We start from the raw sequence: 57,671 nt of genomic DNA, 5'->3' as shown, positions 1-57,671 counted from the left end.
GGGTATAGGTATACTCTGCTGGATTCCGGCATTACAATAGATAAGAAAGGCGGTTGCATGAGTGATAATACAAAAAACACCAATGAAATACGACTCGATGTGACGGGGATGACATGCGCTGCATGCTCAGCCCGAATCGAGAAGAAGCTTTCTAAAAAAGATGGAGTTTCAGAGGTTGCTGTCAACCTCTCCACTGGTAAAGCCCGTGTTGTGTACGATGAAAATGCCCTGAACGTAGATGATATCACCTCATACATAAGCGACATCGGTTACGGTGCAAGGGAGGAGTCCGGCGAGATCGAGGTTGGTGACAGGCTCCTCAAGCCCGTTCTTCTTATATCCATCCTGCTCACTCTACCCCTTTCATTGGGTATGTTCGCCCATGTGGTCGGTTTCGAGGCATACCCCGATTTTATAATGAGTCCACCCGTGCAGTTTGCCCTTGCAGGAATTGTGCAGGTGCTAGGAGGATGGCGCTTTTACATAGGCGCATACAAGAATCTCAGGCACGGCTCGGCGAATATGGATGTGCTTGTTGCCATGGGAACCACCACTGCCTTTGTATACAGTGTTTTCAATGTATTTACAGGCGGGCCCCTCTATTTCGAAACCTCGGCGATGCTCATAACCCTTGTTCTTCTTGGTAAATACCTTGAATCCGCCGCAAAGGACAGAACCGCCTCTGCCCTTCATAGCCTCATGGAGCTTGGCGCAAAAAAGGCCAGGGTGGAACGTGAGGGGGGCGAGGTTGAGATCGATGCCGCAGAGGTTAAAGAGGGTGATGTCATAGTTGTCCGCCCCGGCGAGAAGATACCTGTGGACGGTCAGATTATAGATGGAAGCAGCTATATAGATGAATCGATGGTAACCGGAGAGAGCGTGCCTGTATTCAAGCAGGAGGGCTCTGCGGTTACGGGAGCTACGGTTAACGGAAACGGCAGGCTCCGCTTTAGGGCAACGGCTGTGGGTGAGAACACCATGCTCTCCCGTATCGTCAAGATGGTGGAGGAAGCGCAGGAGAGCAAAGCGCCAGTCCAGAGGATGGCGGATGCGGTCTCCGCATGGTTCGTTCCAGCAGTTGTTATATTTGCTGCTCTGGCCTTTCTGGTGTGGTATTTCGGGCTCACCGGTGGAGACTTCACCAAGTCTATCATAATATTCACCAGCGTTATCGTCATAGCTTGCCCCTGCGCCCTCGGTCTTGCTACACCCACATCTGTTATGACAGCAACGGGGAGAGCCGCCAGAATGGGCGTGCTCTTCAAGGGGGGTGAGCATCTGGAGAAGCTGGGCAGGGCCGATACCCTTGTGCTTGATAAAACGGGTACTATCACCGAAGGGAAACCCTCGGTTACGGATATATATATGGCGGGGGATTTCAGCCGTGACGAACTGCTGTCCCTCACAGCGGCGGCGGAGTCCGGTTCGGAGCATCCTCTGGCCGGTGCTGTGATACGCTATTACGGCGATGATTACCCCGAAGCAACGGATATCCAGGCGGTTCCCGGCAAGGGTGTTACAGCCACCGTTAAGGGTCGCTCCGTTGCCGCCGGGAACATCTCAATGATGGATGGTGTGGAGTTCGGTTCCCTCGTAAGGATGGGGGAAGAGCTCGGCTCGGCGGGGAAGACGGTTATCTATGTATCGGTGGACGGTCAGGCGGCCGGTCTTCTTGGTGTGGCAGACAAGCTTAAGGAGGGAGCTCCCGAGATGGTTGCCATGGCGAAGGGGTTGGGTATGGATGTATGGATGCTCACAGGCGACTCCGAGCGTGCCGCAAAGGCGATTGCTTCAAAGGCGGGTATATATAACGTTATCGCCGGAGTGCTCCCCGAGGGTAAGCGTGATCATATCGCAAAACTCACCGAAGAGGGGAGCAAAACCGCTATGGTGGGTGACGGTATCAACGATGCACCATCTCTGGCGGCGGCCTATGTGGGCGTTGCCATGGGTACTGGCACAGATGTGGCGATGGAAACCGCCGGCGTTACCCTCCTGAAAGGTACGCCGCGTGAGATAGCCGCCTCCCTAGCCATAAGCAGGGCAGCTCTCAGTAATATCAAGCAGAGCCTTTTTTGGGCTCTTATATATAACACCGTGGGCATACCCCTTGCGGCGGCAGGGTTTTTAAGCCCCATAGTCGCAGGTGCGGCGATGTCCATGAGCTCCGTTTCCGTTGTGCTTAACGCACTCCGGCTTAAGCGGTGGAGCTTTGAACTAAAAACAGAAGGAGGACAATAATGGAAAGGATCGATCTTAAAGTTAGCGGAATGACTTGCGGACACTGCAAGGCGGCAGTGGAGAAAGGTGTGGGCGAGCTTGACGGAGTAGAATCCGTTGAGGTGAACCTTGAAAAGGGTGAGGCGGCCGTTAAGTACGATGCCTCTGTGCGCAGTCTTGCGGATATCAAAGAAGCCATCGAGGAAGAGGGCTACGAGGTTAAGGATTGAAACACGAAAACACCCTTGCCAGGCTTAAGAAAGCCCACGGACAGCTTGGCGGGATAATACGTATGGTGGAGGATGAGAGCTACTGCATCGATATTGTAAACCAGATTGCGGCGGTACGTGGAGCTTTGGACAGCTCCGCACTCATCATCCTTGAAAATCATATAAACAGCTGTGTAAAAAGATCCATGGAAGAGGGGGACAGCTCGGAGATAGTCGAAGAGCTTATGAAAACCCTTAAAAAGTATGTTAAATAAAGGCTTTAACCGCAGTGGAAGCACACCCTCAACGGGTGTGCTTTTTTATTTAGGCATAAAAAAGGCCGGTCCTTTTGGGGAGTTGGCGACCGGCCAATGTGTGTTAAGGAGGGGAGGGAAAACTATTACGTTTCCTTTAATTACAAAATATGTCCGCAATTCCCCGTGTCAATACAATTTATTAACAGAACATAATTAATATTGTAGCCGGGCATTGAGTGATGCGTCTTTGATCGAGGGCTTTTATGGTGTATTATTCTAATTAACCCTCCGGGGTATTACACAAATCAACACCACAGGAGTAGGCCCATGGCGAAGATAGATGCTTTCTTTAATCATATGATGGAAGAGGGGGGGAGCGACCTGCACCTTTCAGCAGGAGTTAAGCCACTGCTAAGAAAGGATGGAGAGCTTACAGAGATACCCTTCAAATACGATTTCCTCACAAACGACATGCTCAAGGAGCTCCTATCGGAGATAGCCACTCCTCTGCAATGGGAGAACTTTCAGAAGAATAAAGACCTAGATTTTGCCTATGAGATACCGGGCAAGGCTAGATTCCGTGCTAACTATATGTATCAGAAACGCGGCATAGGTGCTGTTTTCAGGATTATCCCCGAGCAGATACTCACTGTGGAACAGCTCGGTCTGCCGCCGCAGGTTCTTAACTTTGCAAACTACAGCCGGGGACTTATCCTCGTCACCGGAGCCACTGGTAGCGGTAAGTCCACAACCCTCGCTGGGATAATTGATTATATCAACAGGACAAGGGCGGACCATATCCTCACCGTGGAAGACCCGGTGGAGTTTGTGCATAGACCACAGAAGTGTCTGGTGAACCATAGAGAGGTCAGAGCGCATACGGAGAGCTTTGCAACAGCGCTTAAAGCGGCCCTGCGTGAGGACCCGGACGTTATCCTCGTCGGCGAGATGCGTGATCTGGAAACCATCGAGCTTGCCATCACCGCCGCAGAGACGGGGCACCTCGTCTTTGGAACACTCCACACCAACTCCGCCGCCAAAACGGTGGACAGGATCATCGATGTCTTCCCCACGGCGAGACAGGCGCAGATAAGGGCAATGCTCAGTGAATCTCTGAAGGGGGTTATCTGCCAGAACCTTTTCAAAAGGGTGGACAAAGGTGGGCGTGTAGCAGCCCTTGAGATTCTCTTTGTTACCGGTGCCATCGCCAACCTCATCCGTGAGGGTAAAACCTTCCAGATCCCCTCCAGTATCCAGACGGGAAGGGGTGAGGGTATGCAGCTCATGGATCAGGCAATTAAGGACCATCTTGAAGCCGGGATCATCAGCCCCGAAGAGGCTTATTCGAAATGTTTTGACAAAAAGACATTCGCCAAGTATCTCAAGGAAAAACCGGAGGATAGCGGCGAATAATGGATGGATTGACCCTCACAAAGCTTGTGCACATCACAGGCCCGAAGCTGAGGGGTTCCAGGCTTAACAGGGTCACCGTAACGGATGATTCCCTGTATTTCTCCCTTTTCGGCGAAGGGCAGATGGTTCTGCGTGTGCGCACGGGAGACGGGGTACCCGCACTGCTGAAAGCTGAAAAGCCCGATGGAGCTGTGGAGAAACGCCTTGAAACCCTTAATGGAGCAACCCTTAAAAGCTTAGGATGCAGGAAGTATGACCGTGTCATGCATATGGAACTGCTTAAACGCAGACCCAGCGGTAAGATAGTCTCATACCGTGTTATCTGCGAGCTCATCGGCAGGATGGCAAACATCTTTGTTACCGATGAGAACGGTATCGTTATATACATGCACAGCAGGAACAACCCCGATCCTGACAGGGATATAGGCATTGGCTCTGTATATACCGAGCCGAAGATGAACAAGCGGTATTCCCTTGATAATCCCCCACCAGTCGAGGATTTCAGCCTTATGACCGGTTTTTACCCCCTCACAGTAAAATACGCCGAGAGCATCATGAACCAAAAGGAGTTCAGCTTCATGGAGACCTGCATATACATAAAGAGCTGTATCTATGATGATGCAAAATTCTATGCGGATGCAAGGAGTAAGCTTGTCCCCTTCCCCGCACCCGGCGCAGAGAGGGAGGTTTCCGCCGAAGAACTGGAGAGTTTCTTCACCGTATCACGTGAGAAGCGCAAAGGAAGGGCGAAGGACAGGCTCCTCAGCTTCTATGCAAAGCAGAGAAAGAAGTACGCATCCCTTATGAAGGAGCTTCAAGAGGAGCTGAAAAGGGCGGAGGAATGGAAAGGGATACAGGCAGAGGCGGAGCTGGTGCGGGATAACATGCATCTTCTTGAGCGGGGAGAGGGGGAGATGACCCTGAACCGCTATACCGAAGAGGGGGTCGAGGAGGTAAGTTACTCACTCCCCGAGGGTGTGCACCCGAGAGAGCGGATGGACAAGCTCTTTGCCAGATCCGCAAAGCTGGAGCGGAGCATCAACAAGATAAACAACCGGATGGAAGAGGTTCGCCAGCTTCTTATGAATATAAACGAACAGATTTACTTCATAGAGGAATCCGCAGGAGAGCGTGACCTCCTTGAGCTTGAGGAGGAGATGAACGCAAAGAGCAGGACGGGGAAGAAACAGCAGTACAAGGAGAAGCAGTTCCTGACATTCTCCATGAATTGCGGTAAGGCCTATGCAGGGCGCAACTCCGTAAGCAACCACAGGCTCGTTTTCGGTTATGCAAACCCCGATGACCTGTGGTTCCACGCCCAGAAGATCCCATCATCCCATCTTATCCTTCGTTGTGACGAAAGCCCCACCGAGGAGGACATAATCAGAGCCGCCCGTATCGTTGCAGGCTACAGCAAGGCGAAGCATGACACAAAGGTTGTCGTTGACTACACCCGAAAAAAACATGTAAAGAAACCGAAGAATACTCCGCCCGGCTTTGTTATCTACCACAAGTTCAGCTCTGTAACCGTTGAACCCATGAGCGAGGAAGAGCTTTTAGATGAATCCCGAAATCAATAGTACAGGCGGAAGTGTTATGGTAATATATAATTAAAGACATATCTTTATCTTTATGACCCAGCGGATAAAAGGTGCGTATTGAATTTTTTAAAACCCACAACCCTTAGCCGTGCCGGACTGCTGAGCACAATTCTGATAATAGCCGTTTTCGGGCTGACCATTGGAGTTCTGCTCGGTTGGAACCAGTACAACACGTTTAAGGACGAATCGGTAAAGATAGACAGCCTTCTTCTCAAAGAGGGTAAGAAGCGTGTCCGCAACAGGGCGGAGAAGATCGCCTCCTTCCTGGAGCATGAGCGCAGGATCGCCGAAAGCAACATGAAGAAGGATGTCCGAAGCACGCTCCTTGAGGGTTACTCCTACGCATCATCCATATACAATAAATATAAAGACACACTCCCTAGAGAAGAGATAGAACGTAAGATTCTCGAAACATTCCGTAACTATAAGTTCGGTATGGGCAGGGGGTATTTCTTTGTTATTGATAAAGAGATGAAATCGGTCTTTAATTCAGTAAGCCCCGGTCTTGAGGGGAGAAACATTGGGGATCTCAAGGATATGCAGGGGAAGCTCTTCATTCAGGAGATGGCGGAACTCGCCGAAGATACGGGTGAGGGTTATGTGAGCTATCATTGGAAGAAACCCAGTTTCAGCGACTTTAGCTATAAAAAACTCAGCTATATAAAGATTTTCGAACCGCTTGGGTGGATCATAGGCACAGGGAGTTACCCCGATGAGATTGAGCGTGATGTTAAGGTTAGCTCACTCTTTCGTATAGATTCCCTCCTGGCCGAAGAGAACAGCTTCTATTACATAATAGCTGGGGACTGCGGAATTATGACCCATACGGACACCTCCTATATAGGACGAAACTGCTATGACCTTGAGGATGAGGTTGCAGCCAAGGCCTTTGAGGGGATACTCCGCTATGCCGTAAGTGAACATGAAGGGTTTTACGGATTTAACTGGAAGAGAACTGGTGAGGAAAACCTGCTCTCCATGGCAAGCTATAATATATACTACGCCCCGTGGGACTGGGTTATCGGCTCAGCACTGTACGTTGATGATATGCGCAAGGTTATTGATGATGGACGTGCAGAGCTTCGGCAGAATATGCGGGATCTTATGCTTATCTTTATCTTCGCCTTTGCCGGTGTATCTGTCCTAACCCTTATCTTTACAAGGTTCAACGCCATGCGTCTTGAGAGGGAGTTTGCAGCTTTTGCAGATTTCTTTGAAAGGGCGGCTGTGGAGCATGTGCAGATGGATGCTGATAAACTCCGTTACGATGATTTTCGGAGCCTTGCAGGGTATGCAAACATGATGGCATCCCAGCTTAAAAGGAAGGATGAGGAGGTCACAGTAGCCCTTGAGGAGGCGAAGAGGGCTTCCAGGGCGAAAAGCGGGCTTCTTGGCCATCTGAGCCATGAGATACGAACCCCCCTTAACGGTGTTGTGGGCTTTTTGGAGCTTCTGGAACAGACCAACCTTGATGAAGTGCAACGCAAGTATATGAATATAATCAAGGGGAGTTCTAAAAACCTCGCAGGTGTTGTGGACGACCTCCTAGACTTTTCAAAGATGGAGCAGGGCGGCCTTGAGGTAAACAGAGCTCCTTTCAAGACGTTGTCCGCCTTCGAATCCATAAGCGAACTTTTCTCCGCCATGGCCTATGACAGGGGGATGAGCTTTATCCTGTATGTTGATCCATCCCTCCCCAAGGAGCTTGAGGGTGACATACTCCGCCTTAATCAGGTACTCTCGAACCTTGTGGAGAACGCCGTGCTCTATAACAGGGATAAAGGGATAGTCTACCTCGATATCACCAGTTCAGGAGAGTCAGGGGACAGCGTCAGGGTACGTTTCGAAATAAAGGACAACGGTCTCGGTATATCACCCGAGAAGCAGAGAGAGATAAACGATGTCCTCAGCTCCAGCGCTACGGACTTCGTGAACAAATTCGAAGAGATTGGCGGTCTGGGTCTTGGTATATCCTCCGGCCTTGTGCGCCTTATGGGGGGAGAGCTTGACTATATATCCATGGAGAGAAGCGGCTCAACATTCTTCTTTGAGCTTGATTTCCCCGTGTGCGACAGCAAAGGGGTCATAGATACGGAAAGGGTAAGTGACTGCTACGCTGCTATCTATGTCAGCGATGAGCTTGGAGAACCCGAGTCCACAGAAGCACTCCTCATGCGCTACTGCAGTGAGCTCGGCAACGAGGTGACCTTCTTCTCCTCCATCTCCGACCTTGAGAAGCTTGCCTTTCTGGATGTTATCTACTACGTCTACAACCCCGAAACAAAGGACCGCTTCCTCAGCAGCAGGCGTACCCATGAAGCCGTTCCCTTTGTTATGGTGATGAACGTTAATGAGAGACATGAGGCGAAGGAGCTCCAGGACAGAGCATCCTCCATAGTTTATCAGCCCTTGGGGCTCTCAGCTGTTTATGAGACGATATATATTGCAGTGAGCATGCTGGAGGATGAGGACTATGTGGAGTCTGTCACTGGAGATGAAAAGAAGCGCAGGGGAACGTTCAGCGGGACGGCTCTAGTGGCGGAGGATAATCCCGTTAATGCGAGGATGATAAGCCTGCTTCTCCGGGAGCTTGGTTTTGAGACGGAAACAGCAGATAACGGCTACGAGGCGCTCAGCAAATTCAAGGAAAACGACTTTGTAATGGTTATTATGGATATAAACATGCCCAAGCTCAGCGGTATTGAGGCGACTAAGATGATAAAGCAGTACGAGGTAGATACGGGCAGGGATCACGTCCCGGTGATAGCCCTTACGGCGAATGCCATAAGCGGCGACAGAGAGCGGTTTATAGACGCAGGTATGGATGATTACATTGCAAAGCCCGTAAGCGTTGAAACACTGTACGAAACAATTAAAAGACACCTCCGTGCATGATTTTTCTGGAAAAATAATGGTTTAAGGCTGTATAATCCCTCCAGCTTTGATAATTCTTGTGATTAACTGCTGAGGTGCAAAAAAGATGAAAGATACACCCCTCTATAAAAAAGCTGTTTTCCAGGCGGCAAGAAGGGCGATGCTCGAGAACGAGCTTGTTCTTCGTGAATTTGTTCAGAACAACCTCCCCGAACATTACGGCGAAAAGGAGATGATAGAGCTTAACGAACTCCTTGAGGGTATTCTAGACAACGATCTCTTTGATGTTGTTATGGGAGTTAAGGAGGCGGAGGAGTTCTCCGATCGGTACAATATCGCTATACTGAAAGATATTGAAGACTTTTCAAAGGTATACAGAGAAAAGAAGAAGCTTCGTCAGGGTTGAATCATACAGCTGAAATCCCTTCCGTATCTTAGAAGCTCTGTGAAATGGGATATGGGGAGGGGTTTGCTGAAGAAGTATCCCTGAACTTCAGAACACCCCCTCTCCATAAGAAACCGGAGCTGTTCCGCCGTTTCCACACCTTCGGCCACAACCCTCATTTGCAGGCTTTTTCCCATCGCCATAACGGCTTCGGCGATGGCTTCGTTTTCGCTGTCGCCGGGGATGTTTTTAACGAACTCCCTGTCGATCTTAAGCGTCTCGATGGGCATCCGTTTGAGGTAGCTGAGGGATGAGTACCCAGTCCCGAAGTCATCAAGGGCTATCGTAACGCCGAGATCCGAAATGAGGCGCAATGTTTCGATGGTGAGATCGATGTTCTGGGCGAGCGTGCTCTCCGTTACCTCTATCTCAAGGAGCTCAGGAGGGAGTCCTGTTTCGGTCAGGGTGTTGTGGATGTGCCAGTAGAACTTTCGATCCATAAACTGCCTGGCGGAGGCATTTACGGATACTTTTATGGGCTCGAAACCCTGTTCCTGCCAGATAATGCTCTGCTCGCAGGCGGTTTTCAGCACCCAGTCGCCAATACCCACTATGAGCCCCGTCTCTTCGGCAACGGGTATGAACCTGCCGGGTGAAACTATTCCCAGATCAGGGTTCTCCCAGCGGACAAGCACCTCCGCAGATGCCATACTCCCCGTCTTTATATCGATTTTGGGCTGATAATACAGTATGAACTCGTTTTCCATCAGAGCTTTGCGCAGACCGCTTTCTACCTCAAGCCGTTCCTTAGAGCGTTCACTCATGTGCTTCGAGAAGAACTGGAAGTTGTTTCTCCCCTCACTTTTTGCATGGTAAACGGCGGAATCGGTCTTCCGCATAAGGCTTTCGGATGAATCGCCGTCCTCTGGATACAGCGTTACACCAAGGCTTGCAGTAACGATAATGTCTGTATCGTGTACTCGGAAAGGGTTGGACAAACAGGATATTATATTATTCGCAACTTTATTGATGTGATCAGGGCTGTTCAGATTCGTGATTATGAAGCCGAACTCATCCCCGCTCAGTCTTGCCGCCGTATCGCTCTTTCTGATGCATGAGTGTAATCTGGAAGCTGCCTTTTTCAGTAGCTCATCGCCGGCGGTGTGCCCTAAGGTGTCGTTAATATACTTGAAGTTGTCCAGATCGAGCATAATTATTCCGAGGGTGGATGTGTTTCTGGAGGCGTAAAGTATACTCTGGTTAAGCCTTTCACGGAAGAGTGTCCGGTTCGGCAGTCCTGTGAGGCTGTCGTAATATGCAAGATGTCGAAGCTGATCCTCGCTTTCGAGTACCTTGGAAAGGTCGAAAAAGATACCGGCGTAGAGCTCCTTGTCTACCCTTGTCACGGCGAGGGTTTTTGGAAATATTCCGCCCCCCTTGTCCTCATCCCATAGTTCACCCCGCCAGTGTCCCTTTTCCCTTAGTTCACCCCAAAGCTCTTCATAGAAGCTAGCACCCAGCATCCCCCCTTTCAGGAAGCCGCCGTTTTCGTTCATCTCTTCCTTTGTGTAACCGGTCAGCTTGGTGAATGCAGGGTTCAGCAGTTTTATATGGCCGTTATCATCGAAAACGACGAACGCCTCATTGATTTCATCGAAAAGTGTTTTAAGGAATGACTCGCTTGGCAAAATATCCTCCGACAATTAATAATAGCACAACTGTATCCTACTACTAAATAAATATATGTATTTTTTCTTTATGGTGGTTTTTTGCCAATTATGTTCATATTATGCTAATATCCGCATTTAATAATCAGGAGAGTATTAATTGAAACCTAGATGGATGCTTGTTCGAGAGGATATGACCTGGGATGAGGTCAAGTTTGAGATCAATGGTGAGGAGTGCAGCGTCTTCCTTCCTAAAAAGAGGAAGGAGATGGACTGCATAATCGAAAAAAGCAATGAGGTATCAAAGGTGTACCGTGTTCGGGATGATATGACCGATGAGATCTATGATATAGTGGATTTCTCCGAGATGGATAAGATGTTCGAGGAAAACGGCATCATCTTCCGTAACCGCAGGGGGCTTCATAACGAGGTCCGCAGGTATATCGACTTCAGCATTTCATGAAAAGAATCGGCTTCACCACAACAATCCCCGTTGAGCTTGTCATGGCCTCCGGCGGTGCTCCCTGTGATCTGAATAACGTCTTTATAACGTCGGAAAATCCGTCGGAATATATCGATTTCGCCGAAAGTGAGGGGCTTCCCCGCAATATCTGCGCATGGATTAAGGGGATCTACACCGCCGTTGTGCGAGGTGCCGTTGACGAAGTTATCGCCGTAACCGAGGGTGACTGCAGCAACTCCCACGCACTTGCAGAGCTCTTCATGGAGCAGGGGATACCTGTACACAGCTTTGCGTACCCCTTTGGCAAATCGGACCGTCTCAGCTTTCTGAAAAACGAGTTTGAAGGGCTGGCCAGCTCACTCGGAACCACCGTTGGGGTGGCCATGGAGTCCGTAAAGCGCACCGACAGGGTTCGCTCCAAACTGCGCGAGCTGGACAGGCTTACCGTGGAAGGGAGGGTTACCGGCTTTGAGAACCATATAACCCTTGTCAGCTCCACAGATTTCAACGGCGATATCGATACCTACGAAAAGGAGCTTGATGCGCTTTTGTACGATGCGAGGGGGCGTGAGCCCTCCACAAACAGCATTCGTATTGGGGTGCTCGGTGTTCCCACCATCTTTGATGATATATACGCATTCCTTGAGGAGAGGGGAGCACAGGTTGTTTTCAACGAGATTCAGCGACAGTTCTCCATACCCTCCACAAACCCCGACTACATAGCGAGATACGCCGAATATACATACCCCTATGATGTATTCACTCGCCTTGAGGATATACAGAAACAGGTGGAGGAACGCAAGATACACGGCCTTATCCACTATGTTCAGTCCTTCTGCTACCGTCAGATGCAGGATATAACAATGAGAAAGCACCTCGATGTCCCCGTTCTTACCGTTGAAGGGGATGGTCCCGGCGGGATAGACAGCCGTACACGTATCAGGGTGGAATCGTTCCTTGAGATGCTCGAGGCGAAGCATGTCTAGGGTCGGGATAGATCTCGGGAGCCGTTACGTTAAGGCGGCTGTTCTCAGGGATGAGCATGTTAAGCTTTTGCGCTGGGATACGGCGGAGTTCTACCGCAGTTTTGTCAAGCGGAGGGGGGGGGAGCTGTACATAGAGCTTGCCGCCGCCGGACTACCGGATGATACCGCTATAACCGCAACGGGATACGGACGCAACCTGATGAGCTTTGCCAACGCTAATGTTATATCCGAGATAAAGGCGCATTTCCGTGGTGCGCTTGAAGCTACGGGTGAGAGTGACTTCATACTCGTTGACGTTGGGGGGCAGGACAGCAAGGTTATATATGTAAAAGACGGCTATATCGAAGATTTCGTAATGAACGATAAATGCGCCGCAAGCACAGGGAGGTTTTTGGAGAACGCATGCAGTATACTGCATGTTTCGCTGGATGAGCTTTCCGCTATGAAGGATAAACCTGTGAAACTCAGCTCCACATGTGCCATATTCTCCGAGAGCGAGATTATCGGAAAGATTGCCGAAGGGTGCACTACAGAAGAGATTGGGGCGGGGGTGAACGAGTCCATCGCCAGACGGCTTCTACCTTTGATCAAAAGATTCCGTGCCCCAAGGATTTATGCAGCCGGGGGTGTTGCGGCAAATGGGGCACTGTTCAGTATGCTTTCGGATATGGTCGACAAAGAGATCGATATTCTTCCCGAGTCGCAATACAACGGCTGTCGGGGATGTCTCTTCTACTAGCCAACCATGTTTATGATGGTTCCGAGCATCTCGTCGTTGGACTGAGCCATGGTGATGTTTGATTTATAACCGCCAAGGGTTATCACGCTGTCCACGATCTCCCTTGCCATATCTACATTGGAGGCCTCAAGCATTCCGGTTCTTAACTCATACTGACGGTTATCCACCGGTTCGCCGAAACGATCCACGATCTCTACCTGTCCTTTCAGATCTCCGTCTGCAAAGATGTTCCCTTCGTTATCGATCTCTACCCTATCAGCAGGGCCTATGTCGTAGGCGAGAACGCTTCCGCCGGGATCCACAAGGTTCCCCTCTTCATCCATACGGAAACTGCCGGACCTTGTAAGGTCCTGCCCTGAATCGTTCTCCACACGGAAATATCCTGGACCGTCTATGGCGATGTCGAGGGGGCGGTTGGTGTTCATGAGGTAGCCGGGGGTGTCATCTGTTACAACGGAATTAACGCGCACTCCGCCTGTGGGGAGATCGGCCAGAGTAGTCCTGCCGGCCTGGAATCCGCCCGTGTTCACGTTGGCGATGTTGTTTGCCGTAACACTCTGTACTTTCTGATATGCGTTTATCGCTGTGGATGCGCTGTACAGACCTTGTAACATTGATGTCCTCCTGTTACATTATAATATAAGAATATTAACGGAGGCTGTCATGGGAAATCTCACAGATGATAGATTAAAAGAACTGCTTACAAATGCGAAAACCGTTGTTATTGTTGGTGCTTCTAACAAAGAAGACAGGGCCAGCAACGGTATTATGAAATACCTCATGAAGAACGGTTACGACTGCTACCCCGTTAACCCTGTCGAGGAAACGGTGCTTGGCGTTAAGGCTTATGACTCCATCGCCGAAGTTCCCGTAACCCCTGATATAGTTGATGTTTTCCGCAGAAGCGAGCATGCGCCGGATATAACACGCTCCGCTATCGAAAAGGGCGCAGGGTTTATCTGGCTCCAGGAAGAGGTGAAGAGCGAAGAGGCAAAGAAGATGGCCGAATACGCCGATGTACCCTTCGTTATGGATAAGTGCATCTTTAAAGAGATGATGCGTCTCGGTCTTTACGGAAGCTAAGAGGGGAGGGTTGAGATTCTAGGGGAAAGTTTTCCCTTAAACTAATCTGGGAAATTCATCATCCTGAGAATTTCCCTGCCGCTACACCTGGCAAAGCCTTCGCTCCGCTTACTTCCGTTACAGAATATGAAGCATAGCTCCATATTCTTCACTTCAGGGCTTCCATCCCTGGAAGCCTGTTGAGTAGCAACCTTAATATTTCCCTCAGAATGGGTTTTTGAGGGGATTCTAAGGGGAAAGTTTTCCCTAAAAATTTCCCCTTAGTTATATTTTTTCACAGAACACATTAGAAAATAGGCACTAATATATTTGTATTGCGCTTGTGCGCCACATACTTTTGGCGCAAAAGTATGCAAAACCTTTCCCTCAGGGTTTTCCAGCCCCCATAGTTACTCATTTATTATCATAAATTCGTAATTGATGGCGGTACCCTCATTTCACTCTTTTTCCACCTGAAGTTTTGCTGATGCTGAGGAGTGTAAACGCACCTCATGCATTCCAGTATTCAATATTTAGGATTAACACATCTGTCACGTACGGCCAAAACTTCCGGGCGGTTCCAAAAGAGCTTATTCGGCTGTAAAACATTCGGGGAGGATTAAGAGCGTTTGTGACAAAACTGGTTGTGGACTACTAGTCTTCCGGTTAATGAAATACCTTTTTCACGTCTTACGTTGTTTTCTCTTGAGCGTAAAGGAAATTACTTTCTTCGAACGGCAGAAAAATTTCCATGGATGGAAAATTATTCAGACGGATAAAGGGGTTTTTGAGGGGTGCGGGGAACTTTGTTCCCTAAAAAGTTCCCTGCGATTTTCTATATTAATCTGGGAAATTCATCATCCTGAGAATTTCCCTGGCTGATTTAATCTATGGAATTTCCCGTCCATGGAAATTCCATTGTTGTTCGGGCAAAGAAACTTTGCCCTCTCGTACTTCCGGCTTCGTGAATTGAGCAGAGCCCAATTCAGCTTCGCCTTCAGGGCCAACATCCATGTTGGCTTTATTCGCTTCAACCTTGATAATTATCTTCAAAATGGGTTTTTAAGGGGATTCTAAGGGGAAAGTTTTCCCTAAAAATTTCCCCTTAGTTATATTTTTTCACAGAATCACATTCGAAATAAGTCACTATATTTGGCAAAAAATCCCTGTTGTGATACTATGCCTAATGTGAATAGGTTTCGTATTGTGATGATGATAGTTGTTGACAGAAGTACGCACAGTGCGTATTTTACTTATAAGTTAAGCGGTGGTTTGTGAAAGGACATAAGGTTGGCGGACAAAACTTTTATCAGATAAATGAGAGGGTCTACATAACGGAACAAGGCATATCAGAGTTTAATGATATTACTAATGAAGTATTTGATATTAGCAGTCCAGGCAAAGTGCTGAGAAAGTATATTGCCCTTTTTAATTTACTGGGATGTGGAAGAAGGATTAACCATCCAGAAAAGATAGAACATCTTGGTGGAAAGGCGTTTGAGCTTAAATCAAAGCCATTTAGAGCTGGGGCACTGTCAGTTAACGGGTGTTGGCTTATTTTATCTTTCTGGAAGGTTCAGGCCAATTCGAGCAAATCGAAGAGTGAGAGTATAAAGCGGGCTTGCAGGCTATGCGAGGAGACAGAAGATGATTTTAGAAGACTATTACAAAGGTTACGATAAAGAGACTAAGATAGATATTCAGACAGATATGGTTAAGCTTCAGGTTTCGACCGCACTCAAGGAGCTTATGGAGAGCAAAGGTTACACTAAGAAAATCCTTGCAGAGAAAATGGAAGTAAGCCCTGCATACGTAACCAAGATATTCGGCGGAGACAATATTTCTCTTAAAACCATTGCCAAAGTTGCAGTAGCCCTTGATATCCATATGGGTATCAAGCTTAAAAACTTGGATATCTCCAGCAGAAAAAACAATGTCGTAGATATCAAATATTATTACGAAGATACAGACGAGTCGCATATTCTGGATACAGAGCCAGAGGTGGAGTGTGTATAAAACGCCAATATCCATTACAGATTTTTTTGTGGTGGAATCCGATTTCAGCTTTAATGTCAGGTCTGAGAATGTCGGTATTAATGTTGATGTGGATTATTCTGTAATTAGCCGTGAAGTGAACGATGAAATAGAGCACGGACTGGAGGTTCGTCTTGTTATAAACGGCGACAAGGAAACCGGACATGTTAAGGGGAGAATTGTTTGCGCTGGATTCTTTGATGTTGATGAAGATCTTGAGGAAGATGAGCAGAAGAAGTATCTGATACTCAGTGGTCTGTCGATAATTTACGGCCTTCTTAGAGGTATAGTCTATGAGAGACTTTCAGCATTTCCTCCTGATATGCGGCTACTACCTGCAGTGAATATTAGAAATCTTGTTAAGGAAAAGATAGAGAGCAGAAAGAAAGATTGATAGGTTACTGTCATCTTTGTGAGAAGTTCAGTTGGTAGGTTATACTATGCATGATGATTTGGTGACGATGGGTTCAATGCTAGAAACTGAGTTTGTTTCAGATCGAGAGGGTGGAATATCAGCTGTTAAAACAAGTTCTGGAGACTGGTCTTGTGAGACTTGTGCAAATAATCCAATTGCAACCGCTGTAGCAACTGTTACTGCTACAGCAACATTTGCACCTAGTATAGTCCTATTATCGTAAATAATGATACTAATCAAATATTAAGTGTGATAGCATCTCCAATTATATCAAATATCTTTGACAGGGCAATGGGTTATGTATCTGTGGACATTAAAGAGATCGCAATCCTTCTTGAACAAATAAAGAACTATTTAACGTAAAAAGCCCCCTGTTCTCAGGGGGCTGTATTGAATCTTATTCGTTTGATACCGCGGCGACCGTCGCCTTTGGTATTATCTTTGAGAAGGTGGAGAATATCTTCTCCGGGTTGCTTTCATACGCTTCAATGAACTCTTTGAGTGCCTTATTGAAACGCTGATCGATATCCACATCCTTGAACTGTGCTATATAGTCATCGATATGTTTTTGTAGGAACACCCTGTCTTCGCTCGTGAGATAGTCGATCTTGCGGACCCCCACACCGAGCTGTTCATCACTTAGCTCACCTCTTATATAGGCTGCTCCTGCTGTCATGCCGGAGCAGACGTAGTATCCTATGGGGTTTTGCTTATTGGCGATGTTCAGGATTATCCCTATGCCCCCTTGGGCGTATTCCATGAAGTAGTCGCCCATCCTCCTTTCGGAGCCCACGCCATAGATGGCGACGGGTGGTGTACGCTTGAGGAGTTTCTCCTCGTACATCTTGAGGAATTGCTGCCACTTCATTTTGTTTCTGAGTGATTTACGTTTCTGATACCTGCGTACAATCTCGGCGAGAACCTCGTCCTTCTCGGCGTTTACGAAACGGTCCACATCTATATTCTTCCATTCATCGGGGAGCCCCGCTTTCATGAGAAGTAGGTTACGCACACCGCCGCTCTTTGCCACACGGAAAACACCGCTCACTGAGTATGCGGCGAAAAGGTCGCTCACGTCTCCGGCGATGTTTATCTCTGACGGGTTTGACGTGTTGGCAACGCCCACCTGTGCATTTGCCGGTACGGTGGTCTTCGTGGAATGGTTTGGTATCACGTTTATCTTAACATCGTGGACGAAGCCGAAGCAGTGGTTTCCGGCGAGTCCCCTCACGGTGATTTCCTCGCACTCGATACCGGTTCCGATAACACGCTGACCCATAACGTTGTCGAGGAAGAACCGCTTAACGCCCCTTCGCACAGCCTCTTTCATGATATAGTTCAGCTCGAGGCTCTCTATCTGGTCAAAGCCAATATCTATGGTTAGTTCCTCATCCTTGATATTTGAGAGGATCTCCTCGAATTTATCGCTGCGTTCCTCTGCAACTTCCTTTTCGGAGCGGAAGAGCTTATTGTTCATCTCGGTCTGTTTGAAGTTCGGCACCTGTTTATCGAACTCCCCGTGGCCGAAGGTCTGGAACAGGAGTGGATCGCTTCCATGGTAACGGAAACGTCTTGCGCCGACGACATCCGCATGGGTTGTCATCCCGAGCCCTGCGGCGAGTCCCTCCATATCCTCATGGAAGGATTCCACAAGGTTTGCCATGCTGTCGCTGGCCGTTTCCGGCTCTATGCGGTGGCCGTACTTACGGGAGGTGATCCCCCATGCGCACTGACCCGTATGGCATCTGCGGCAGAGGGTACAGCCAAGTACGTGAAGATGACGCATTCCCATTCCGACAAAGTCTGCACCTGCGAGCATGGTCAGGAAGGCGTGGAAGCTGTTCATAACGCCCCCTTCGGCTATGATGGATACTTGCTCTCGAAGACCTTCACGCCTAAGGGCGTAGTCCGCCATGTGTGTGAGGTATATGATATTGAGTCCTCTGTTCTGCATATCCACCATGTGTGCCGCACCGGTGGAGCCGTCCCCCGCCTTAACGGTTATGTAGTCGAAGCCTGCCTTTGCAAGGGCCACGGCAATCTCGGGGAAGTTCCAAGCCGTTCCGTATACATCCGCACCGATCAGCTTGTCGTCACCAAGGAGACAGCGGAGGGACTCCACACGCATGGGGAGTTCTTCGATGGAATACTGGAGATGCTGGGGGTTTGGTGCTGTAAGGTGGCGAAGCGCCTCGACACAGCGGAGCAGGGCGATCTCGTAATCGTTCTTCTTGTCCTGAAGCCTGCCCCCTTTACCCTTCTTGGCATCCTGACCGTACTTCATCGATACTCCGGCGAACTTGTCCAGCTCCAGCCATGGGCCGTAGCCTCCGGAGCCGAACTGCAGGATGCAGTATTTTGCGGCGGGCATCATATCGGGATGGACGTATCCCTCACCTGTGAAGAATGGACGCCCCAGCTTGATACTGGCCATCATACGGGCGAGGATCGCCTCGTGGCTGTTGGAGCCGTAGCTTTGGTGCACATCGAATATGGGCGTGTCGCACTCGAAGCGTGCGTTTCTCTTGCCGAGCGTCATACGGCGAATCTGGCCGGCGAACTCGTGGAGGTGGTCACGCTGGGGTGAGAGGATCTCCGCCGCATCGATGAGCCAGTCGTTGTCCATCTTGGATTGGGTTGCACCGAGGTGAGCACTCGATACGGTGGATTTATTGCTTGCCCTGTTGATGATATCGTTTATCACACCGGAGCCTGTGAGCTTCACCCCTACATCGTTGTAGTCAGGGTTTTCGTATACCTTGATGGCACGCTGGGGACACATCTTCACACATCGCTTGCAGTTACAGCACTCATCGGGGTTGATCCAGAGGATCTTCTCCATGAATGCAACGCTGTCCCCCGCCTCCATGTTCACACGGTTCCCCTCCTCGTCCAGATAGCGAACCTCCATGGAGAATACGCCTGTGGGTGATTCGGGTTTGGCGAGGTTGTGGGTGCAGGCATCCACGCATGTTGCGCAGTGAACACATCCACGCCCCGGCTCTGTGAGTTCATCGGTTACTTCAACCCAGTATTTTGCACCCTGGGCGTAGATCCCCGTTTTGTCCGGTTCGGTGTATTTTATGGAACGTCTTGTTACGACGTTGTTTTTATGTCTAACTATATCAGCCATTGTTCCTCCAGCCGTAACTGAGGCATTCAACTTCCTTGTCCTTAACCTCGAAGGCGACTATCTTGCCCGCCTCCGGGTCGTACATGGTAAGCTCTTCGTTCATGAAGTATGCCGCACTGATAACAGCCCTCTGCTCGCTTCCCAGCAGGGCTACCTTTTCGTTGGTGCCTATGCTGAAGGAGCGGAGGTGGTCCCTGTCCGTATAGCCTATGACCACGTCATCCACCATACTGATGGCGGTGGCGGGGCCGCTTATCTTCATCTTGTTGAGGATCGGGTGGTTTGTTATCCTTTTGTACCGCTCAAGCTCCTCAAGGGGCATGGATGCCTCCTCCTCGGGGAATCTGCGGCAGAGTATCCATTCTATCTCTTGAAGCGTGTAGCCCGCTCTGAGTAGGTAGCCAGTTTGCAGGAAGATCGCCTCGGAATCTGTTCCCACATGAAGCGGTATGTCCAGCTGTTCAAGGGCACGGGCGTTTGCCATGTCGCTTGAAAGGTGTCCGTTGTGAACACCGGCTATCTCGCCGAGGGATATGGGCTGGGGTCCCCACCAAAGGCCTCTGCCGGCACTTGTGGGCCAGCGGAGGTGGATCAGGCAGGCATCGTAGAAGTGGTCCTCATATTTGTTCAGATTGTATATGTTTATGGTGTCTTCAAGCTCGAAGGCGGTGAGGAATGTTGCGTTGTTCTTGGAGCTTGAGAAGATCCTCGCATCATCCTTGAACGCCCTGTTGAAGCGGCTCACCATGGTTACCATATATGTGTTCTCATCCTCCATCCGCTCACGGTACATCATTTCGTCTCTGGAGGGGGGTACAACGGAATAGTGCATGATAACGGGGAGGTCGTATTCGTAGTAGAACTTGCGCTGGACCATATCCTCCTTGTCGAGGATGCGCACACCCCAGCTGTTGATAACCTCCTCAAGCTCTGCGATCCTGTCCTTGGAGCGGAACATGATGTGGAAGTTGTAGAAACTGGTGTCCTTGTAAAGGCTTTTGAGTGTTACTCCGGCTCCGGCACGCCCTCTGTACTGCAGGCATCTTGCCGCTCTGAGAAGGGCCTCAAGGCTGAAATCACCAGCCACAGCCAGAAGGCCGCAAGCCCCCTGGGCAAGCCCCTCTTCGCCGCCGGAAAACTCGTATACGCCTAAATCCCCTGAACGGGATGTTCTGTCATTCAGCATCATTTGTTCCTCCCTTCAAGGCTTTCGCTCTGGATGTACTGGGACTTTCTTAAGCTGTCCCATCTGGAGCCTTCGGCGTGTATGCTGAGTGCTGCCCTTGGGCAGGCTTCGACGCTCTTGAAGGTGGCATCTTTAATGTCGTCATCCAGAAACATGTAGAAGAACTCATCCATATCCGGCTTCCAGTTTTTGTTCAGTTTAACTATGGAGCCGTCGGAGTAGTACCAGCACCAGTCGCACTGGATGCAAATACCGCAGTTAAAGCATCTGCCCGCCATAAGAACGGCCATATCATCATCCATGGTTTTGACGATCTCCTTGAAGTTCCCCTCACGCTCTTCAAAGGGGAGGGTTTCCTCAACTAGTCTCGCCTCCTTTTGGAAGTACTTTGTATTGAGATCCCTGTAGTATGCAATATCTCTGGGCTTTTCCTCTTCGAACCTTTCACCGAGGAAGCCTCTAACGCTTTTGGCGGTATCCTGGGCAAGGCCCACCACACGGACAACCATGCCCGTATTCTCCGTGGAGCCCATGGCGGCATCACCCGTTATGAATATCCGGTCCCTTATGTCTTCGGGGAGATCGGGGCATATCATACGGGGGAAGTCCACTGTGAAGCTTTCGCCTACGAAGAAGAGGTCCGGCTTATCGCCGATGGCGAGGACTATGCGATCAAACTCGAACTCCTCGGTTTCTCCGTGGACGGGAACGGGCTTTGAGCGGCCGCTTTCATCCACAGGACCCAGCTTCATTACCTGAGTTACGAGCTTGAAGGTATCCTTGTTCTTTTCGATGCGCAGGGGCTGGCGGAGGAAGCTGAACTGGACACCCTCTCTGGCAGTCTCCTCAACCTCACCATCGTGGGCGGTCATCTCTTCGGCGGTTCGCCTGTATACCATCTGCGCCTTTGCGCCGAGGCGTACAGAACAGCGCACAACATCCATGGCTGTGTAGCCGCCGCCGATTACACCGATGCGTTCGCCCTCTTTGATGTTAAGCTCATCCTCTTTACCGAAGTTGAGCTTGCGGAGGAACTCCACACCATTCTCGACACCGGGGAGGGTTTCCCCTTGTATGTTGATTTCACCGGGCTTATGGGCACCGGTGGCGACTATCACAGCATCATACTCAGAGGTGAGGTTGCGGAAGGAATCCTTATTTATTAGTGAATTAAGGTGTATGTTTACGCCTGTTTTCTTAATGAACTCAAGCTCTTTCTCGAATATCTCCCTCGGGTAGCGGTAGGCGGGGATCCCTTCGGTTAGGAGCCCTCCGGGTTTGCTGTGCTTCTCGAAAACATCCACTTTGTAGCCGCACCTTGCGAGGAAATAGGCCGCAGATAGTCCTCCGGGCCCGGAACCGATAACAGCAACCTGTTTGCCGTTGTGGGGTGAGAGCATCTTGGGGCTGAGCCCTGCGGAGTATCCCCAGTCGCTGATGAATCGTTCCAGGGCTTTGATGTCCACAGACTCGCCGAACTTGGTTCTGTTACATGCCGTTTCGCAGGGGTGATCGCAGAAGCGGCCGCATCCGCTGCTGAAGGGGTTTGTCTCCTTCAGGACATAGAAGGCTTCCTCGAATCTTCCAAGCTTTGTTAGGAAGAGGAAGCGGGGGATGTCGTTGCGGGCGTAGCATCCGTGGTTGCCGAGATGATCACGGCTGTAGCACGGGCTTAACCTGTTGATATACAGGGGAAGCAGTCTTTTCAAAGCTTACCTCCGTTTAGAATTTTTGGGGTTTATTGTATACCCCCGTCCAGCCGGACAGGGTTGAAAATATACACTCACACATTACCAATGTTACTACCAACACCAGTCATTAGTATAGGGAAATGTTGAAAAAAACAAAACAGGCTCGTTTGTTTTATTATGAAAGAATACCAAAATTGACCGGAATCAAGTAAAAGATCTCCCCGGTGCTGTACATTTATCCTAGTACAAGAAAGGAGGATATGCCATGCATGACGGATGTTCAGGAAGATTCGATAACGGCAAGCAGGTTGTGGATAAAATAAGGATGATGGGATTCAATGTAATGCCTATGGAGCCTGTGGAGAAATACTGCTCCAACTGTGAGGAGAGTTTTACTATGCAGACCTATGAGGGAGTATGCCCCGGGTGCGGGATGACCTACGGTGTTACGCCCTGCCACAGCCACGACCCCGAAAGCATTATGCCCGCCGGAATAGATTACTGATCAAAAGAACGGGGGAGCATCAGCTCCCCCTCAGATGTGTCAAGGTGTTCTATCGGTAAAGGTTGTTACTGCTTTGTTGTGTTGAAGATCGACACGGACTTCTGCAGTTCGTGCATCGATTCCTTCATCTCACGGAATATTTTGAGGAGCTCTTCAAGGCTTTCGGAGCTCTGACCCACCATCTGCTCAGATGATTGAACTCGTGTACTGACCCCTTCGATGGCGTCATCCCTTCTCTGCAGGGTTGTCTGCATTGTGGCGAAAGTTTCTGAAAGCTCTTCGCTTGAGCGTACTATACCCTCAAATACCTCTGTGGTTCTGCCCATTATCTCGGAGCCGGACTTAACTTCGGACTCCGTTGTCTGCATATTGTTCAGCACATCGGATATGTCGGAGTTGAAGCCGCCGATGATCTGTCCTATATGTCCGGTTGCGCCTCTGGTTTTTTCTGCAAGCTTGCGCACCTCGTCTGCGACAACGGCGAAACCGCGCCCGTGTTCGCCAGCTCTGGCAGCTTCGATGGCGGCGTTAAGTGCTAGAAGGTTTATCTGGTCTGTTATATCATCGATTACCGTCAGTATGTTTCCTACCTCCTGGGATGACTCGCCGATGCGTCCAACCGTATCCGCCAGCTTCTCCACAGATGAACCTATGGCGCTCATCCGTTCCGAAAGGTCTGTCATATCCTCGGTTCCCTGCTTGGTTCGCTCATCGTTCTCTGTTGTGAGATCCATGGTTCTGCTAAGGTTTTGGTGCATCTCGACCCCCGCAGCACGGACGTTTTCCATCTCGGCCACAAGCTCCTCGAGATTGCTTTTCTGTCTGCTGAATACATCCTCGAGATCGTTCTTCTTGTTGTCGAAGATGTCGAAGCTGTTCTCTGTTTCGGCGAAGACAACCATGATGTTCCTTACCAGGTCATCAAGACGGACGAGGAATGCGTTCATGTGTCTTGATATTTTGGCGATTTCATCCTTGTAGTATATCGGTATTCGTTTGCTGAGGTCGTTTCCGATCTCGTCGATCTCCCTGCCCACAAAGTCAATGCGGCGGAAGACGAGCCTGTTGAACAGGAGGATGAGCAGGATGAGGATTACGATGAATGTTATCCCCGAAGCCACAAGGACGCTGGATATAAGGTTTCGTATCTGCCCCAGAACCTCGGAGCGGAGGAGCTTTATGACAACATCAAATCTCTGACCGTTGAAAGATACACTCTTCTTGGAGAGTATAAGCCCCCCTTCGGCACCTTCCATGGTTTCAAGCTGAGCATCACCATCTCCAGAGTTTTTGACAAAGCTTCTTACGGTATCCTCGCCGGAGCTTTCACCCATATTGAGGATCTTGCCGGAACTATCCAGAAGACGTACATGGGTGAATTTGTCTATCTGCGGGGGTATGAGGGATTGCATAACATCCCTTGATACCTCGACGAGGACCACCCCCGTTCGAATATCATCGGCGTTAATAAAGCGTGCCATGTAAGCGACCTCTTTATCTTCGCCGATATCCTTAGCTGCAAATTCGGTGAACAGAGTCTTATCCTTAGGGGTTTCCATTCCTTTTTTATAAACCTTTGCCAGTCTACTGTCTGCAAAGGGGCCGTCATTTAGGTTTGTGGCAAAGGCGGGTGACTTGTCGGTGGTGTAGACCACATAGCCGTCCGAATCTACTATGGTGAGGGCCTCTATAAGGTAGGGCTCCATGAGCATGCGGAAACTGCCGTCGTAGGATGAGAGTACAAAGTTGTATTCAACAGGAAACCTTGCGGCCTCCTCCTTGTCTATGTCGGTTATGTTGGTATACTGAAGAACAAGGGAGCGGAAATTATGCTTGTTTTTGAAGTTACGCCCCTCCATCCAGTCAAGCATCTTACTGTTTCCTGTTTTCTCGTAGAATTCACGAAGACCGTTCACCAGCATATCTGTATCCAGAGAGGGTCTGCGTCTTAACTTGTAGAAAGCAGAGGTCATGCTGTAGAAGCCTTCGGTTACGTATGCGTTTTTTGTGAAGGTCACAAGGAAATCGTCAACAGAGTCGTAATAACGTAGAAGCTTGTCGGATACAACGTTTTTCAGAAGCTGAGCCTGGTCCTTTCTGCCCTTGATAAGCTCCTCTTTCCCTCTTTCTATCAGTACTGTAGATGTTATTAGTGTTACAAGAAGAAGAGCAGCAAAGATCATGGACACAATCTTAACCTTAAGGCTCAAGCTTCGAATTATTCCTTTTCTCATTCTGTTCCCCGGCAAATTATGAGATTTTAACGAAAGATATATCCTTTCCTGTAAACCGAGCGTATGTAGTCACCATGTACGCCAAGTTTTCTTTTTAGTCCGGATACGTGTGAGTCTACTGTTCTTGTGGAACCATTGGGCACGTCATCCCATACATTCTCTAGAATTTTTTCGCGGGTAAGAACCCTGTCAGGGTTTTTAAGGAATAAACGGAGCAGATCAAACTGCTTGTTGGTTACCTTGATCTCGCTCTTACCCACAAAGATCTGTCTGGAAAACTCATCCAGCGTGATATTCCGATAGGTAATCCTTCCGGAACCGGTCCCCAGCCCTCTGTGTATGAGCTTTTCGCACTTAATCGCTAATACACGCTCCCCTGTTTCCAGGGAGTAGACATCCTCTGCCCCATGGGCAAAAGCTTCCAGAGCGAGGGCATCGTCTTTATTAACTGTAAATGCCATGAGAGGAACAGCGGAGAGTTCGGGGCTGTTCCTTCTGGCTTCCATCTCTTTCTTCCAGTCACCTGAGCTGTCCAGGTGAAGGATTATTATATCCGGCGGGGATGTGTCGAACTGCTGAGCATCCTCCGGACAACAGGACTGCTGGGAGACGGGCATTATCTGCCTCTCCCGGAGCCTCTGTGTTACGGTGTTCTCAATATCGCTGTCAGCTGTTACTAGAAGAGCTTTCCCCTTCATCTCTAACTTCGCGTACTGCCACGTTTTTGATGATCTCCCCGGTGGCCATGTAGTAGGCATGCTCGGCAATTGTAGCGGCATGGTCGGCGGCCCTTTCGAGGGAACGTGTTATGAATATGAGCGATACGGTGCTCGGTGCCATCTCGGAGTAGTCTGTGAGTGATTCCACGGACTTCTTAAGGATCTTCTTATGGATCTTATCCACCCTGTCATCCCTTTCAATGATGGAGAGCGCCAGTCTGTCATCCCTATCATGGAATGCCTTGATGGAGTCCTTTATCATGGCGCTGGTCTCTTTGAAGAGTTTGGGGAGCTTTATGAAGTCCACCTTGTAAAGGTCTTCCCCATTGCGGACGATCTCCTTTGCAATCCCTTCGCAGTAATCTGCGATGGATTCGAGCTCGCCGATTATGTTCAGGGTGGCAATAACGAGCCTGAGATCCTGCGCCTTGGGCTCATGGAGAGCAAGAAGGTAGACGCAGATCTTGTTAATGTCGCTGTCCAGCTTATTGACGCTGGCATCCCGGCCGATTATGCTTTCTGCAAGCTTGGGATCGTAGCCGTTCAGAAGTGTACCAACATCCTCGACCATGCCGCTTACGTAAGAAGTGGCGAGATCGAGTTTTTCCTGCATCTCTTTAAGTTTATTCTCTGTTTTGCTGATCATCCTATTCCTCTTAACCGAACCTTCCGGTAACGTAGTCCTGGGTTTCCTGCTTGTCGGGGTTGGTGAATATCTTCTCTGTGGTGTTAAACTCCATCATCTCGCCCATGTAGAAGAATGCGGTGTATTCGGAGATCCTGGCAGCCTGTTGCATACTGTGGGTAACGATAATGATTGTGTACTTCTCCTTAAGCTGGAATATGAGCTCCTCGATCTTTGCCGTTGCGATGGGGTCAAGGGCGGAGGCGGGCTCGTCCATGAGGAGGATATCGGGCTGCATGGCTATTGCTCTGGCGATGCAGAGACGCTGCTGCTGACCACCGGAGAGGGCTGTTGCCATGCTTTCGAGTCTGTCGGAAACCTCGTCCCAGAGGCCTGCCTTTCTGAGGGAGTCCTCAACGAGGTTGTCCATATCTGCGCCTTTCTTAACGTGGCCGTGGATACGGGGCGCATAGGCGATGTTTTCATAGATCGTTTTGGGGAAGGGGTTCGGCTTCTGAAAAACCATTCCCACCTTTGTCCTGAGATCCACAACATCGATTTCCTGGCTGTAGATATCTGTGTTATCGAGGGTTATCTTTCCATCCACCCTTGTTTCGGGTATAAGGTCGTTCATCCTGTTCAGGCAGCGCAGAAGTGTGGATTTACCGCAGCCTGAGGGCCCGATCATAGCGATAACGTGTTTTTCGGGGTAGTCGATATTTATATTCTTGAGGGCGCAGAAGTTGCCGTAGTAGAAATCAAGGTCCTTAACGGACATCTTGATTTTAAGGCCTTCCATTTCCTTGATTGTCTCTGAGGGACGGCTTGCTGTATCTGTCATTTTATGCAACCTCCTGGTTTACCATTTACGGTCGTATTTGTTTCTCAGCCAGATGGCTGTGAAGTTGAGTGATAGAAGAACTGTGAGCAGTACTATAATTCCTGCGGCGGTTCTTTCCACATAGGGCCTGAGGCTTGCGCCGGACCATGTATATATCTGGGCGGGGAGAACTGTTGTTGCCTGCAGGGGGCCGTCCGGTATATCGGGGATGTATGCCATCATTCCCACGATGAGCAGGGGAGCTGTCTCACCCATAGCCTGGGCCAGACCGATGATGGTTCCTGTGAGGATACCGGGGAGCGACACTGGGAGAACGTGGTGCGCAACCACCTGCCACGGTGATGCACCAACTCCATAGGCGCCCTGCCTGATGGAATCGGGAACAGCTCTTAGCGATGCCCTTGTGCTGATTATAATAACGGGCAGGGTCATAAGTGCAAGCGTCATACCTCCCACTAGTGCTGATGAGCGTGGAACGTGGAAGAAGTTGATGAAGATTGCAAGACCCAGAAGTCCGAATATGATCGATGGTATAGCCGCAAGGTTGTTGATGTTTATCTCAATGAGCTGGGTGAACCGGTTGTCCGGTGCAAACTCCTCAAGGTAGATCGCTGTCATAACCCCCAAAGGCACACTGAGAAGCATAGTTATTATAAGCACATAGATTGTACCCACTGCGGCGGCGAGGATACCTGCGATTTCAGGCATCTTGGAATCACCTCTGGTGAAGAAGCCTGTGTTGAATGCGAGCCTTATCCTGTCCGCATCATTAAGCTTGTCCACATACTCCTTTTCGCTGTCCTTAAGGCGGTTTGGCTTGTCTTTCATGTACTGATCAACATCACCTTTTGCAGTAACCCACATGGTGCGTGTTGTGCCCATGTAATCGGGGTTCTGCTCAACGATCTGGGGGATCATCCGGAGGAAGCCTCTGGTTGCTATGTCTCTATTCTCTCTGCTGACCGCCTTGAGCGGAATCTTAACGGTCTTCTCGTTGAAGGTTACGTCCACCAGCACCTCTGTTTGAACAAAGGCCTTGTAACCGGTTGATATAATATTGCCGAAGAAGAAAATGAGGAAGAGTGCCGCTACAATGATGGCCACCTTGCCGTACATTGAGAAGCGTTTCTCCTTGGCATACCTTTTTTTAAGGAGCTTTTGGTGTTCGTCGCTGTGATGATTCATTCATTACTCCTTATTCGTATATCTGTCTGTATTTGCGGATTATTATTGTGGAAACAAGGTTCAGGCAGAGGGTGAACACAAGCAGCACAAGACCGAGGCCGAAGGCCGAAAGGGTCTCGAGACTGCTGAACTCCTGGTCTCCTGTGAGGGCGTCCACAATACGAACAGTAACCGTTGTCATACCCTCTAGGGGGTTCCATGTGAGGTTTGGTCTGAGACCGGCGGCCATAACAACGATCATCGTTTCGCCCACAGCCCTTGATATGGCAAGGAGGATTGCGGAGATGATCCCGGGAAGAGCCGCAGGAAGTATAATCCTTTTTATCGTTTCAGAACGTGTTGTTCCAAGGGCCAGTCCGCCCTCGCGGAGGCTTTGGGGGACTGAGCTTATTACGTCATCTGAAAGGGAGGAAACGAAGGGGATGATCATGATTCCCATTACGATTCCTGGTGCAAGGGCGTTTGTATAGTCAGCTTCAAGCCCGAAAAACTCTGCAGCCTCAACAACCAGGGGGCTCACGGTTAGCGCGGCGAAGAAACCGTATACAACCGTGGGGATCCCTGCAAGGATTTCGAGGATGGGCTTGAAGGTTTTTCTAATTCTAGTGTTTGCGTATTCAGAAAGATAGATGGCAGCATACAGACCCACAGGAACGGCAACACATAGTGCTATGATTGTTATCATGAATGTTCCTGCGAAGATAGGCACTGAACCGAACTCTGGCTCTGCGGCCATCTCACCCTCTCTGCCCGCTCCATGGAGGAAAGCGGTGTCGGGGTTCCATGAAGTTCCTGTGAGGAAATGGAAAAGGTTTACATCACTGAAGAATCTTATAGCTTCGAAAAGAATTGAGAGTACGATTCCTACGGTTGTCAGGATCGAGATAAGTGAGGAAGCTATGAGCAGATATCTTATGTGGCGTTCTACAACAATCCTCGCATTATAGAGCGGTGAGAGTTGTTTGTTCGCCATGATTGCTCCTATTGCCATAAGTAGGGCGCAACCTGCAAGAACGGCGACACCGGGAGTGTCGAAAAGCCTTGTGGTCTTAAGAAGCAGAACCAGCATGAGAAGAATCCATGCCGGAAACGTAGTTTTGATAAGGGTGTACATCCCATAATGGCCTGGACGGGCAGTTAGGCGTATCTTCTTGTTTTCCCATCCACCTGCCTTCATCCTGCCGAAAACATATGCACCGACAGTTGCGGCGATAAGAATAATTATTGTTGCTATCAGCATTGGCTGACTCCCTGGGGAAATCTGAATTTAAACAGAGCAGGCCGGCAAAAAGCCGACCTGCCCTGTATATAGTTGGATTATTAGCTTTAGCTTACTTAAGGTCGCTCATCTGGAGACCTTTGCGGTTCTCCCAAACGCTGCGGTACTTATCACGGTCAGCAGCGGGAAGGGGGATGAGGCCGATTTCAGTAAGGAAACCGTCATCACCGATCATCTTCTCGGAAAGGAAAAGGTTAATATACTCTTCCATGCCGGGAACTTTGCCGAGGTGGTTGCCCTTTACGTAGAAGAAAAGGCTTCTGGAAACGGGGTATTCGCCAGATGCAACAGTCTCGGGTCCGGGCTTAACGCCTTCTACGGAAACTGCCTTGATTCTGTCAGAGTTTTCCATGAGGAAGCTGTATCCGAAGATACCAACAGCGGCCTTGTCCTTTACAAGCTTCTGAACGATAAGGTTGTCGTTCTCGCCTGAGGGAACGTAAACGCCGTCCTGACGAATCTTGGAGTAGTCGCCACCGTACTCTTTCATTTCGCTAGTAGCTTCTTCAAGAACAAGCTCTTCGAAAGCGTCACGAGTACCGGAAGATGTGGGAGGGCCGTATACGAGGATCTCTGCGTTGGGGAGAGATGAATCGATATCGGACCACTTCTTGTAGGGGTTCTTAACAAGCTTGCCGTCCATGGGAACTTCCTCTGCAACAGCAAGAGCAAGCTGAGCACGGCTGAGGTTCATGTCAGCGGCAGCTTTGTTGTGAGCGATTGCGATGCCGTCATAACCGATTTTGATTTCGATTACGGGGTCGATACCAACTTCGTGGTCCTTCTTAAGCTCTTTAGACTTGATACGACGAGAAGAGTTGGTGATGTCGGGAGTGTCAAGACCAGCACCTTCGCCGAAGAGCTTGTGACCACCACCGGAACCAGTAGACTCAACTACGGGAGTGGGGTACTTGGTTGTAGCACCGAATTCCTCAGCAACGTAGCTGGAGAAAGGGTACACAGTGGAAGAACCAACGATTCTGATCTGGTCGCGAGCAAACGCGAATCCTGTTGTGAGCACGGAAAGTGCAAGTGCAGCTGTGAGCAGTTTTGCGAAACGCTTCATAGTTTTTGTTACCTCCTTAGATATGCAACTTTGAAACACGTATCATTTAGACGAAGATTGTAAGGTTTGGATTAAAGAAGTGTCAGAGAGTTGTTAAATATGATGAGTGGGTGCTGAATGGGTCTATTGAAAGGGATCCTGAGGACGGAAAAAAATGAGTATGCGCAAAGAAAAAATGCCCTAGGGGGTTGCAAGATGGGCTAGCTTGAGTGAACGGGGGAGTTTTGCCTATTGTTCATCGCTCCCTTCCATCCTCTGTATGCACTCCTCCCTGTCCCATTCGTCAATCTCCATTACACGTTTATCAGGGTTCCGGTATACTCCTTTGTTGAAGTTGTCCAGTGTTTCGGGGAGGGACCATGCCATGAAAATTTTCCTCCCAAGCTCTTTTCCATCAAGGTAGACGCATTCCTGCATAAAAAGTTCCTCTAGGGTATCGATCCTGATCAGCTTATCTTTGTCCATTATATACCTCCGGGAGCCTCGGGGTATGTGTGCACATGCTCGGTCTGGGTGAGCAAGCTACGTGTCACAAACAAAGACCGGGGCATCCCTTCTAACTAAAATAATGATACATAAAATCCTTATCTAAATATTAGCCTGCGGAAACTCAGATGTCTATTAAATGTGAGTATTTGCTAGTGAAGAAAATATACTTATTATCAGACATATAGGTCAGCTACATGAATACTGCTAGACAAAAACATGTATGAGACGTGAAGCTGTTGGTCGTGGAAAGCATAAACATTTTGTATAAAATTGACAGAAGGAGGTGAAAGATGCGGCTTTTTCTTTTGTCAGTTCTGTTTTGTATGCTTGCTTTGTCAGGTGTTTATGCATTCGAGGCCGAAGTAAGCAGGGTGGTCGATGGTGATACAGTGGACGTGAGTACAGCCGAAATGGAGACTCTTCGTGTTCGAATGGCCTGTATCGATGCCCCTGAGAGGGGAGGTGTGTTCGGCGAAGAATCGATGGGTGCGCTTAAGGAGTACCTTGACGGTGAAACGGTGGAAATTGTTGAACAGGATATGGACCGGTTCGGAAGGATAGTTGGTACCGTAAAGGTTCAGGGTGCTGATGTGAACCTGGATATGGTTCGCAGCGGCTTTGCCAGGGTTTATCCAAGGTACTGCACCGATGATGACTATTATATTGCAGAGAAGGGAGCCCGTTTGGCTGGTGTCGGTCTTTGGGCTGATGTTGAGCCGGTGTTAATGGTGGCGGGGGATGCATCCTGTAAGTGTGGAACAAAGCGCTACTGCGGTCAGATGCGTAGTTGTGCAGAGGCGTATTGCTTTACGCAGAAATGCGGCCTGACAAGGCTGGACGGAGATAAGGATGGAGTGCCGTGCGAGAGTATTTGCAGGTGATATTGAGATTGATGCTGAAACTCTTGAGAATCGGGGCTTGGAGGCGTATTTTACTATTGACAGGACAGCATAAAAAACATATAAGCTGTTGAATCATTTATGAATACGTCTTTTGCCGAAGTGGTGGAATTGGTAGACACGCAGGATTCAGGATCCTGTGCCCATTGCGGGTGTGGGGGTTCGAGTCCCCCCTTCGGCATATATCTAAGCTCAGCCTAATGCTGGGCTTTTTTGCTTTGTAGGGCGATAAGGGTGATTGCGCTGAGCGAGTAACCAGATTGGGCATATGTGGAGTGACCTTTCTCCCGTAAACTAGACCAGAGTTTACGGGAGAAAGGTCTAAAACACAGGAAATAAATTAATGAGGTGAATATGTGGATCCATTAACTTTAACTATATTAATTGCTTTACCAGGCCTTTTATCAGCTTACAAAGGCGAAGGAAGAAACAGAAAAATGGATGACTTCATGCAGTGGCTGAAAGAAAACAATCACACCGGCTTTGTTGAAGTTATGCAGAATCAGGTTCAACTTCAAAGTCATATTAAGGATATCATCGAAGGGAACCATTCTGATGTTATGGATAGCCTTAAAGATATTCAAGTAATGATGGCCGAGGTTCTTTCCAACTTTAAAGGTTTTACCTGGGTTAAAGAAACTGCACCAGAAGAGTTTTTTTCAGAGCAGGCGATAGATATTTTTAAGCAATTTTATGAAAATAGGCTGCATTCAAGCACCTTGTGCAGAACCTATGATGGTGCCGAATTGAATGGTATAAGAACACCAAAAGGAAGAGAGCAAAATTTTTTAGAAGATGATCTTAATTATCTAGTGGGTGCCGGCTTATTAAGAGAGTCTGATAGTAAAAGAGGTGAAAGAGTGTTCTACCCTACAAGAGTTGGGGAAAGTTATTATCAAAAATTATCTGGACAATCAGAATGATCTGTCCATATTATTATACTCTAAGCGAATGATAATACGAGAGATACGTAAAATTCAGGATCCTGTGCCCATTGCGGGTGTGGGGGTTCGAGTCCCCCCTTCGGCATATATCCAAGCTCAGCCTAATGCTGGGCTTTTTTGCTTTGTGGGGCGATAAGGGGTATTATCGACCGAATAACGGTGATAGGCGTGTATGAATGTACAGTAACTCAGATTTTTAAGTTACTATGTATTGCTCAGCGATAAACCAGTACTGAACCCTCAGACCATCGTATAAAGAAGTGCAGCGCCGAAGAGTGTCACCAAAACCCCGCCGACTGTTTCGGCATACCCTGCGAACCTGGAGTGGGTATCCGGGTTTTTCCCGATTCTTTCCAGAAGGTATTCCCGCATAACTATCGTAAGCCCTCCCACAAAGGCCACTGTAAGCGCCATACCAAGTGCTACGGTAACGGCAAGGATCGCACCCAGCAGGGGCATCTGCATCGATATGAAGAATATCAGTATTATCATTGTTGCAGGGCAGGGGACAATCCCAAGCGCAATAATCACCCAGAGAGGCCTTTCCCTGCCTTTCTCTGATTCGGCGGAGCAGCAGTGCCCCGTTCTTTTTACGCTTCGAAAAATTATCAGAAGCCCTATCAGCGTAATCATTACATAGCTGACCCATTGCAAAGCCTCGCCAGTCTCGCTGAAGCGGTATGTCAGCCTGCCGAGGGATAGCATATAGATAGCGGACACGATGATGATTGCGGATACACCGTGAAAGAAAGCTGTTGCCGCCCCGAGGACGATTCCAGAAAGCCTTGTTCCGCCCTTTGAAATCAGGTAAGAGGCAACAAGCGTCTTGCCATGCCCTGGCCCGGCGGAATGGAGTATGCCGTACATAAATGCCATAGCAAATAACCACCAGAGGTTGCTGTAGTCCTTCTGTTTAATCTCACGGGTGAGAGCTGTTATCTTCTGTTTAAGGATAAGTTGTTTCGATATAATAAAGTCTTTAAGCTGAAATCCATCGTTAGCAGGCTTGCTCTGCTCTTTCTTGTCGGGGGGAGCCCCAAAGGGGTTCGCCGAAGCTGAAGATGGCGTGCAGATCCCGATAAGCAGGGCTAACAGAACAAGGGTGATTATGTTTTTCATTTCTTTGAAAACACAAGCCTGAGCGAGCCTATGGACTCTGGATTCATATTCCTGCTCCAGGTGTCGGGTTCGGCGTACTCAATTGTAGTCGAAAACCCTGATGAATGGAGTGTTGGCTTCTTAGCTTTTAAGGAGACAATTGCTGTGTAGTTAGTTGAGTCAAGAACTTTCAGATCAATGGAAGAGCCGCTCCCCTTCGCAGGAATACCCAGCGGAACGCTGAAATCATAGACAAGCCTGTTGCCTTTGATCGAAACATCAAACATATCCACAAACTCGACCGGAAATGATTCACCATTGATATCAATACGCAAAAAGTAGCCGTGGTGAACGAGGTTTTCAAAGACATCCCTTCTGATCAGCTTTCGCTCCTCTTCATCGATAACCCTGTCGCCATCATCGTAATCCATGATGATCCCGGAGGAAAACATCTCGTCAAATTCCCAGTGAACAAGAAGTTTTTCAACACCCTGTTCGTTGAAAACGAATGATACCTCCGAATCCATAAACACATGGGGATGGGCGGATGCAAGTGCTGTATGCATGATAATAACGATGATTAGGGCGAGCTTTTGAAGCGTTTTGGTATTCATAAAATGATGATTTACAGTAGACCCTATAAAAAGTAAAGCAAAGAGTATCAGTACTCCTTTTTTATCATTACTGCCCCTAATTAATGATTTCAATGCCATCAGCATTAAATATACGTGTGTCCTTGATGAGGAGAAGCTTTAGAGTATCTTCTATCACATACTAAGATACCGCCCCGCAAGGCATATGGCGATGGCCTGTTGGCGGTTATTCACCTTAAGCTTATTGAAGATATTCTTGATATGGTACTTAACCGTATTCTCGCTTATACTGAGTATCTGAGCGATCTCCCAGTTTGTTTTTCCTTCAGTGAGCCAACCGCTTATCTCATTCTCTCTGGCGGAAAACGATGAGAGTAGAGTAAGGGTATCAAGCCTTTTCCGGATAACCATAAGGTGCGGAACTATCATCTTTGCGATAATCTCGGAGCTTCTTCCGGGGGTGGTTTTTGCGCTGGCAAAGGAGATGAGAAAGGTGAAATCCTTGCTTCTCGAATCGTCATAGACCGAAAAGCCGTATTCCAGCCCGTAATGCTTCCTCCTGACAATAACCTCTGCCTCCTTTGAGGAGAGCTGTCTGTCGTAGGCATCCCACAATATATAGGAGGAGCGGTCATCGGAGGCGAGCCGTCTCTCCACCTCGAACTTAACCGGATCCGATTCAAGGTAGCCCCTTGAGTGGTATTCTTCCATCCACATCTCGGGGTTGGATATGTTCACGAAGTTGATCGTTGTTCCATGCCTATAGGAGGATTTCATATATACATAAAGAATGTACTCGAACCCGAGATATTCTCCGGCTGTTTTAAGAAGCTCATGGAACCTGTCTTCGTTTGTGGTTTTCAGGCATTGCTGAATGAAGTCGAGGGTGAATACGAGCTCTTGTCTGCTCAGTTCTGAGTAAGTGTTGGCGTAGAATCCCATAACGTTTCCTAATTTATTTGTATTATATAGAAATATTACCCCGTGATGGGACATTAACCAACAGAAACTAGTCATTAAGTATTAAATGGGTGTGCATAATTTGGCTTATAACCTGTGAAATGACCGTTTGAGGCACCTTGTGCAACCTTTCACCTAGAGAAATTACTAATCGCTATAAAACGTGCATAAATATTTACACGGCTGAAAGTTTATGTATGAACTATAACTTCCTTTTGGGACACACCTTCTCGGTTATCGGGTTATTATTGCCTTTTTCGATAGTAGTACTGGTCGTTGCAAACAAAAATATTATTTGTTAATAATAAGATATGCTGTTATGAGGCTTTGCGTCGTCATTTGCATATAAGAACCTCATCCGATTCATCAATTAACTTTCTACTTGGGAGTAGTTATGAGTGAAGATAAGAGAAACAACAACGAAAACCCGGAAGAACACGAAGACCCGGGTCAGCCGGAGGAGTACGAGGCGGAAGAGACTGAAGGGAGCTGGATGAGCCTTGATATCCATCCATGGGTATTCTTCACCTCTGCCGCACTCATCGTGCTTTTTGTGGCTGTAACAATCATATTCCAGAGCTATCTGGGCAACTTCTTTGCTGATATGCAGGGGGCGATGTCCAAGTATGCTGGATGGTTCTTCATATGGACCATGAACATAGTCCTTGTTTTTGTGCTGGTAACGTTGATAGGCAAGTTTGGCGATATACGCCTGGGTGGCCCCGATGCGGAGCCGGAGTTCAGCACCATGGGGTGGTTTGCCATGCTATTCTCCGCGGGTATGGGTATCGGCCTTCTCTTTTACGGCGTTGCCGAGCCGATGTTCCATTATACTGCAAACCCGCTTACCGATGCCGGTTCCGAAGAGGCGGCACGCAAGGCGATGGATATAACGTTCCTCCATTGGGGTCTTCACCCGTGGGGTATTTACACCATAGTGGGTCTTGCGCTGGCGTTTTTCTCATTCAACAAGAACCTCCCCCTCTCCATCCGCACCGCATTTTATCCGATTTTCGGTGAAAAGATCTACGGCTGGATAGGGAACACCATCGACATCATCGCAACTGTGGCGACCCTTTTCGGTGTTGCAACATCCCTCGGTCTTGGTGTCCAGCAGGTTAATGCAGGGCTTGATCATCTCCTCGGCATTGGCCAGTCGAAGATGATACAGGTCGCGCTGATTGCGTGTATTACGGGCATTGCCACATGGTCTGTTATTAAGGGTCTTGATAAAGGTATCCGCAGGCTTTCGGAGATCAACATAAGCCTCGCATTCATTCTGCTTGTGTTTGTCTTTCTCCTCGGTCCGACCCTGTTTATTCTGGACGCTCTTCTGGAGAACATAGGTTACTACGTACAGTTCCTCCCCCAGCTCTCCACATGGAACGAAACCTATGAGCACACCCAGTGGCAGCACGGCTGGACGATATTCTATTGGGCGTGGTGGATCGCATGGTCGCCGTTTGTGGGCATGTTTATCGCAAGGGTATCCTACGGCAGGACGATAAAGCAGTTTATCCTTGGTGTTCTGCTTGTGCCCACGTTTGTAACATTCATATGGATAACGGTATTCGGTAATACCGCAATATTTATAGAGATGTTCGGGGCAGGTGGAATCGCAGCGGCGGTACAGGAGAACATCCCCGTATCTATGTTCGTTCTTCTGGATAACTTTCCCCTCTCCAAGATAACATCGACCATAACGGTCTTTGTGATCGTTGCGTTTTTCGTAACGTCCTCTGACTCCGGCTCTATGGTTATCGACATCATCACCTCAGGCGGAAACCCCAATCCCCCTGTTCTCTCAAGGCTTTTTTGGGCTATACTAGAGGGAGCAGTGGCGGCGGCTCTTCTCCTTGGAGGGGGGCTTGTGGCACTGCAGACGGCGGCGATTACGACCGGTCTGCCGTTTGCGATAGTCCTGCTGGGGATGTGTTACGCCCTGCACAAGGGGCTGGCGGATTATGCCGGTCCGCAGGAGTTTAAGATAACGGCACCCGGAATGAAGAAGTCACGCAACCTGACGGTGAAGCGCAAGCCTTCGCTGGATAAAACCTTCGGCCGAAGAAGGCTTTGGTAAAAAGGAGGGTAAAGCTTTGATTAAGAATATAATAACAACGACCCTGCTTGCTCTGCTCCTTATGACCGGAGTGGTACAGGCAAGAGAAACGGTTAAGATAGCCTATGTGGACTGGTCCAGCTCCGTTGCATCGAGCTATGTTGTTAAGGCTGTGCTTGAGGAGAAGATGGGAATCCCCTGCAGGCTCATAGAGATGCCCGCAGATGAGATGTGGAAGTCAGTTGCCCAGGGGAGGGTGGATGCGATACTTTCCGCATGGCTCCCCGACACCCACGACCAGTATTACGCAAAGTACGGCGAGGATGTGGACAACCTCGGAGCAAACCTTGAGGGCACACGCATCGGTCTTGTTATACCGCAGGTTCCCGAAGGACGCTACACCTCCGGAACGGGGATCCGCAACCGTCCATTTATGGACATAGATTCCATAGAGGACATACAGGATAACAGAAACAGGCTTAGCGGCAGGATCGTAGGTATTGACCCCGAGGCGGGTATCATGATCAAAACCCGCGAGGCGATGCTGGAATACGGTCTTGAGAACTTCCATCTTGCGGATGTCAGCGAGCAGAATATGGTTCGTGAGCTCGAGCGTTCCATCAAGGCGAAGAAGTGGATCGTGATAACAGGATGGGAGCCCCACTGGATCTTTGCCAGATGGGGATTGAAGTTCCTTGAGGATCCGAAGGACGTTTACGGTAACGGAGGGCACATCGCCACCTTAGCCAGAAAGGGGCTTAAGGAGGAAATGCCTGATGTTTACAGATTCCTCGACGGGTTCCAATGGGAAAAGAAGGATATGGAGCAGGTTATGCTCTGGATCCATCAGGATAAGGGGAACTTCCCCTACGAGAAGGCGGTTCGCTGGATAAATACCCACCAGAGGCAGGTGGACAGCTGGATCAAATAGTTTTAGAAGGAGCAGCAGATGCTTACAGATACATTTCTGAGATATAAAAACGGATGTCTCAAGCTTTTTGTTAAGGAGGGGGACACGATCTCCTTTGTGGGAACGGGATTCATCGTCCACGAAAAGGGGTACCTTGTTACGGTTGCCCATATACTCTACTCCCAGCAGAATCTTGTCGCAGTTGCAGAGGATACGGGGGATGGTTTTGTGCCGGTGGTTTCCCAGGAAAACTACCCGATGCCGGTGAATGTGGTAGATATGGACTACGACAGGGATATAGCCCTGTTAAAGTTCGACACGGATGTTAATATCGAGATGCCCGATCATATGATAGGAACCCCCGATGACACTGTGGTAGGCAATCTCGTATCATGCGTGGGCTACCCCTTCGGTTTCCACCATGTCTTCAACCAGACGATACAGTCCGCCATCGTATCTGCGAAGATAAATTCCAGAAACGAGACAAACATATTCCTCTTCAACACGATGATACACCTCGGAACAAGGGGCGGACCCCTTGTGGATGTGGAAGAAGGGCGAGTTATCGGAGTTGTAGCGGGACAGTTCGATCCTCTTGAGGCGGCGCCAAAGTTTATGAAGGAAGAGGAGCTTCCCGATTCAAACTTCTCCTATGCCGTATCCATAGAGTACGCTGCGGCCCTGCTGGAGAAGCACGGGCTTGACATTTCATAATTAAATATAAAGGGCTCCCTTCGGGGAGCCTTTTTTTCAATAGTTGTTTCCTGCATCAAGAATTCTGAGGATTTCTTCTTTTGTGAGTTGATACTTTTTTACTGTAGGAATGTTTTCCCACTCATCAAGCATTCTTTCGTAAACATTTAACATGGGAGAGTGTGAGTTAAATGAATCATTTTCTCTTCCATTGCTTAATTCTTCAAATTTTTCAGGGTCTTCAAGATAAAATTTAGCATAACGTAAGTATTCAGTCTCATTATTTCCATCAAAACCCTCAAATAAGAATCTACTATGTTCTTTCACTTCATCGTAATCGTTTTGGTTCACAATATTTGTAATAACTCTGTACAAATTAAGAATTGCCAAAACTTTTTCACATTCTTTTCTTTCAAATATGTTATCATCAAATTCACAGAGATATTCAAATTCCAGTTCATAGCCTCTTAGAAGAATCTCAATATTTTTATCATATTGCCTTTCTTCAATATCGTTATCAGTCAATTCTTTTAGTATTTTGTACTGATTAATCAGGATTAGTCTGTCTTTCTTTGTTAAAGTAAGGTGTTCTTTCATTGGTACCTCCTTGCTGTTTGTCTAATTGTATCACGAAATGGGAATATTGAAAGATGTGGCAAGTATTTTAAAATAATTATTGTACATCTGTTAATTATTATAATGTTATTATGGCTTTTTTAGGTTGAAGCGGGGTTTATTTTGGAAAACGAAAGGGTTTCACCGGTTACTGTATTTCTGGTCATGGGCTCGGGTGTGCTCGCCATATCCTTCGGCTCTATACTTATAAAGCTTGCCCACGATGTTCCGCCGGTTATGATCGCCGCCTACCGGCTCGTTTTTTCGTCCATAATCCTAATCGGCATAATGCGTGTGAAAAGCCTCCCCTTTGAAAGGATGAATGGAAGGGAGTGGCTTGGTTGTCTTTTCAGTGGTATCTTTCTGGCACTGCACTTTATTACGTGGATAACATCCCTCAGCTACACATCAGTTGCCAGCAGTGTAGTTCTTGTAACCATGAACCCCATCTTTGTCGGGCTTATCTCTTATATTGTCCTCAAGGAACGCCAGAGTATAGCTCTGGTGGCAGGGATAATCCTTTCGGTTACAGGCAGCATCGTCCTCGCCCTCAGCGACAGCGGGCTGGAGGGGTTGCAGATAACCGATTCAACTGCGCTTCTGGGGGATATGCTTGCATTGACGGGTGCGCTCATGGCGAGCCTGTATCTGATTATCGGGAGCCGGATACGTGAGCGTATTAGCCTTATGACTTATATAACCGCTGTGTACACTATAAGCGCAGTGGTACTCGTGGTGACATCCCTTTTCATAGGGCTTTCCTTCACAGGCTACCGCCCAGAATCTTATATGTATATGTTTCTGCTTGCGGTTCTCCCCCAGCTCATCGGGCACACATCCTTCAACTGGGGGCTGAAGTATCTCAAATCGAGCATGGTAGCGGTTATAACCCTGGGCGAGCCTGTGGGGGCATCGGTTCTGGCATATTTTATCCTTGGCGAGAAGGTTTCCATCGGTCAGGGTATAGGCATTGCGCTCATCTTCGCCGCAATCGTCACTGCATCAAGGAGCGGAGGTAAAACCTAGCCGGAAACAGGTACGGAAAGCCTCGACAGGGCTATGGTCTTGAGGATTGCGTATATCTCCATATTATTTTCGATCCCAAGCTCGGATACCGCCTGTCTGGTTATAGTGGCGTAGAAGTTGATTCCGGCGTCAAGCTCAAGGGATACAGCCCCGTCAGCCGTTTCGTCCATTCCGATTACACGGCATTTCAGTATATTCCTCGCACTCAAGCCCTCCGGTTTTTTCACAGCAACGGTTATGTCGTCCGAATGCAGAGCCGCCCGCATGGGTGTTCCTGCAGTATATTTCGATGAGGGGAGCTTCAATCTGCCATTTTCTATGAGTACACGGCTACCCTCGTAGGCCTCACCCCTTATTACGGAGATCCGCCCCTGCAGGCCGAGAAACTCCATATTCTCCGGTCTGCTCACAACCTCCTCAACGCTCCCTGAATCGATACAGCTACCTCTGGACATGAGCACAACGTTGTCGCATATGCGCAGAAGCTCATCACGGGAATGGGTCACATATATAACGGGGATGCGGAAGCGGTCCACCATTCGGGTTATGAAGGGGATAAGCTCCTGCTTGCGGGCGTTGTCTAGTGCGGAGAGGGGTTCATCCATCAGCAGAAAATCAGGTGATGAGAGCAGGGCACGTCCTATGGCCACCCTCTGCTTTTCCCCGCCGGAGAGCTTATGGGGGCGTCTGTGCAGGAGGTCATCGATACCGAGAAGGCCGACTATCTCATCGAAATATGAGGAGTCGCTACCCTTTCCCATGCCGTATCGAAGGTTGCGCTCAACGGTGAAATGGGGGAAGAGCCTTCCGTCCTGAAAGATGTAGCCCGCATTCCTGCGCCTCGGGGGGATGTTTACTCCACTGCCGCTGTCATAGAGCGTTCTGTTGTTTATGGCAATACGGCCGTTGTCCGGCTCTGTGAGTCCTGCGGCCATGTTGATTATGCTGGTTTTTCCAGAGCCCGATTTGCCGAAGAGGGCGGTTACCATCCCTTCTCCGCCTGAGAAGGTGGCATCCAGCTTGAAATCGGGGTAGGTCTTTACTGCGCTGAACTCAAGCATGCTCCCCCCTCAGCCTTCTGGCGGTTCTGCGTGAGAGAAGTTCGGAGAGGGCTATGGCGGCAACGGCTATAATGATCGATATAATGCAGAGCCTCATGGCGGCGAATTCAGTCCCCGGCGTCTGAGTGAGGGTATAGAGTGCGACGGGGAGTGTTCTGGTTTCCCCGGGGATATTGGAAACGAAGGTGATCGTTGCTCCGAACTCCCCGAGGCTTCTTGCAAATGCAAGCACCACGCCGGTTATGATTCCGGGTACGGAGAGGGGGAGCGTTATGGTCATAAACACCCGCAGTGGTGATGCACCGAGGGTTCTTGATGCATCCTCAAGCCCCTTGTCCACAAGCTCTATGGAGAGGCGGACACTTCGAACCAGCAGGGGGAACGACATAACGAGAGCGGCCAGCACCGCCCCCTTCCATGTAAAGGCGATACCCGATCCGAAAACGGCATGGAGGAGCTTTCCGCCGGGTGCGTTGTCGTTGAAAAGTATAAGGAGTGTGTAGCCCGTTACCACCGGAGGGATAACGAGGGGTACGTGGATGAGCCCATCGAGGATGAGCTTGCCCGGGAAATCGAAGCGGGCGAGTATGTATGCGGCGGCTATGCCGGGCAGAAGCCCTGCGGCCACCGACCATAATGATACATGGAGACTCAGCAGTATGGCCTCCTGCTCAACCGGGCTCAGCTCAAACATTACTCAGCCCCGGAAAATCCGTACTTTTTAAATATATCTCCAGCCGTATCAGAGCTGAGAAACCTGTGGAAGTCATAGACTGTTTCGCTCCCCTTGCCTTTAACCACGGCAACAGGATAGCGTATTTTTCCGTGGAGATCCTCATTAAAAAGCCCGACGGTCTTAACGTATTTCGACAGTGCCGCATCGCTGGAATAAACGATACCGAAAGTTGCGGCGTTCTTCTCCACCATGGCGAGGGCTGCTCTTACCGTTTGAAGCCCTGCGGTTTGCCCCTCAAAGCTTTCCCACAAGCCGAGGGACTCGAGGGTCTTTCTTGCATATATGCCAGCGGGGGAATGGGAGGGGTCCGCCATGACGATGCGTCCACCCCCTATAAGGTTTCTGACGGTCTCTGCATCGAGGCTTTTTGCTGATACATCCGCAGAGGAGGGAGCAATGAGCGCAAGCCTGTTTGCAAGGAGCGGTGAGGAGTTCTCTATCCGTCCCTTATCATCCAGCCATTTCATCCATTTTGCGTTGGCGGATAGGAATATATCCGCTGGCGCGCCCTTGTCTATCTGTTTGGCGAGTGTGCCGGAGGAGGCGTAGGAAGCGGTGACCCTCTTCCCCGTATCCTTTTCATATATGGCTATTATCTCGTTCATGGCGTTGGTTGTGGAGGCGGCGGCGAAAATAGTTGCATCGGCGGCAAAGGTGGTGGCTGCCATGAGAAAAACGGCTATAACGCTTAGTATCCTCATCTTTTCATCTCCTGTGTTGTCGTTATGTAGTGAAGTATATAGCGATATGGGGGATTGTCAATCAAAATCGGGCGTGGTGTTTTAAAAGGGGGTACTGAAGCACGTTGCAATCTTCTGTTTAATCAAGTATTATCGCAGTTTAATCAAACTAAGAGAAAGGTGCAGGATGTCATCAGAGGAAACAGTAAAAAGCTCTAATTTCATCAAGAAGATAATAGATAAGGACAACGAGGACGGCCTATATTCTAACAAGGTACACACCCGTTTCCCCCCCGAGCCTAACGGGTATCTCCATATAGGTCATGCGAAGTCGATTTGCCTCAACTTCGGTCTGGCCGAGGAATACCGCGGTAAATGCAATCTCCGTTTCGATGACACAAACCCGCTCAAGGAGAGTGTGGAATACGTTGAGTCGATCAAGAAGGATGTTAGCTGGCTCGGCTACGACTGGGGGGAGAAGGCTTTCTTCGCCTCGGACTACTTCCCCAAATTCTATGAATACGCCGTACAGCTCGTTAAGCAGGGTGATGCCTACGTCTGCGATCTGAACGGCGAGCAGATTAGGGAATACAGGGGAACCCTCAAGGAACCCGGCAGGGAGAGCCCATACAGGGACAGGAGTGTGGAGGAGAACCTCGAACTTCTGGAAAGGATGCGCAAAGGTGAGTTCGGCACGGGTGAGAAGGTCCTCAGGGCTAAGATCGACATGGCCTCGCCGAACCTCAACATGCGTGACCCCGTCATCTACCGCATCGCCCATGCGAAGCACCACCGTACAGAGAATGAGTGGTGTATCTATCCTATGTACGACTTCGCCCACGGTCTGGAGGACTCCATCGAGGGGGTTACCCACTCCATATGCACCCTTGAGTTCGAGGACCACCGCCCCCTTTACGACTGGTTCCTCGATAAGCTCGGCGTGTTCCATCCGAGGCAGATAGAGTTCGCAAGGCTTAACCTTACCTACACCGTCCTCAGCAAGCGCAAGCTTATTAAGCTTGTGGAGGAGAGGTTCGTCAGCGGCTGGGATGACCCCCGCATGCCCACCATTGCAGGGCTCAAGAGGAGGGGGTTCACACCCGAATCGATCCGCAGTTTTGCCGATATGATAGGAGTTTCAAAGAGCAACAGCACCGTGGATTTTGCCCAGCTCGAATACGCCCTGCGTGAGGATCTGAACAAGCGTGCCCAGCGTGTGATGGTGGTGCAGGATCCCGTTAAGCTGATAATCACCGATTACCCCGAGGGCAAGGTGGAGTGGCTCACAGCAGAGAACAACCCCGAAAACGAGGAGGACGGCTCCAGAGAGATCCCCTTCTCCAGAGAGGTGTACATAGAGCGTGACGACTTCATGGAGGACCCGCCAAGGAAGTATTTCCGACTCGCCCCCGGCAAGGAGATGCGCCTCAAACACGCCTATTACGTTAAATGCGTTGACTATAAGAAGGACGCAAACGGCAATATCACCGAGATACACTGCACCCACGACCCCGCCAGCCGTGGCGGATGGACCGATGACGGACGCAAGGTTAAGGGGACTGCCCATTGGGTTAGTGCTCCCCACGCCGTTGATGCGGAGCTGAGGCTCTATGACCACCTCTTCACCAAAGAGAACCCTAACGAAACAGAGGAGGAGGGGGACTTCACCGACAATATAAACCCCGATTCCCTTACGGTTCTGAAGAACTGCAAGGCGGAACCTTCGCTTGCCGATGTTAAACCGTATCTGAACTATCAGTTTCTGCGCAAAGGCTACTACACCTCCGACCCGGACTCAGAACCGGGCAAACCCGTATTCAACCGGACCGTATCGCTCAAGGACAGCTGGGCGAAGAAGAAATAACACAGCGGGCCGGCATTACGCCGGTCCTTTTGTTTTAAAGGATAATCATATGTTTAACGAAAATATCTCAATGCAGTTAACACCTGCGGCTGTGCGGAATGTCCGTGCGGGGCATCCGTGGGTTTTTGACAACGCAGTTACCAAACAGAACAAGGATGGCGAAGCGGGATGCCTCGCCGTAATGCACGATAAGAACCGTAAGTTCGTGGGGCTCGGCCTATACGACCCCCATTCCCCCATACGTGTGCGTGTGCTCCATAGAGGTAAGCCCAGAAACCTTGATATGGAATGGTTCAAGGACCGTTTCGAGGGGGCATTCAGCCGTCGTGAAACCCTGATGGGGGATAGGCTCACAAACGGCTACCGCCTTGTCCACGGGGAGAATGACGCCCTGCCCGGTATAGTCCTCGACCGCTTCGGCGATACCTTCACACTCAAGCTCGACACCGCCGGATGGCTCCCCCATCTCGACGCTATAATTGAGATAATAACCGAAACGCTCACACCCGAACGTATCGTTCTGCGGATGAGCAGGAACGTGGCGGAGCATACGGATATTCCGGACGGAAGTGTTTACGGCGAACCCCTTGACGGGCCCGTTCTCTTCCTCGAAAACGGTATAACCTTCGAGGCGGACCCCGTTAAGGGTCAGAAGACAGGGTTCTTCCTAGACCAGCGTGAGAACCGCAAATACGTGGAGAAACTCGCCCAGGGAAAGGATGTTCTGAACGTTTTTGCATATAACGGCGGCTTCTCCCTCTATGCCATAAGAGGCGGGGCGAAGCGTGCCATAAGTCTAGATATCAGCGAACCAGCCCTCGAAGCAGCCAAAAGGAACTTCAAGCTGAACCCCGATATCCCCGCCAAAAACCATGAAACCGTCTGCGCCGATGCCTTCGATTATCTCGCATCGGACAAACAGCGCTACGGCATGGTCGTGCTCGATCCTCCGTCCTTTGCCCAGAAAAAGGATGATGTGGAAGGGGCGATCAAGGCATACGACAGACTTATACAGCTAGGCGCCCACTCGGTTAAGCCCGGAGGTATACTCGTCTGCGCCTCCTGTTCATCACGTGTGGATGAGGAAACCTTCTTCGAAACAGCCTTCAAGGCGGTTAAGAAGACGGGGCGGACCTTCAGCGAGATAGACAGAACGTTTCACTCCAAAGACCACCCGATAGGTTTTAGAGAAGGTGCGTACCTGAAATGTCTGTACCTCACCATCACTTAGGCTACACATTTTAGTTATAAGGTATTATATTCCCTGAATGCAGAAACTGAACCTACATAAAAAGGTCCTTTTTTCATTCCTTCTGCTGGCGCTTTTCCCTCTGATGATACTGGCGGTTTATGCCTATCACAATCTTCAGCAGGTGGAGGATCAGCTCAGGGAGGATGCCTCCCGTGCCTTTGATAAACAGGCGGCGGAGGCTTTGCGGCTCCGTGCCGAGCTTGTGGCATCGGAGGTCTCCCAGTTTCTTAAAAAAGTGGAAGATGATCTTGAAACCCTTGCCCTCCTCGAGCCGGAACAGTCCAAATACATTTCCTTTGCCGAGAAGCACAGCGGAAGCATCTGGTATGTTAAGAACGGGCGTGAGTTTAAGGAGAGGATACCCCTCTACAGCGAAACCGCCTTCATAAAACCGGACGGCGAGGAGGCGATACGCCTTGTGGGGAGCCGGCCTGCCCCTGTGCTTAGAAACGTTTCGGATCCGAATAATACCACATACAGAAATGAGGATTACTTCAACAGAGCCGTTGAGCTTGGTGGAGATGTATATACCAGCAGGCTTGCCGGTCTTTACGTCAGCCGTGAACAGGTTGAGCGGGGGCATGCATATAGAGGCGTGATCCGCTTTGCCAAGGCTGTGCTTGATGGTGAGGATAAGATAAAGGGGGTCGCCGTTTTGTCCGTCGATCATCGCCACCTCATGGAGTTTACCCAGCATATAACCCCCGCCAGTGAAAACTATGTTGCAGAGCCCAGCTACGAAAGCGGAAACTACGCCTTCATGTTCGATGATGAGGGTTGGATTATAACCCACCCCAAGCCTTGGGATATCCGTGGCTATGACGCCTCGGGCAGGCTTGTTCCTCCATACAGCGAAGACACACCCCCCGAATACGTCTCTAAGGGGATAATCCCCTACAACCTTTTCCACGCTGAGTTTATCCACAAAAACTATCCCGTTGTGGCAGATGCTGTTTTGGACGGGTACTCCGGTATAGTTGATGTCACCAATGTGGGCGGCTCTAAGAAGATAATGGCCTATGCGCCGATAAAGTATGAGACAGGTGTGTATGAAGATTCCGGCTACTTCGGCGGGATAACCATCGGTGCAGAGGTTCGCTACTTCCACCAGCCCGCCCAGATGATATCCGATGTTATCGGGGATGAGGTGAAGAATTTCTTCAAAAGCTCCTTTATTATTATGCTTATAACCGCTGGTATCGTTCTTGTAGCTGCCTATCGTATTTCCTTCAGCATCACCAATCCCCTGCAGAGGCTCACAGCGGGCACCAGACGCATGGCCGAAGGGGATTTGGATACCTTTGTTGATGTGCAGAGCGGTGATGAGGTAGGATTGCTGGCCGAATCATTCAACGATATGGCAAAGGAGCTCGAGCAGAGGAACGCCAGACTCCATGAGTCGCTGGCAGAGCTTAGGCTGTCCCGTGAGGAAATAATCGTTGAGCGTAACTTTAAAACCACCGTATTCGAGAATATTGAAACAGGTGTCGCTGCTCTTTCCTCTGATAACAGGATCACCTACATTAATGCACCCGCAAGGGAGTATTTCGGCATAGGAGAGGGGGACTGCATCGAGCTTGTTTCAGAAAACTATCCCGAACTGGGGCTTGCCGTTGCCGAAGGGCTAACTGTAAGTGCCTCAGCAAGATGGAGCAGGTATGTGGACTTCGAGAAAGGGGGAGTTCCTGCGACCTACCGTGTGGCATTTCTCCCCATGAAGAGCAGGGAGGAGCGGATTATCACTGTGGAGGATCTCACCGAAAGGGTGAGCATGCGCCGGCAGATGGAGCGTATGGAGAGGCTCTCCTCCATGGGCAGACTCTCCGCCGGGCTCGCCCATGAGATACGCAACCCGCTCACAGGGGTCAGCATTATGCTGGACAGTCTGCACGACAGGCTAATAAAGAACCCGGACGACCAAAAGCTTATCCAACGTTCACTTCAGGAGATCGAACGACTGGAGGGGCTGGTGAACGAACTGCTGAACTTCACCACCGCCTCCTCCTCTGAGATGCGCCTGAACGGGATAGACTGCTTTCTGAATGACACCCTTTTCTTCGTGAGCAAGCAGTGTGAGAAATCCGGAATCGAGCTTTATACCGATCTCCCCGAGGCTTCACCGAAGTTTATGATGGATTGCGTCCGCCTTAAGCAGGCATTTCTGAACCTTTTTACCAACGCCATGGAGGCGATGCCCCAGGGTGGGCGACTGGTCGTTAAAGTGAGGGATAACGGCTATAACCTGAGCATATCCATCTCCGATACAGGTTGCGGCATACCGGCGGACAGAATACCTTTCATTTTCGAACCCTTCTATACCAGTAAAGGGGAGGGGACCGGACTGGGACTTGCCATCACCCATAACATAATCCTTGAGCACGGCGGCAGGATCGATGTCAAAAGCAAGGCCGGAGAGGGTAGTGAGTTCACTATCAGCTTCCCATTGAAGGAAGGTGGCGAAAATCCACCACTTTGATGTTGTGTTATTCTACCCCATGCACTATGATCCGAACCCATGGAACGTATACTGATCGTAGATGATGAAGCCTTCATCAGAGAAAACCTTGAAAATGTATTGAGAAACGACGGCTATCACCCCATTTCGGCTGAGAACGGGCGTGAGGCTGTGGATATAGTTGTGGAGGAGGAGATAGATCTTGTTCTCCTCGACCTAAACCTTGCCGATGAAAGCGGGCTGGATGTGCTTCGCTCTCTCCGTGACATAGACCCGGATCTCCTCGTCATCATAATAACAGGATACGGCACAGTGGAATCCGCCGTTGAAGCTCTGAAACTGGGTGCATACGACTATATTAAAAAGCCGTTTAAGGCGGATGCGATCCATCTTATCGTTCGGCTGGCTCTGGAGACACAGCATCTTAAGCGTGAGGTGCGAAACCTCAAGAGAGTGGGGGAGCACCACGGATTCAATGAGATTGTTGGCTCAAGCCCCCAACTGGCCGAAGTATTCCGACAGATCGAAGAGGTTGCAAAGCACGAGAATGCAACGGTTCTGCTCACAGGTGAGAGCGGTACCGGCAAGGAACTGGCCGCAAGAGCTGTGCACAATCTTTCACCCAGAAGCTCTAAGCCTTTCGTGGAAATAAACTGCGGTTCACTCCCCGATACACTTCTGGATTCCGAACTTTTCGGACACGAGAAAGGGGCCTTCACCGATGCCAAAACACGTAAAGCTGGCCTTATGGAAGAGGCAAACGGGGGGACTGTGTTCCTTGATGAGATAGGGGAAATGGATGTAAACCTGCAGGTGAAGCTCCTGCGGGTTCTTGAAAGCAGAAAGATACGCCGTCTCGGTGGAACGAAGAATATCGATATCGATGTGCGGATAGTTGCCGCAACGAATAAAGACCTGAGAAAAGCCATTGAAGATAAAGACTTCCGAGAGGATCTGTACTATAGGTTGAACGTGTTTCCCATCCATCTCCCACCTTTGCGTGAAAGGAGGGGGGATATTCCCCATCTGCTCGAGTTTTTTATAAAACGCTACAGCTCCGAGTTCAACAAGGAAATAAAAGATGTATCCAAGGAAGCACTTAGCCATTTTATGAACTACGATTGGCCCGGCAATGTGCGTGAGTTGAAGAATCTGGTGGAAAGGATATGCATAATGTACAGTTCAACGGTGATAGAAGAAAATATGCTTCCCAGAGAGATACTTACAGAGCAGTCCGAAACAACATTCTCTTTTAATATCCCCCCCGAGGGGATAAATCTTGAAGAGGTTGTCTCTGGAGCTGAGAGGGATATAATCGCAAAAGCCCTTGATATGACAGATGGAAACGTTGCCCAGACATCCCGTCTTCTCAATGTAGCCCGGGGAACACTCAGATATAAGATCGAGAAATTCGGTCTCTCCTCCCAATAAAACCCGTCTGATATTTTATATTAACTAAAATTCACCACTACATGCAATGATGAGGCGAATATTCGCCAGCTTGCAAAGGCCCCGTCTGGCGGTGATTGATGCTCAATGTTTTGAGTATTGACTATTAGCAGGGGGCGGAATCCCGCCTATCCAACCCTCTTTTTTGTGTGATCAAAATATAACAAAGTTCCTCTGGGGCATAATCTAAAAACATGCCTATCCCTTGCTGTGTGCAGTATACAGAAAACACCCTCTATTGTCCCATTTGGAGGCATTCCACCTCTGGCACAACCATTGCATTAGAATAGAAAACAGTCTTAATAGTTAGTTTTTCTCAATAATATCTATGTATAAGGAGTGTTGTTATGATTGCAGCATTATGGAACCGCCTTTGGGACATGCATCACGAAACAAAGGCACTCGTACTTTTCAAGCCCAAGGCTATGGTAAAGAAGGCCCTCGGCAACAATATGCAGTTCTCCAGAGAGGACGATGTGGATCTTGCGGACGAGATGGAGGATGCTCCCTCGGAACACAGGAATGTGAAAACCTCACCCGGAGGGGTTAATGACGGCGGACCGGAGGAGTACAGCAAGCGTCAGAAGATAGGCCTTTTCCTTGGACCTATCCTTTTTCTTCTCATGCTTGTGGCCCCCACACCCCCCGGAATGGAGCCTGCGGCTCAGAGGATGGCGGCTGTTGCACTGCTTATGGCCACTTGGTGGATGTGTGAATCGATTCCGATCCCTGCAACAAGCCTTCTCCCCCTTACCCTCTTCCCCCTTCTCGGGATTATGCATACGAAAAAGGCGGCAGCACCCTATGCCAGCCACCTGATATTCCTCTTCATGGGCGGCTTCATCATCGCACTCTCAATGCAGAGATGGGACCTCCACAGAAGGATCGCCATGAATATCGTTAAGGCTGTAGGGTTCTCGCCCAGCAGGCTTATCTTCGGCTTCATGGTTGCAGCGGCCTCACTTTCCGCCTTCGTTTCAAACACCGCAACCACGGTTATGATGATGCCCATCGGTCTTGCTATCGTTCACCACGTTGTGGATGAAGGTAAGAAAGAGGGGCTCGATTCACATATCGATTTCTCCCCCGAGCAGTTTGCATTTGGTCTTAACCTTATGCTTGGTATCGCCTATGCGGCGTCCATCGGCGGTGTTGCAACCCTCATCGGTACGCCCCCCAACACAGTGCTTGCGGGATACCTTCAGAAAACCTATGGCTATGAGATAACATTTGCAAACTGGCTTATGGTCGGTGTGCCCCTCGTTGTTGTATTCCTCCCCCTTTGCTGGCTCTGGCTCACAAGGGTAGCAAACCCCATGAAGCTCAAAAAGGTTCCCGGCGGTAAAGAACTTATCAACGATGAGCTCAAGAAGATGGGCACCATGAGCAAAGGAGAGCGCTATACACTTATAGTTTTCGTTATAACAGCACTCGGCTGGATCTTCCGTAAGAAGATAGGCTTTATGTTTCCCGATCCCGGTCTTGTTACGGATGCGGCCATAGCCATGACAGGTGCACTCATCCTCTTCGTGATACCGATCAATATGAAGAAGAGCGAGTTTGTTATGAACTGGCACTGGGCTTCCAAGATGCCCTGGGGCGTTCTTATACTCTTCGGTGGCGGTCTTTCCATGGCGGCTGGTTTCAAAGCAACAAAGCTTGCTAACTGGATCGGCTCACAGGTAGGCCTCCTTGAGAATGCGCCAATCTTTGTGCTTGTCCTTGTTACTGCATTGCTCATTATCTTCCTTACGGAGCTTACGTCAAACACAGCAACATCGGCGATGGTTATGCCAATCCTCTCCGCAGTTGCCATAGGCCTTGGGCAGAACCCTCTTCTTCTCGTTGTTCCTGCGGCTATAGCGGCTTCCTGCGCATTCATGCTCCCCGTTGCAACACCCCCCAACGCAATCGTATTCGGTTCAGGGTATGTAACAATTCCGCAGATGGTTAGAAGCGGTATCGGGCTTAATGTGATTGGAGTTATTATTGCAGTGGCAGTGACATATCTGCTTGTTATACCGGTATTCGGTGTAGAGATAAATGTGCTTCCCGAGTGGGTAGCAGCGGCAACAAAGTAACCCCTTAGTGTTTATGACCCATTTCCCCCGCCCGTCTGACCCCCGGGCGGGGGATTCCACCGGTCTGATTTAATCTATTTAATCTATGGAATTTACCATCCATGGAAATTCCATTGTTGTTCGGGCAAGGAGACCTTGCCCTCTCGCACTTCCGGCTACATAAATTGAATACAATTCAATTTAATTCCGTCTTCAGGGCTTCCATCCATGGAAGCCAGACTAATCTTATCTGGGAAATTCATCATCCTGAGAATTTCTCTGGCTAATTTAATTTATGGAATTTACCATCCATGGAAATTCCATCGTTGTTCGGGCGGGGGAACCCCGCTCTCTCGTACTTCCGGCTTCGTCAGGCCAGCAAAGCTGTTCTTCCTTTCGCCTACAGAGCCAACATCCATGTTGGCTTTATTGGTTTCATCCTCAAGCGTGTGACTAGCATAAGCTTTCATGGATGGGATCATGTTATATATTAACCACTATAATTATCTTTCAAATGGGTTTTTAAGGGGATCCTAAGGGGAAAGCTTTCCCTAAAAATTTCCCCTTAGTCTTATTCTTTACATAATCACATCCGAAATAAGGCACTAATTTATGTGTTTCGTGCTAAAGCACGCCATACTTTTGGCGCAAAAGTATGCAAAACTTTCCCTCAGGGTTTTACATCCCCCATTGTTACTCATTTATTATCATAAATTCGTAAAAGATGGCGGTTCCCTCATTTCACTCATTTTCCACCTGAAGTTTTGCTGATGCTGAGGAGTGTAACCGCATCTCATACATGAAAGTATTCAATATTTAGGATTACCTCATCTGTCACGTGCGGCCAAAACTTCCGGGCGGTTCCAAAAGAGCTCATTCGGCTGTAAAACATTCGGGTAAGCAAAGAAAGGGTTGTGGGCGTAACACTTCAAATATGTAAGTTAAGGTTAGTGGCTAAATAGGTCTGCATGGGGTACGTTGCTTTGCTTGTTCCGGACAAGTGACAGCGCTCGGAATTACGACCTGTGGTACATGTGTTGTGATAATTCTGGATAAAGTGGTGTAGCAACTGATGGTTATGGCTACAAAAAAAGTGATCCGTATCAGTCCGTGTAGGTTAGCTTGAGGGGTAATAGGCGTTCTAGATCCATATTGCAGTAACTGAGGACTGCTTTTGCTAAATGCATGACTGAATGAAAAAATAACTATTTGGAATTATAATATTGATACACAGGGTGCTTGATGTATAATAAATATACGTAATGAATAATATGGTGGCTTGATTTACTATGCCATTGAGGTGGTAGATGGGAAGAAAAACAGAAAGTATTGAAAAATTGTATAGTTTCCTCGTTAGTAAAGAAATCAGTGGAGATAGTTTTTCATTTGCTGAAATATTAGCTGTGACTGATTGGAAAGAGTCTACTCTAAAAACCTATATTAATAAGAACTATTTCTCAAAATATATTGACGTTATCTCAAATGACACTTGTTATGCTAGGAACACTAAAGATATCACTTATGAAGAGTTTGCAGAATCAATGTCACAAGTGAAAAAATAGCCAATACTAACTAAATGGGTTTTTAAGGGGATCTTAAGGGGAAAGTTTTCCCTAAAAATTTCCCCTTAGTCTTAGTATAATCTATGGAATTGTCCATCTATGTAATCTGGGAAATTCATCATCCAATATTATGTATGGAATTTACCATCCATGGAAATTCCATTGTTGTTCGGGCAAGGAAACCTTGCCCTCTCGCACTTCCGACTACATAAATTGAATACAATTCAATTTAGTTTCGCCTTCAGGGCTTCCATTCATGGAAGCCAGTTGTGTATCATCCTCAAATGTGTGATTAGTATAAGCTTTCATGGATGAAAGCTCGCTTGCGTAAGTGAGAAGGAAGCTTCTTTCTTCGAACGGCGGAATAACTTCCATGGACGGGAAATTATTCAAATAGATAAAGGAGTTTTTGAGGGGTTGTTAAGGGGTGGTTTGTTCCAAAAAAGCACCCCTTAAGTCTAAATTTTATCTATGTAATTCATCATCCTTTTTGGACGAAGAAGAGGCCTGCAAACATGAGTGTTATTCCGGCGATACGGCTGAGTGAGATGTGCTGAACGGGCACGCCGAGTATACCGTAGTGGTCAATTATTAGTGAGACAAGGAATTGTCCTGTGAGTGTACCAGCGAGAACGGGTGTTACGCCGATTTTGGGAACGAGTATAATGATAGTTGTAACGAAAATACCGCCCATGAATCCGCCGAGGAAAAGGTATGGTGGAGTTTCTGTTAATCGTTCTATGCCAGGGAACTCGGGTCTCATGATAATCATCAGAATCACCATGAACACCACGCCGCCCATAAATGATATGAATGAAGCTTGAATCGGGTGGCCGAGGTATGTTGTCAGTTTTGAGTTAAGTCCGGCCTGTATGGGGAGTGCTCCACCGGCGATAACAGCAAAAAAAAGCAGAAAAAAATCAGTCTTCATGAAAGCTCCTTATTTATGATTGGTACTTTATTATGATATTAACCTCAATAATAAATATAAACATCTTTACGCTTGAACATTTGCATAGCCTGTAATAAAACTATACACGAATATAAAATGTCTGAGCCTAAGTTGTTGATGAATTTATTCTGACATGTACAGTTAAGTTTGTTTTATTTTCGTTCAAAGGTGGGAAATATGAGTGAATTCTATGAAATGCTATCGAAGTATTATGACAGCATCTTTCCTTTTAGCGATACTACTTTTTCCTTCCTCAGAAAGCATTGTCCGGATGGAGGCTCTGTACTTGATATCGGGTCAGCAACCGGTAGCTATGTGAATGCTTTTAAATCCTATGGTTACGATGCTGTCGGTATTGAGCCGGAGGAGAGCCTTGCTGCAGGCAACGAAAACGTTGTTAAAGGGGATATGAGGGACCTTCCCAAGACTTTCAGGGGACGCTTTAATCTCATTACCTGTATAGGCAATACCCTTGTACACACCCATTCCGCCGGGGAGGCTGCCCTCGCGCTGACTGGATTCTGCCAGTCATTAAAGCCGAACGGTAAATGTGTCGTCCAGATACTAAACTATGCAAGAATATTGGAGGAAGGGGTAACAGAGCTTCCCCCCATTGAAACCGACCAACTCACTTTCCTTAGAAGCTATGAGAGAACAGGGAGATACATAAAGTTCAAAGGGCGTATATGCCTCGGTGATGATGTGCTCGATTCCAATACGTTTCTCTATCCTTTGACCGCCGAAGAGCTTCGCCAAGGTGCGCTCATCGCTGGTTTCAACAGAATTGATTTCTATGGCGATTTTCAGGGTAGCGATTTCAACCGCAGTTCCAGTTTTATGTGTGTTGCTGTTCTCAGTAAGTGATATATACCTTGCCCCGCCATCTTTTTTATGGAAGCATTGGATCCTGATAGAGGAGGTGCGGCCATGGGAAAATCGAGAGTAATTGAAGCATTCGTTTTAGGTCTTTTTATCTGTATGGGTCTTTTCCTCGCCGGAAAGAGCATCTACAAAAGTGCTGAAACCATAAACCAGTCCAAGCGTTTTGTGACAGTTAAGGGTCTTGCGGAGCGTGAGGTTAAGGCGGACAGGGCCATATGGCCGCTCACATTCCGGGATGGTGCTGACGATTTGAACAGGCTCTATATAAGCCTTGAGAAAAAGACGCAGGCGGTGAAGGAGTTCCTTCAATCCAAGGGATTCTCCGATAAAGAGTACGGTGTGTCTGCCCCTGAGATTGTGGATAGAAAAGCCGAAAGATATGGTTCATCAAACAATAACGCCCTTCGTTATCTCGGCTCGGTCACAGTAACAGTCTATTCAACACAGGTGGATTCCGTTGTTAAAGCCATTTCAGACACTTCCGAGCTTGTTCGTAAAGGGGTAGCACTTGATACAGCAGACTACCGTTCCCGTACTGAATTTCTCTTTACAAGGCTTAACGACATCAAGCCCGGCATGATAGAGCAGGCCACTTTGAAGGCGAGGGAGGCGGCGAAGAAGTTTGCCGAGGACTCGGGCAGCAGGCTTGGAAAGATACGCAATGCCAGACAGGGGCAGTTCAGCATATCCCCGCGGGATTCTGGAACACCTTATATCAAGAAGGTCAGGGTGGTTAATACCCTTGAGTACTACCTGGTTGACTGATATCCCTGCTTCGAGCGGGATTTATGCACTTTTTCTGAATGCCGGCAGGGAGTGTTCAATAACTGTCGGCAGGTTCGGTAAAGCGGAGATCCATCCCGGTGATTATGTGTATATCGGAAGCGCCTTCGGGCCCGGCGGCATGCGTAGCAGGATAGGACGTCACAGCAGGGTGAACAAGAAGTGCAGGTGGCATATCGACTATCTCCGCAGGTATATGAGTATGCTTGGGGTTATCTGGTGTGCATCGGCGAGGGAGCAGGAGCATCTATGGGCTGGCAAGGCTCTGTCTTTTGGAGAGGTTGTCCTTAAAGGTCTGGGTTCTTCGGATTGCTCCTGTATTTCACACTTCCTGAGGCTCAATAACATGGACGCACTAGTCTATGACCTGAAAGCCGGGGGAGGGTGTTATATCTCAGTATGCTAAGTACTTGCTGGTTTTAGAGTATACATTTTCATCTCATTAATTGTTATTAATTGTCATTGTCTACTAATAATAAATACCGGCTTTTGTAAAAATATGACCATTTTTTTACACACAGATTGAATTATTATGATTGTCCTGATAATATTTATTTGAGGTGGCACATGTTTGGAATGTTTAAAAAGAAAAAGCAACAAGAAGATAGCAACTCAGCCGGTAATTCCGCTTCCCCTTCCGGGAAGAAGGTTGTTGTAACAGAGCAGACAATATCATACACCGAGCCTAACGTGGGCTCCCCCACTGATGCAGTTCTTTCCAAGGGTGATGTTCTCGCATTCATCAAAGAGGAAGAGGGATGGGTTCAGGGTAAGCTCTCCAATGGAAAGGCTGTCTGGGTTCCTTTCTTTGAGTGTAAAATCACCGACGGCTGACTGAGTTTTTTCTTTCGGCCGTATCC

General features: G+C 48.8%; 52 protein-coding genes and 1 tRNA gene. 32 read left to right on the top strand and 21 right to left on the bottom strand.

Annotated features, from left to right (window positions below; genetic code table 11):
• The first annotated feature begins 57 nt into the window (after nucleotides 1–57).
• The 7 genes from K300_RS14920 to K300_RS14915 all read left to right on the top strand — a co-directional run bounded on the left by K300_RS14920 (nucleotide 58) and on the right by K300_RS14915 (nucleotide 8,980).
• The gene (locus tag K300_RS14920) at nucleotides 58–2,241 is read left to right on the top strand and encodes a heavy metal translocating P-type ATPase (protein WP_022850969.1); all 2,184 of its coding nucleotides are present in this window, start codon (nucleotides 58–60) and stop codon (nucleotides 2,239–2,241) included.
• A complete protein-coding gene (copZ, locus tag K300_RS0107060; protein ID WP_022850968.1) occupies nucleotides 2,241–2,450 on the top strand; it encodes a copper chaperone CopZ in 210 nt (69 codons plus the stop codon). Before K300_RS14920 ends, copZ begins: the two co-directional genes overlap by 1 nt.
• Nucleotides 2,447–2,704, top strand: a complete 258-nt coding sequence (locus K300_RS0107055; protein ID WP_022850967.1) for a metal-sensitive transcriptional regulator — start codon at nucleotides 2,447–2,449, stop codon at nucleotides 2,702–2,704. The genes copZ and K300_RS0107055 overlap by 4 nt, the downstream gene beginning before the upstream one ends.
• Nucleotides 2,705–3,013: 309 nt before the next feature.
• The gene (locus tag K300_RS0107050; RefSeq protein ID WP_022850966.1) at nucleotides 3,014–4,099 is read left to right on the top strand and encodes a type IV pilus twitching motility protein PilT; all 1,086 of its coding nucleotides are present in this window, start codon (nucleotides 3,014–3,016) and stop codon (nucleotides 4,097–4,099) included.
• On the top strand, nucleotides 4,099–5,679 hold the full coding sequence (locus tag K300_RS0107045) for an NFACT RNA binding domain-containing protein (protein WP_022850965.1): 1,581 nt from the start codon (nucleotides 4,099–4,101) through the stop codon (nucleotides 5,677–5,679). The genes K300_RS0107050 and K300_RS0107045 overlap by 1 nt, the downstream gene beginning before the upstream one ends.
• Nucleotides 5,680–5,757: 78 nt before the next feature.
• Nucleotides 5,758–8,595 carry a cache domain-containing protein gene (locus K300_RS0107040; protein WP_022850964.1) on the top strand — a complete coding sequence of 946 codons (2,838 nt, stop codon included), beginning with the start codon at nucleotides 5,758–5,760 and terminating at the stop codon, nucleotides 8,593–8,595.
• 85 nt (nucleotides 8,596–8,680) lie between these two features.
• A complete protein-coding gene (locus tag K300_RS14915) occupies nucleotides 8,681–8,980 on the top strand; it encodes an FAD assembly factor SdhE (RefSeq protein ID WP_022850963.1) in 300 nt (99 codons plus the stop codon).
• Here K300_RS14915 and K300_RS14910 read toward each other — a convergent pair.
• Nucleotides 8,971–10,647: a putative bifunctional diguanylate cyclase/phosphodiesterase gene (locus K300_RS14910; protein ID WP_022850962.1), complete on the bottom strand. Its 1,677-nt coding sequence runs from the start codon at nucleotides 10,645–10,647 to the stop codon at nucleotides 8,971–8,973. The genes K300_RS14915 and K300_RS14910 overlap by 10 nt on opposite strands.
• A 139-nt stretch (nucleotides 10,648–10,786) precedes the next feature.
• Here K300_RS14910 and K300_RS0107025 point away from each other — a divergent pair, with 139 nt between their 5' ends.
• Genes K300_RS0107025 through K300_RS0107015 form a run of 3 tightly spaced genes read left to right on the top strand, consistent with a single transcriptional unit; the run spans nucleotide 10,787 to nucleotide 12,814 of the window.
• Nucleotides 10,787–11,089: a hypothetical protein gene (locus K300_RS0107025; protein ID WP_022850961.1), complete on the top strand. Its 303-nt coding sequence runs from the start codon at nucleotides 10,787–10,789 to the stop codon at nucleotides 11,087–11,089.
• On the top strand, nucleotides 11,086–12,075 hold the full coding sequence (locus K300_RS0107020; protein ID WP_022850960.1) for a 2-hydroxyacyl-CoA dehydratase family protein: 990 nt from the start codon (nucleotides 11,086–11,088) through the stop codon (nucleotides 12,073–12,075). Before K300_RS0107025 ends, K300_RS0107020 begins: the two co-directional genes overlap by 4 nt.
• On the top strand, nucleotides 12,068–12,814 hold the full coding sequence (locus tag K300_RS0107015; RefSeq protein ID WP_022850959.1) for an acyl-CoA dehydratase activase: 747 nt from the start codon (nucleotides 12,068–12,070) through the stop codon (nucleotides 12,812–12,814). The genes K300_RS0107020 and K300_RS0107015 overlap by 8 nt, the downstream gene beginning before the upstream one ends.
• On the opposite strand, the gene K300_RS0107010 is transcribed toward K300_RS0107015, so the two are convergent.
• Nucleotides 12,811–13,428 carry a flagellar hook-basal body protein gene (locus K300_RS0107010; protein WP_022850958.1) on the bottom strand — a complete coding sequence of 206 codons (618 nt, stop codon included), beginning with the start codon at nucleotides 13,426–13,428 and terminating at the stop codon, nucleotides 12,811–12,813. The genes K300_RS0107015 and K300_RS0107010 overlap by 4 nt on opposite strands.
• 49 nt (nucleotides 13,429–13,477) lie before the next feature.
• Here K300_RS0107010 and K300_RS0107005 point away from each other — a divergent pair, with 49 nt between their 5' ends.
• The 4 genes from K300_RS0107005 (at nucleotide 13,478) to K300_RS0106990 (ending at nucleotide 16,304) form a co-directional block, all read left to right on the top strand.
• Complete coding sequence (locus K300_RS0107005) at nucleotides 13,478–13,897, top strand: CoA-binding protein (RefSeq protein ID WP_022850957.1); 420 nt, start codon at nucleotides 13,478–13,480, stop codon at nucleotides 13,895–13,897.
• Between the two features lie 1,253 nt (nucleotides 13,898–15,150).
• Nucleotides 15,151–15,558 carry a hypothetical protein gene (locus tag K300_RS0107000; protein ID WP_022850956.1) on the top strand — a complete coding sequence of 136 codons (408 nt, stop codon included), beginning with the start codon at nucleotides 15,151–15,153 and terminating at the stop codon, nucleotides 15,556–15,558.
• The gene (locus K300_RS14905; protein WP_022850955.1) at nucleotides 15,524–15,892 is read left to right on the top strand and encodes a helix-turn-helix domain-containing protein; all 369 of its coding nucleotides are present in this window, start codon (nucleotides 15,524–15,526) and stop codon (nucleotides 15,890–15,892) included. Before K300_RS0107000 ends, K300_RS14905 begins: the two co-directional genes overlap by 35 nt.
• A complete protein-coding gene (locus tag K300_RS0106990; protein ID WP_022850954.1) occupies nucleotides 15,885–16,304 on the top strand; it encodes a hypothetical protein in 420 nt (139 codons plus the stop codon). Before K300_RS14905 ends, K300_RS0106990 begins: the two co-directional genes overlap by 8 nt.
• A 418-nt stretch (nucleotides 16,305–16,722) precedes the next feature.
• Here the strand turns inward: K300_RS0106990 and K300_RS0106985 are convergent, their stop codons facing one another.
• Genes K300_RS0106985 through K300_RS0106975 form a run of 3 tightly spaced genes read right to left on the bottom strand, consistent with a single transcriptional unit; the run spans nucleotide 16,723 to nucleotide 22,353 of the window.
• Entirely contained in the window at nucleotides 16,723–19,458 is a 2,736-nt protein-coding gene (locus K300_RS0106985) for a glutamate synthase-related protein (protein WP_022850953.1), read from the bottom strand.
• On the bottom strand, nucleotides 19,451–20,647 hold the full coding sequence (locus K300_RS0106980) for a class II glutamine amidotransferase domain-containing protein (protein WP_022850952.1): 1,197 nt from the start codon (nucleotides 20,645–20,647) through the stop codon (nucleotides 19,451–19,453). The genes K300_RS0106985 and K300_RS0106980 overlap by 8 nt, the downstream gene beginning before the upstream one ends.
• On the bottom strand, nucleotides 20,644–22,353 hold the full coding sequence (locus K300_RS0106975; protein WP_022850951.1) for an FAD-dependent oxidoreductase: 1,710 nt from the start codon (nucleotides 22,351–22,353) through the stop codon (nucleotides 20,644–20,646). The genes K300_RS0106980 and K300_RS0106975 overlap by 4 nt, the downstream gene beginning before the upstream one ends.
• A gap of 247 nt (nucleotides 22,354–22,600) precedes the next feature.
• Here K300_RS0106975 and K300_RS0106970 point away from each other — a divergent pair, with 247 nt between their 5' ends.
• The gene (locus K300_RS0106970; RefSeq protein WP_022850950.1) at nucleotides 22,601–22,840 is read left to right on the top strand and encodes a hypothetical protein; all 240 of its coding nucleotides are present in this window, start codon (nucleotides 22,601–22,603) and stop codon (nucleotides 22,838–22,840) included.
• 65 nt (nucleotides 22,841–22,905) lie between these two features.
• Here the strand turns inward: K300_RS0106970 and K300_RS0106965 are convergent, their stop codons facing one another.
• The 8 genes from K300_RS0106965 to K300_RS0106930 form a co-directional block, all read right to left on the bottom strand.
• Nucleotides 22,906–25,074 carry a methyl-accepting chemotaxis protein gene (locus K300_RS0106965; RefSeq protein WP_022850949.1) on the bottom strand — a complete coding sequence of 723 codons (2,169 nt, stop codon included), beginning with the start codon at nucleotides 25,072–25,074 and terminating at the stop codon, nucleotides 22,906–22,908.
• Nucleotides 25,075–25,100: 26 nt separating this feature from the next.
• Entirely contained in the window at nucleotides 25,101–25,772 is a 672-nt protein-coding gene (locus K300_RS16120; RefSeq protein ID WP_022850948.1) for a winged helix-turn-helix transcriptional regulator, read from the bottom strand.
• The gene (gene phoU / locus K300_RS0106955) at nucleotides 25,741–26,439 is read right to left on the bottom strand and encodes a phosphate signaling complex protein PhoU (RefSeq protein WP_022850947.1); all 699 of its coding nucleotides are present in this window, start codon (nucleotides 26,437–26,439) and stop codon (nucleotides 25,741–25,743) included. Before phoU ends, K300_RS16120 begins: the two co-directional genes overlap by 32 nt.
• 10 nt (nucleotides 26,440–26,449) lie before the next feature.
• Entirely contained in the window at nucleotides 26,450–27,217 is a 768-nt protein-coding gene (pstB, locus tag K300_RS0106950; protein ID WP_026836347.1) for a phosphate ABC transporter ATP-binding protein PstB, read from the bottom strand.
• A gap of 60 nt (nucleotides 27,218–27,277) precedes the next feature.
• The gene (pstA, locus tag K300_RS0106945; protein ID WP_022850945.1) at nucleotides 27,278–28,444 is read right to left on the bottom strand and encodes a phosphate ABC transporter permease PstA; all 1,167 of its coding nucleotides are present in this window, start codon (nucleotides 28,442–28,444) and stop codon (nucleotides 27,278–27,280) included.
• Between the two features lie 10 nt (nucleotides 28,445–28,454).
• Entirely contained in the window at nucleotides 28,455–29,684 is a 1,230-nt protein-coding gene (pstC, locus tag K300_RS0106940; RefSeq protein ID WP_022850944.1) for a phosphate ABC transporter permease subunit PstC, read from the bottom strand.
• Nucleotides 29,685–29,775: 91 nt separating this feature from the next.
• Nucleotides 29,776–30,789 carry a PstS family phosphate ABC transporter substrate-binding protein gene (locus K300_RS0106935; RefSeq protein ID WP_022850943.1) on the bottom strand — a complete coding sequence of 338 codons (1,014 nt, stop codon included), beginning with the start codon at nucleotides 30,787–30,789 and terminating at the stop codon, nucleotides 29,776–29,778.
• A 228-nt stretch (nucleotides 30,790–31,017) separates the two neighbouring features.
• Entirely contained in the window at nucleotides 31,018–31,254 is a 237-nt protein-coding gene (locus tag K300_RS0106930; RefSeq protein ID WP_022850942.1) for a hypothetical protein, read from the bottom strand.
• Nucleotides 31,255–31,601: 347 nt separating this feature from the next.
• Between K300_RS0106930 and K300_RS0106925 the strand changes: the two genes are divergently transcribed.
• The 3 genes from K300_RS0106925 to K300_RS0106915 all read left to right on the top strand — a co-directional run bounded on the left by K300_RS0106925 (nucleotide 31,602) and on the right by K300_RS0106915 (nucleotide 33,100).
• Nucleotides 31,602–32,159: a thermonuclease family protein gene (locus tag K300_RS0106925; protein ID WP_162139865.1), complete on the top strand. Its 558-nt coding sequence runs from the start codon at nucleotides 31,602–31,604 to the stop codon at nucleotides 32,157–32,159.
• Nucleotides 32,160–32,273: 114 nt separating this feature from the next.
• A tRNA-Leu gene (locus K300_RS0106920) sits at nucleotides 32,274–32,358 on the top strand.
• A gap of 175 nt (nucleotides 32,359–32,533) precedes the next feature.
• Nucleotides 32,534–33,100, top strand: coding sequence for a hypothetical protein (locus K300_RS0106915; RefSeq protein WP_022850940.1), 567 nt, complete (start codon nucleotides 32,534–32,536; stop codon nucleotides 33,098–33,100).
• A gap of 261 nt (nucleotides 33,101–33,361) precedes the next feature.
• On the opposite strand, the gene K300_RS0106910 is transcribed toward K300_RS0106915, so the two are convergent.
• The 3 genes from K300_RS0106910 to K300_RS16110 form a co-directional block, all read right to left on the bottom strand.
• On the bottom strand, nucleotides 33,362–34,240 hold the full coding sequence (locus K300_RS0106910; protein WP_022850939.1) for a nickel/cobalt transporter: 879 nt from the start codon (nucleotides 34,238–34,240) through the stop codon (nucleotides 33,362–33,364).
• Nucleotides 34,237–34,833 (bottom strand): DUF1007 family protein, encoded by a 597-nt coding sequence (locus K300_RS16115; protein WP_022850938.1) that lies wholly within the window; start codon nucleotides 34,831–34,833, stop codon nucleotides 34,237–34,239. The genes K300_RS0106910 and K300_RS16115 overlap by 4 nt, the downstream gene beginning before the upstream one ends.
• A 153-nt stretch (nucleotides 34,834–34,986) precedes the next feature.
• Nucleotides 34,987–35,754 (bottom strand): helix-turn-helix transcriptional regulator, encoded by a 768-nt coding sequence (locus K300_RS16110; protein ID WP_022850937.1) that lies wholly within the window; start codon nucleotides 35,752–35,754, stop codon nucleotides 34,987–34,989.
• Nucleotides 35,755–36,265: 511 nt separating this feature from the next.
• On the opposite strand from K300_RS16110, the gene K300_RS14885 reads away from it, so the two are divergent.
• Genes K300_RS14885 through K300_RS0106885 form a run of 3 tightly spaced genes read left to right on the top strand, consistent with a single transcriptional unit; the run spans nucleotide 36,266 to nucleotide 39,455 of the window.
• A complete protein-coding gene (locus K300_RS14885; protein WP_051135319.1) occupies nucleotides 36,266–37,852 on the top strand; it encodes a BCCT family transporter in 1,587 nt (528 codons plus the stop codon).
• Between the two features lie 16 nt (nucleotides 37,853–37,868).
• Nucleotides 37,869–38,762: a glycine betaine ABC transporter substrate-binding protein gene (locus tag K300_RS0106890; RefSeq protein ID WP_022850935.1), complete on the top strand. Its 894-nt coding sequence runs from the start codon at nucleotides 37,869–37,871 to the stop codon at nucleotides 38,760–38,762.
• 18 nt (nucleotides 38,763–38,780) lie between these two features.
• Nucleotides 38,781–39,455, top strand: coding sequence for a S1 family peptidase (locus tag K300_RS0106885; protein ID WP_022850934.1), 675 nt, complete (start codon nucleotides 38,781–38,783; stop codon nucleotides 39,453–39,455).
• A 36-nt stretch (nucleotides 39,456–39,491) separates the two neighbouring features.
• Here the strand turns inward: K300_RS0106885 and K300_RS0106880 are convergent, their stop codons facing one another.
• Entirely contained in the window at nucleotides 39,492–40,031 is a 540-nt protein-coding gene (locus tag K300_RS0106880) for a YfbU family protein (RefSeq protein ID WP_022850933.1), read from the bottom strand.
• A gap of 141 nt (nucleotides 40,032–40,172) precedes the next feature.
• Between K300_RS0106880 and K300_RS0106875 the strand changes: the two genes are divergently transcribed.
• Complete coding sequence (locus K300_RS0106875) at nucleotides 40,173–41,075, top strand: DMT family transporter (protein WP_022850932.1); 903 nt, start codon at nucleotides 40,173–40,175, stop codon at nucleotides 41,073–41,075.
• Here K300_RS0106875 and modC read toward each other — a convergent pair.
• From modC to modA, 3 genes are read right to left on the bottom strand one after another with little or no spacing between them, the layout of a single operon-like run.
• A complete protein-coding gene (modC, locus tag K300_RS0106870; protein WP_022850931.1) occupies nucleotides 41,072–42,136 on the bottom strand; it encodes a molybdenum ABC transporter ATP-binding protein in 1,065 nt (354 codons plus the stop codon). The two genes, K300_RS0106875 and modC, sit on opposite strands and share 4 nt — an antisense overlap.
• A complete protein-coding gene (gene modB / locus K300_RS0106865) occupies nucleotides 42,129–42,830 on the bottom strand; it encodes a molybdate ABC transporter permease subunit (RefSeq protein ID WP_022850930.1) in 702 nt (233 codons plus the stop codon). The genes modC and modB overlap by 8 nt, the downstream gene beginning before the upstream one ends.
• Nucleotides 42,830–43,573 (bottom strand): molybdate ABC transporter substrate-binding protein, encoded by a 744-nt coding sequence (gene modA, locus K300_RS0106860; RefSeq protein ID WP_022850929.1) that lies wholly within the window; start codon nucleotides 43,571–43,573, stop codon nucleotides 42,830–42,832. Before modA ends, modB begins: the two co-directional genes overlap by 1 nt.
• A 166-nt stretch (nucleotides 43,574–43,739) precedes the next feature.
• Between modA and K300_RS0106855 the strand changes: the two genes are divergently transcribed.
• From K300_RS0106855 to K300_RS0106830, 6 genes are all read left to right on the top strand, one after another.
• Nucleotides 43,740–45,416: a glutamine--tRNA ligase/YqeY domain fusion protein gene (locus K300_RS0106855; protein ID WP_022850928.1), complete on the top strand. Its 1,677-nt coding sequence runs from the start codon at nucleotides 43,740–43,742 to the stop codon at nucleotides 45,414–45,416.
• A gap of 49 nt (nucleotides 45,417–45,465) precedes the next feature.
• Entirely contained in the window at nucleotides 45,466–46,647 is a 1,182-nt protein-coding gene (locus K300_RS0106850; RefSeq protein ID WP_022850927.1) for a class I SAM-dependent rRNA methyltransferase, read from the top strand.
• Nucleotides 46,648–46,750: 103 nt separating this feature from the next.
• A complete protein-coding gene (locus K300_RS0106845; protein WP_162139864.1) occupies nucleotides 46,751–49,144 on the top strand; it encodes a PAS domain-containing sensor histidine kinase in 2,394 nt (797 codons plus the stop codon).
• A gap of 39 nt (nucleotides 49,145–49,183) precedes the next feature.
• Nucleotides 49,184–50,554: a sigma-54-dependent transcriptional regulator gene (locus tag K300_RS0106840; protein ID WP_022850925.1), complete on the top strand. Its 1,371-nt coding sequence runs from the start codon at nucleotides 49,184–49,186 to the stop codon at nucleotides 50,552–50,554.
• Between the two features lie 365 nt (nucleotides 50,555–50,919).
• Nucleotides 50,920–52,653, top strand: a complete 1,734-nt coding sequence (locus K300_RS0106835) for an SLC13 family permease (RefSeq protein WP_022850924.1) — start codon at nucleotides 50,920–50,922, stop codon at nucleotides 52,651–52,653.
• A 1,286-nt stretch (nucleotides 52,654–53,939) separates the two neighbouring features.
• A complete protein-coding gene (locus tag K300_RS0106830) occupies nucleotides 53,940–54,194 on the top strand; it encodes a hypothetical protein (RefSeq protein ID WP_022850923.1) in 255 nt (84 codons plus the stop codon).
• Nucleotides 54,195–54,675: 481 nt separating this feature from the next.
• On the opposite strand, the gene K300_RS0106825 is transcribed toward K300_RS0106830, so the two are convergent.
• Nucleotides 54,676–55,125 (bottom strand): DMT family transporter, encoded by a 450-nt coding sequence (locus K300_RS0106825; protein WP_022850922.1) that lies wholly within the window; start codon nucleotides 55,123–55,125, stop codon nucleotides 54,676–54,678.
• A 198-nt stretch (nucleotides 55,126–55,323) separates the two neighbouring features.
• Here K300_RS0106825 and K300_RS0106820 point away from each other — a divergent pair, with 198 nt between their 5' ends.
• The 4 genes from K300_RS0106820 to K300_RS0106805 all read left to right on the top strand — a co-directional run bounded on the left by K300_RS0106820 (nucleotide 55,324) and on the right by K300_RS0106805 (nucleotide 57,645).
• The gene (locus tag K300_RS0106820) at nucleotides 55,324–56,010 is read left to right on the top strand and encodes a class I SAM-dependent methyltransferase (protein ID WP_022850921.1); all 687 of its coding nucleotides are present in this window, start codon (nucleotides 55,324–55,326) and stop codon (nucleotides 56,008–56,010) included.
• 63 nt (nucleotides 56,011–56,073) lie between these two features.
• Nucleotides 56,074–56,793: an SIMPL domain-containing protein gene (locus K300_RS0106815; protein ID WP_022850920.1), complete on the top strand. Its 720-nt coding sequence runs from the start codon at nucleotides 56,074–56,076 to the stop codon at nucleotides 56,791–56,793.
• On the top strand, nucleotides 56,786–57,217 hold the full coding sequence (locus tag K300_RS14880; protein WP_022850919.1) for a GIY-YIG nuclease family protein: 432 nt from the start codon (nucleotides 56,786–56,788) through the stop codon (nucleotides 57,215–57,217). Before K300_RS0106815 ends, K300_RS14880 begins: the two co-directional genes overlap by 8 nt.
• Before the next feature lie 170 nt (nucleotides 57,218–57,387).
• Nucleotides 57,388–57,645, top strand: coding sequence for an SH3 domain-containing protein (locus K300_RS0106805; protein WP_155827575.1), 258 nt, complete (start codon nucleotides 57,388–57,390; stop codon nucleotides 57,643–57,645).
• Nucleotides 57,646–57,671: the final 26 nt, after the last annotated feature.

The sequence above is a fragment of the Limisalsivibrio acetivorans genome (assembly GCF_000421105.1).
Classification (GTDB): Bacteria; Chrysiogenota; Deferribacteres; order Deferribacterales; family Geovibrionaceae; genus Limisalsivibrio; species Limisalsivibrio acetivorans.
This window is presented reverse-complemented; position numbering and strand designations above follow the sequence as displayed.

Bases quoted from the DNA above. Each gene is read 5' to 3' on its own strand.
- K300_RS14920 (WP_022850969.1), top strand. From the start codon at position 58: ATGAGTGATAATACAAAAAACACCAATGAAATACGACTCGATGTGACG.
- copZ (WP_022850968.1), top strand. From the start codon at position 2,241: ATGGAAAGGATCGATCTTAAAGTTAGCGGAATGACTTGCGGACACTGC.
- K300_RS0107050 (WP_022850966.1), top strand. From the start codon at position 3,014: ATGGCGAAGATAGATGCTTTCTTTAATCATATGATGGAAGAGGGGGGG.
- K300_RS0107045 (WP_022850965.1), top strand. From the start codon at position 4,099: ATGGATGGATTGACCCTCACAAAGCTTGTGCACATCACAGGCCCGAAG.
- K300_RS14915 (WP_022850963.1), top strand. From the start codon at position 8,681: ATGAAAGATACACCCCTCTATAAAAAAGCTGTTTTCCAGGCGGCAAGA.
- K300_RS0107020 (WP_022850960.1), top strand. From the start codon at position 11,086: ATGAAAAGAATCGGCTTCACCACAACAATCCCCGTTGAGCTTGTCATG.
- K300_RS0107015 (WP_022850959.1), top strand. From the start codon at position 12,068: ATGTCTAGGGTCGGGATAGATCTCGGGAGCCGTTACGTTAAGGCGGCT.
- K300_RS0107010 (WP_022850958.1), bottom strand. From the start codon at position 13,428: ATGTTACAAGGTCTGTACAGCGCATCCACAGCGATAAACGCATATCAG.
- K300_RS0107005 (WP_022850957.1), top strand. From the start codon at position 13,478: ATGGGAAATCTCACAGATGATAGATTAAAAGAACTGCTTACAAATGCG.
- K300_RS14905 (WP_022850955.1), top strand. From the start codon at position 15,524: ATGATTTTAGAAGACTATTACAAAGGTTACGATAAAGAGACTAAGATA.
- K300_RS0106985 (WP_022850953.1), bottom strand. From the start codon at position 19,458: ATGGCTGATATAGTTAGACATAAAAACAACGTCGTAACAAGACGTTCC.
- K300_RS0106980 (WP_022850952.1), bottom strand. From the start codon at position 20,647: ATGATGCTGAATGACAGAACATCCCGTTCAGGGGATTTAGGCGTATAC.
- K300_RS0106970 (WP_022850950.1), top strand. From the start codon at position 22,601: ATGCATGACGGATGTTCAGGAAGATTCGATAACGGCAAGCAGGTTGTG.
- K300_RS0106965 (WP_022850949.1), bottom strand. From the start codon at position 25,074: ATGAGAAAAGGAATAATTCGAAGCTTGAGCCTTAAGGTTAAGATTGTG.
- K300_RS16120 (WP_022850948.1), bottom strand. From the start codon at position 25,772: ATGAAGGGGAAAGCTCTTCTAGTAACAGCTGACAGCGATATTGAGAAC.
- phoU (WP_022850947.1), bottom strand. From the start codon at position 26,439: ATGATCAGCAAAACAGAGAATAAACTTAAAGAGATGCAGGAAAAACTC.
- pstB (WP_026836347.1), bottom strand. From the start codon at position 27,217: ATGGAAGGCCTTAAAATCAAGATGTCCGTTAAGGACCTTGATTTCTAC.
- pstA (WP_022850945.1), bottom strand. From the start codon at position 28,444: ATGAATCATCACAGCGACGAACACCAAAAGCTCCTTAAAAAAAGGTAT.
- pstC (WP_022850944.1), bottom strand. From the start codon at position 29,684: ATGCTGATAGCAACAATAATTATTCTTATCGCCGCAACTGTCGGTGCA.
- K300_RS0106935 (WP_022850943.1), bottom strand. From the start codon at position 30,789: ATGAAGCGTTTCGCAAAACTGCTCACAGCTGCACTTGCACTTTCCGTG.
- K300_RS0106930 (WP_022850942.1), bottom strand. From the start codon at position 31,254: ATGGACAAAGATAAGCTGATCAGGATCGATACCCTAGAGGAACTTTTT.
- K300_RS0106925 (WP_162139865.1), top strand. From the start codon at position 31,602: ATGCTTGCTTTGTCAGGTGTTTATGCATTCGAGGCCGAAGTAAGCAGG.
- K300_RS0106910 (WP_022850939.1), bottom strand. From the start codon at position 34,240: ATGAAAAACATAATCACCCTTGTTCTGTTAGCCCTGCTTATCGGGATC.
- K300_RS16115 (WP_022850938.1), bottom strand. From the start codon at position 34,833: ATGAATACCAAAACGCTTCAAAAGCTCGCCCTAATCATCGTTATTATC.
- K300_RS16110 (WP_022850937.1), bottom strand. From the start codon at position 35,754: ATGGGATTCTACGCCAACACTTACTCAGAACTGAGCAGACAAGAGCTC.
- K300_RS14885 (WP_051135319.1), top strand. From the start codon at position 36,266: ATGAGCCTTGATATCCATCCATGGGTATTCTTCACCTCTGCCGCACTC.
- K300_RS0106885 (WP_022850934.1), top strand. From the start codon at position 38,781: ATGCTTACAGATACATTTCTGAGATATAAAAACGGATGTCTCAAGCTT.
- K300_RS0106880 (WP_022850933.1), bottom strand. From the start codon at position 40,031: ATGAAAGAACACCTTACTTTAACAAAGAAAGACAGACTAATCCTGATT.
- modC (WP_022850931.1), bottom strand. From the start codon at position 42,136: ATGCTTGAGTTCAGCGCAGTAAAGACCTACCCCGATTTCAAGCTGGAT.
- modB (WP_022850930.1), bottom strand. From the start codon at position 42,830: ATGTTTGAGCTGAGCCCGGTTGAGCAGGAGGCCATACTGCTGAGTCTC.
- modA (WP_022850929.1), bottom strand. From the start codon at position 43,573: ATGAGGATACTAAGCGTTATAGCCGTTTTTCTCATGGCAGCCACCACC.
- K300_RS0106855 (WP_022850928.1), top strand. From the start codon at position 43,740: ATGTCATCAGAGGAAACAGTAAAAAGCTCTAATTTCATCAAGAAGATA.
- K300_RS0106850 (WP_022850927.1), top strand. From the start codon at position 45,466: ATGTTTAACGAAAATATCTCAATGCAGTTAACACCTGCGGCTGTGCGG.
- K300_RS0106845 (WP_162139864.1), top strand. From the start codon at position 46,751: ATGATACTGGCGGTTTATGCCTATCACAATCTTCAGCAGGTGGAGGAT.
- K300_RS0106840 (WP_022850925.1), top strand. From the start codon at position 49,184: ATGGAACGTATACTGATCGTAGATGATGAAGCCTTCATCAGAGAAAAC.
- K300_RS0106835 (WP_022850924.1), top strand. From the start codon at position 50,920: ATGATTGCAGCATTATGGAACCGCCTTTGGGACATGCATCACGAAACA.
- K300_RS0106830 (WP_022850923.1), top strand. From the start codon at position 53,940: ATGGGAAGAAAAACAGAAAGTATTGAAAAATTGTATAGTTTCCTCGTT.
- K300_RS0106825 (WP_022850922.1), bottom strand. From the start codon at position 55,125: ATGAAGACTGATTTTTTTCTGCTTTTTTTTGCTGTTATCGCCGGTGGA.
- K300_RS0106820 (WP_022850921.1), top strand. From the start codon at position 55,324: ATGAGTGAATTCTATGAAATGCTATCGAAGTATTATGACAGCATCTTT.
- K300_RS0106815 (WP_022850920.1), top strand. From the start codon at position 56,074: ATGGGAAAATCGAGAGTAATTGAAGCATTCGTTTTAGGTCTTTTTATC.
- K300_RS0106805 (WP_155827575.1), top strand. From the start codon at position 57,388: ATGTTTAAAAAGAAAAAGCAACAAGAAGATAGCAACTCAGCCGGTAAT.